Origin of the sequence: Acidianus infernus (assembly GCF_009729545.1) — an archaeon.
Lineage (GTDB): Archaea > Thermoproteota > Thermoprotei_A > Sulfolobales > Sulfolobaceae > Acidianus > Acidianus infernus.
Genome location: NZ_WFIY01000004.1, coordinates 1,128,815 through 1,186,485, shown reverse-complemented (window position 1 = coordinate 1,186,485; position 57,671 = coordinate 1,128,815). Strand labels below are relative to the sequence as shown.

General features: G+C 36.3%; 59 protein-coding genes and 3 pseudogenes (2 of these 62 running past the window's edge). 33 read left to right on the top strand and 29 right to left on the bottom strand.

The features are described from left to right. The 3 genes from D1867_RS06980 to D1867_RS06970 all read left to right on the top strand — a co-directional run. On the top strand, positions 1 to 249 hold the 3' portion of the coding sequence (locus D1867_RS06980; RefSeq protein ID WP_155863358.1) for a hypothetical protein. 183 nt of this gene lie to the left of the window's left edge; 249 of the gene's 432 nt are visible here — the last part of the coding sequence; its start codon lies beyond the left edge, outside the window; its stop codon occupies positions 247 to 249. After that, positions 231 to 722, top strand: coding sequence for a hydrogenase maturation protease (locus D1867_RS06975; RefSeq protein WP_155863357.1), 492 nt, complete (start codon positions 231 to 233; stop codon positions 720 to 722). Before D1867_RS06980 ends, D1867_RS06975 begins: the two co-directional genes overlap by 19 nt. Before the next feature lie 816 nt (positions 723 to 1,538). Beyond that, positions 1,539 to 1,901 (top strand): PaREP1 family protein, encoded by a 363-nt coding sequence (locus D1867_RS06970; protein ID WP_155863356.1) that lies wholly within the window; start codon positions 1,539 to 1,541, stop codon positions 1,899 to 1,901. Between the two features lie 276 nt (positions 1,902 to 2,177). Here the strand turns inward: D1867_RS06970 and D1867_RS12630 are convergent, their stop codons facing one another. The 3 genes from D1867_RS12630 to D1867_RS06960 form a co-directional block, all read right to left on the bottom strand. Further along, a complete protein-coding gene (locus D1867_RS12630) occupies positions 2,178 to 2,309 on the bottom strand; it encodes a hypothetical protein (RefSeq protein WP_276608435.1) in 132 nt (43 codons plus the stop codon). A gap of 303 nt (positions 2,310 to 2,612) precedes the next feature. Beyond that, positions 2,613 to 4,868, bottom strand: coding sequence for a heavy metal translocating P-type ATPase (locus D1867_RS06965; protein WP_155863355.1), 2,256 nt, complete (start codon positions 4,866 to 4,868; stop codon positions 2,613 to 2,615). Further along, positions 4,861 to 5,028, bottom strand: coding sequence for a YHS domain-containing protein (locus tag D1867_RS06960; RefSeq protein WP_338078109.1), 168 nt, complete (start codon positions 5,026 to 5,028; stop codon positions 4,861 to 4,863). Before D1867_RS06960 ends, D1867_RS06965 begins: the two co-directional genes overlap by 8 nt. An 84-nt stretch (positions 5,029 to 5,112) precedes the next feature. Here D1867_RS06960 and D1867_RS06955 point away from each other — a divergent pair, with 84 nt between their 5' ends. Further along, the gene (locus D1867_RS06955) at positions 5,113 to 5,631 is read left to right on the top strand and encodes a TRASH domain-containing protein (protein ID WP_155864420.1); all 519 of its coding nucleotides are present in this window, start codon (positions 5,113 to 5,115) and stop codon (positions 5,629 to 5,631) included. 60 nt (positions 5,632 to 5,691) lie between these two features. On the opposite strand, the gene D1867_RS06950 is transcribed toward D1867_RS06955, so the two are convergent. Both D1867_RS06950 and D1867_RS06945 read right to left on the bottom strand, forming a co-directional pair. Then, on the bottom strand, positions 5,692 to 6,540 hold the full coding sequence (locus D1867_RS06950; RefSeq protein WP_155863353.1) for a bifunctional 2-dehydro-3-deoxy-phosphogluconate/2-dehydro-3-deoxy-6-phosphogalactonate aldolase: 849 nt from the start codon (positions 6,538 to 6,540) through the stop codon (positions 5,692 to 5,694). Beyond that, positions 6,541 to 7,722, bottom strand: coding sequence for a mandelate racemase/muconate lactonizing enzyme family protein (locus D1867_RS06945; protein ID WP_155863352.1), 1,182 nt, complete (start codon positions 7,720 to 7,722; stop codon positions 6,541 to 6,543). It lies immediately after the preceding gene. A 50-nt stretch (positions 7,723 to 7,772) separates the two neighbouring features. Between D1867_RS06945 and D1867_RS06940 the strand changes: the two genes are divergently transcribed. Beyond that, positions 7,773 to 8,273 carry an NTPase gene (locus D1867_RS06940; RefSeq protein WP_155863351.1) on the top strand — a complete coding sequence of 167 codons (501 nt, stop codon included), beginning with the start codon at positions 7,773 to 7,775 and terminating at the stop codon, positions 8,271 to 8,273. Positions 8,274 to 8,381: 108 nt separating this feature from the next. Here the strand turns inward: D1867_RS06940 and treH1 are convergent, their stop codons facing one another. Further along, positions 8,382 to 10,088: an alpha,alpha-trehalase TreH1 gene (gene treH1, locus D1867_RS06935; protein WP_155863350.1), complete on the bottom strand. Its 1,707-nt coding sequence runs from the start codon at positions 10,086 to 10,088 to the stop codon at positions 8,382 to 8,384. A gap of 35 nt (positions 10,089 to 10,123) precedes the next feature. Between treH1 and D1867_RS06930 the strand changes: the two genes are divergently transcribed. Beyond that, complete coding sequence (locus D1867_RS06930; RefSeq protein ID WP_162309161.1) at positions 10,124 to 10,318, top strand: hypothetical protein; 195 nt, start codon at positions 10,124 to 10,126, stop codon at positions 10,316 to 10,318. Positions 10,319 to 10,735: 417 nt separating this feature from the next. On the opposite strand, the gene D1867_RS06925 is transcribed toward D1867_RS06930, so the two are convergent. Further along, entirely contained in the window at positions 10,736 to 11,953 is a 1,218-nt protein-coding gene (locus tag D1867_RS06925; protein WP_338077994.1) for an ATP-binding protein, read from the bottom strand. A gap of 557 nt (positions 11,954 to 12,510) precedes the next feature. Between D1867_RS06925 and D1867_RS06920 the strand changes: the two genes are divergently transcribed. The 6 genes and pseudogenes from D1867_RS06920 (at position 12,511) to D1867_RS06895 (ending at position 18,008) form a co-directional block, all read left to right on the top strand. Continuing rightward, on the top strand, positions 12,511 to 13,146 hold the full coding sequence (locus tag D1867_RS06920; protein WP_155863348.1) for a transposase: 636 nt from the start codon (positions 12,511 to 12,513) through the stop codon (positions 13,144 to 13,146). 50 nt (positions 13,147 to 13,196) lie between these two features. Next, positions 13,197 to 13,895 (top strand): protein-L-isoaspartate O-methyltransferase family protein, encoded by a 699-nt coding sequence (locus D1867_RS06915; RefSeq protein WP_155863347.1) that lies wholly within the window; start codon positions 13,197 to 13,199, stop codon positions 13,893 to 13,895. Positions 13,896 to 14,060: 165 nt separating this feature from the next. Continuing rightward, positions 14,061 to 14,339 (top strand): annotated as a pseudogene (locus tag D1867_RS06910) (excisionase family DNA-binding protein); the annotation flags it as partial. A gap of 10 nt (positions 14,340 to 14,349) precedes the next feature. Further along, on the top strand, positions 14,350 to 15,582 hold the full coding sequence (locus D1867_RS06905; RefSeq protein WP_338077993.1) for an RNA-guided endonuclease InsQ/TnpB family protein: 1,233 nt from the start codon (positions 14,350 to 14,352) through the stop codon (positions 15,580 to 15,582). Between the two features lie 12 nt (positions 15,583 to 15,594). Next, positions 15,595 to 16,359: pseudogene (locus D1867_RS06900) on the top strand (MFS transporter); the annotation flags it as partial. A 203-nt stretch (positions 16,360 to 16,562) separates the two neighbouring features. Continuing rightward, complete coding sequence (locus D1867_RS06895; RefSeq protein WP_155863345.1) at positions 16,563 to 18,008, top strand: MFS transporter; 1,446 nt, start codon at positions 16,563 to 16,565, stop codon at positions 18,006 to 18,008. 36 nt (positions 18,009 to 18,044) lie between these two features. Here the strand turns inward: D1867_RS06895 and D1867_RS06890 are convergent, their stop codons facing one another. Together D1867_RS06890 and D1867_RS06885 are read right to left on the bottom strand one after the other, a co-directional pair. Then, positions 18,045 to 18,578 (bottom strand): class I SAM-dependent methyltransferase, encoded by a 534-nt coding sequence (locus tag D1867_RS06890; RefSeq protein ID WP_155863344.1) that lies wholly within the window; start codon positions 18,576 to 18,578, stop codon positions 18,045 to 18,047. Between the two features lie 30 nt (positions 18,579 to 18,608). Then, on the bottom strand, positions 18,609 to 19,883 hold the full coding sequence (locus D1867_RS06885) for an APC family permease (RefSeq protein WP_338077992.1): 1,275 nt from the start codon (positions 19,881 to 19,883) through the stop codon (positions 18,609 to 18,611). Positions 19,884 to 20,106: 223 nt separating this feature from the next. Here D1867_RS06885 and D1867_RS06880 point away from each other — a divergent pair, with 223 nt between their 5' ends. Continuing rightward, positions 20,107 to 21,594 (top strand): D-glyceraldehyde dehydrogenase, encoded by a 1,488-nt coding sequence (locus D1867_RS06880; RefSeq protein WP_155863343.1) that lies wholly within the window; start codon positions 20,107 to 20,109, stop codon positions 21,592 to 21,594. A 43-nt stretch (positions 21,595 to 21,637) separates the two neighbouring features. Here D1867_RS06880 and D1867_RS06875 read toward each other — a convergent pair whose 3' ends face one another. The 3 genes from D1867_RS06875 to tfs4 form a co-directional block, all read right to left on the bottom strand. Then, positions 21,638 to 23,176: an APC family permease gene (locus D1867_RS06875; protein ID WP_155863342.1), complete on the bottom strand. Its 1,539-nt coding sequence runs from the start codon at positions 23,174 to 23,176 to the stop codon at positions 21,638 to 21,640. A gap of 78 nt (positions 23,177 to 23,254) precedes the next feature. Further along, entirely contained in the window at positions 23,255 to 23,668 is a 414-nt protein-coding gene (locus tag D1867_RS06870; protein WP_155863341.1) for an SRPBCC family protein, read from the bottom strand. 92 nt (positions 23,669 to 23,760) lie between these two features. Further along, positions 23,761 to 24,024 (bottom strand): transcription factor S4, encoded by a 264-nt coding sequence (tfs4, locus tag D1867_RS06865; RefSeq protein ID WP_155863340.1) that lies wholly within the window; start codon positions 24,022 to 24,024, stop codon positions 23,761 to 23,763. Positions 24,025 to 24,117: 93 nt separating this feature from the next. On the opposite strand from tfs4, the gene D1867_RS06860 reads away from it, so the two are divergent. Further along, positions 24,118 to 24,483 (top strand): DUF302 domain-containing protein, encoded by a 366-nt coding sequence (locus tag D1867_RS06860; protein ID WP_155863339.1) that lies wholly within the window; start codon positions 24,118 to 24,120, stop codon positions 24,481 to 24,483. Between the two features lie 448 nt (positions 24,484 to 24,931). Here the strand turns inward: D1867_RS06860 and D1867_RS12250 are convergent, their stop codons facing one another. From D1867_RS12250 to hydA, 3 genes are read right to left on the bottom strand one after another with little or no spacing between them, the layout of a single operon-like run. Beyond that, the gene (locus tag D1867_RS12250; protein ID WP_205737141.1) at positions 24,932 to 25,516 is read right to left on the bottom strand and encodes a CD3072 family TudS-related putative desulfidase; all 585 of its coding nucleotides are present in this window, start codon (positions 25,514 to 25,516) and stop codon (positions 24,932 to 24,934) included. Then, positions 25,513 to 27,108 carry an NCS1 family nucleobase:cation symporter-1 gene (locus tag D1867_RS06850; RefSeq protein ID WP_155863338.1) on the bottom strand — a complete coding sequence of 532 codons (1,596 nt, stop codon included), beginning with the start codon at positions 27,106 to 27,108 and terminating at the stop codon, positions 25,513 to 25,515. The genes D1867_RS12250 and D1867_RS06850 overlap by 4 nt, the downstream gene beginning before the upstream one ends. Positions 27,109 to 27,114: 6 nt before the next feature. After that, positions 27,115 to 28,509 carry a dihydropyrimidinase gene (gene hydA, locus D1867_RS06845; protein ID WP_162309160.1) on the bottom strand — a complete coding sequence of 465 codons (1,395 nt, stop codon included), beginning with the start codon at positions 28,507 to 28,509 and terminating at the stop codon, positions 27,115 to 27,117. Positions 28,510 to 28,715: 206 nt separating this feature from the next. Here hydA and preA point away from each other — a divergent pair, with 206 nt between their 5' ends. The 4 genes from preA (at position 28,716) to D1867_RS06825 (ending at position 32,411) form a co-directional block, all read left to right on the top strand. After that, entirely contained in the window at positions 28,716 to 29,768 is a 1,053-nt protein-coding gene (gene preA, locus D1867_RS06840; RefSeq protein WP_155863336.1) for an NAD-dependent dihydropyrimidine dehydrogenase subunit PreA, read from the top strand. Beyond that, the gene (locus tag D1867_RS06835; protein WP_155863335.1) at positions 29,761 to 30,597 is read left to right on the top strand and encodes a carbon-nitrogen hydrolase family protein; all 837 of its coding nucleotides are present in this window, start codon (positions 29,761 to 29,763) and stop codon (positions 30,595 to 30,597) included. The genes preA and D1867_RS06835 overlap by 8 nt, the downstream gene beginning before the upstream one ends. Before the next feature lie 42 nt (positions 30,598 to 30,639). Then, the gene (locus D1867_RS06830) at positions 30,640 to 30,858 is read left to right on the top strand and encodes a hypothetical protein (protein ID WP_155863334.1); all 219 of its coding nucleotides are present in this window, start codon (positions 30,640 to 30,642) and stop codon (positions 30,856 to 30,858) included. Between the two features lie 221 nt (positions 30,859 to 31,079). Continuing rightward, a complete protein-coding gene (locus tag D1867_RS06825; RefSeq protein WP_155863333.1) occupies positions 31,080 to 32,411 on the top strand; it encodes an ATP-binding protein in 1,332 nt (443 codons plus the stop codon). A gap of 406 nt (positions 32,412 to 32,817) precedes the next feature. Here the strand turns inward: D1867_RS06825 and D1867_RS06820 are convergent, their stop codons facing one another. Then, positions 32,818 to 33,156, bottom strand: a complete 339-nt coding sequence (locus tag D1867_RS06820; RefSeq protein WP_155863332.1) for a hypothetical protein — start codon at positions 33,154 to 33,156, stop codon at positions 32,818 to 32,820. 361 nt (positions 33,157 to 33,517) lie between these two features. On the opposite strand from D1867_RS06820, the gene D1867_RS06815 reads away from it, so the two are divergent. Beyond that, positions 33,518 to 33,778 carry a hypothetical protein gene (locus tag D1867_RS06815; RefSeq protein WP_155863331.1) on the top strand — a complete coding sequence of 87 codons (261 nt, stop codon included), beginning with the start codon at positions 33,518 to 33,520 and terminating at the stop codon, positions 33,776 to 33,778. A gap of 438 nt (positions 33,779 to 34,216) precedes the next feature. Here the strand turns inward: D1867_RS06815 and D1867_RS06810 are convergent, their stop codons facing one another. From D1867_RS06810 to D1867_RS06785, 6 genes are all read right to left on the bottom strand, one after another. Continuing rightward, on the bottom strand, positions 34,217 to 34,729 hold the full coding sequence (locus tag D1867_RS06810) for a hypothetical protein (RefSeq protein WP_155863330.1): 513 nt from the start codon (positions 34,727 to 34,729) through the stop codon (positions 34,217 to 34,219). 1 nt (position 34,730) lies between these two features. Further along, the gene (locus D1867_RS06805; RefSeq protein ID WP_155863329.1) at positions 34,731 to 36,407 is read right to left on the bottom strand and encodes a hypothetical protein; all 1,677 of its coding nucleotides are present in this window, start codon (positions 36,405 to 36,407) and stop codon (positions 34,731 to 34,733) included. Further along, entirely contained in the window at positions 36,404 to 36,559 is a 156-nt protein-coding gene (locus D1867_RS06800; RefSeq protein WP_155863328.1) for a hypothetical protein, read from the bottom strand. Before D1867_RS06800 ends, D1867_RS06805 begins: the two co-directional genes overlap by 4 nt. A gap of 12 nt (positions 36,560 to 36,571) precedes the next feature. Continuing rightward, on the bottom strand, positions 36,572 to 37,522 hold the full coding sequence (locus tag D1867_RS06795) for an FAD-binding protein (protein ID WP_155863327.1): 951 nt from the start codon (positions 37,520 to 37,522) through the stop codon (positions 36,572 to 36,574). A 29-nt stretch (positions 37,523 to 37,551) separates the two neighbouring features. After that, positions 37,552 to 37,806 (bottom strand): hypothetical protein, encoded by a 255-nt coding sequence (locus tag D1867_RS06790; protein WP_155863326.1) that lies wholly within the window; start codon positions 37,804 to 37,806, stop codon positions 37,552 to 37,554. A 113-nt stretch (positions 37,807 to 37,919) separates the two neighbouring features. Beyond that, positions 37,920 to 39,383: an NCS1 family nucleobase:cation symporter-1 gene (locus D1867_RS06785; RefSeq protein ID WP_155863325.1), complete on the bottom strand. Its 1,464-nt coding sequence runs from the start codon at positions 39,381 to 39,383 to the stop codon at positions 37,920 to 37,922. 158 nt (positions 39,384 to 39,541) lie between these two features. Here D1867_RS06785 and D1867_RS06780 point away from each other — a divergent pair, with 158 nt between their 5' ends. Then, positions 39,542 to 39,730 (top strand): polysaccharide deacetylase family protein, encoded by a 189-nt coding sequence (locus tag D1867_RS06780; protein WP_155863324.1) that lies wholly within the window; start codon positions 39,542 to 39,544, stop codon positions 39,728 to 39,730. 103 nt (positions 39,731 to 39,833) lie between these two features. Further along, positions 39,834 to 40,943 carry an MFS transporter gene (locus D1867_RS06775; RefSeq protein ID WP_155863323.1) on the top strand — a complete coding sequence of 370 codons (1,110 nt, stop codon included), beginning with the start codon at positions 39,834 to 39,836 and terminating at the stop codon, positions 40,941 to 40,943. A gap of 99 nt (positions 40,944 to 41,042) precedes the next feature. Here D1867_RS06775 and D1867_RS06770 read toward each other — a convergent pair whose 3' ends face one another. Beyond that, positions 41,043 to 41,498 carry a zinc ribbon domain-containing protein gene (locus D1867_RS06770; RefSeq protein ID WP_240872187.1) on the bottom strand — a complete coding sequence of 152 codons (456 nt, stop codon included), beginning with the start codon at positions 41,496 to 41,498 and terminating at the stop codon, positions 41,043 to 41,045. A gap of 46 nt (positions 41,499 to 41,544) precedes the next feature. On the opposite strand from D1867_RS06770, the gene D1867_RS06765 reads away from it, so the two are divergent. Together D1867_RS06765 and D1867_RS06760 are read left to right on the top strand one after the other, a co-directional pair. Further along, positions 41,545 to 43,032 carry a S53 family peptidase gene (locus D1867_RS06765; RefSeq protein WP_155863322.1) on the top strand — a complete coding sequence of 496 codons (1,488 nt, stop codon included), beginning with the start codon at positions 41,545 to 41,547 and terminating at the stop codon, positions 43,030 to 43,032. Positions 43,033 to 43,583: 551 nt separating this feature from the next. Next, positions 43,584 to 43,814 carry a hypothetical protein gene (locus D1867_RS06760; RefSeq protein WP_155863321.1) on the top strand — a complete coding sequence of 77 codons (231 nt, stop codon included), beginning with the start codon at positions 43,584 to 43,586 and terminating at the stop codon, positions 43,812 to 43,814. Between the two features lie 5 nt (positions 43,815 to 43,819). Here D1867_RS06760 and D1867_RS06755 read toward each other — a convergent pair whose 3' ends face one another. Continuing rightward, positions 43,820 to 44,071 (bottom strand): hypothetical protein, encoded by a 252-nt coding sequence (locus D1867_RS06755; RefSeq protein ID WP_155863320.1) that lies wholly within the window; start codon positions 44,069 to 44,071, stop codon positions 43,820 to 43,822. A gap of 71 nt (positions 44,072 to 44,142) precedes the next feature. Here D1867_RS06755 and D1867_RS06750 point away from each other — a divergent pair, with 71 nt between their 5' ends. From D1867_RS06750 to D1867_RS06740, 3 genes are all read left to right on the top strand, one after another. Next, positions 44,143 to 44,604: a phosphorylase family protein gene (locus D1867_RS06750; protein ID WP_162309159.1), complete on the top strand. Its 462-nt coding sequence runs from the start codon at positions 44,143 to 44,145 to the stop codon at positions 44,602 to 44,604. A gap of 110 nt (positions 44,605 to 44,714) precedes the next feature. Then, entirely contained in the window at positions 44,715 to 45,917 is a 1,203-nt protein-coding gene (locus D1867_RS06745; protein WP_240872185.1) for an MFS transporter, read from the top strand. 29 nt (positions 45,918 to 45,946) lie between these two features. Continuing rightward, entirely contained in the window at positions 45,947 to 47,179 is a 1,233-nt protein-coding gene (locus tag D1867_RS06740) for an amidohydrolase family protein (RefSeq protein ID WP_155863318.1), read from the top strand. 24 nt (positions 47,180 to 47,203) lie between these two features. Here the strand turns inward: D1867_RS06740 and cpsA are convergent, their stop codons facing one another. From cpsA to D1867_RS06725, 3 genes are all read right to left on the bottom strand, one after another. After that, positions 47,204 to 48,388: a carboxypeptidase CpsA gene (cpsA, locus tag D1867_RS06735; RefSeq protein WP_155863317.1), complete on the bottom strand. Its 1,185-nt coding sequence runs from the start codon at positions 48,386 to 48,388 to the stop codon at positions 47,204 to 47,206. A 212-nt stretch (positions 48,389 to 48,600) separates the two neighbouring features. Next, positions 48,601 to 48,987, bottom strand: coding sequence for a type II toxin-antitoxin system VapC family toxin (locus D1867_RS06730; RefSeq protein WP_155864416.1), 387 nt, complete (start codon positions 48,985 to 48,987; stop codon positions 48,601 to 48,603). After that, positions 48,980 to 49,213, bottom strand: a complete 234-nt coding sequence (locus D1867_RS06725) for an AbrB/MazE/SpoVT family DNA-binding domain-containing protein (RefSeq protein ID WP_155863316.1) — start codon at positions 49,211 to 49,213, stop codon at positions 48,980 to 48,982. Before D1867_RS06725 ends, D1867_RS06730 begins: the two co-directional genes overlap by 8 nt. A 719-nt stretch (positions 49,214 to 49,932) precedes the next feature. Here D1867_RS06725 and D1867_RS06720 point away from each other — a divergent pair. The 4 genes and pseudogenes from D1867_RS06720 to D1867_RS06705 form a co-directional block, all read left to right on the top strand. Continuing rightward, entirely contained in the window at positions 49,933 to 50,178 is a 246-nt protein-coding gene (locus D1867_RS06720; protein ID WP_155863315.1) for an AbrB/MazE/SpoVT family DNA-binding domain-containing protein, read from the top strand. Next, on the top strand, positions 50,156 to 50,557 hold the full coding sequence (locus D1867_RS06715) for a type II toxin-antitoxin system VapC family toxin (RefSeq protein WP_155863314.1): 402 nt from the start codon (positions 50,156 to 50,158) through the stop codon (positions 50,555 to 50,557). The genes D1867_RS06720 and D1867_RS06715 overlap by 23 nt, the downstream gene beginning before the upstream one ends. Positions 50,558 to 50,754: 197 nt before the next feature. Next, a complete protein-coding gene (locus D1867_RS06710) occupies positions 50,755 to 50,991 on the top strand; it encodes a GNAT family N-acetyltransferase (RefSeq protein ID WP_155863313.1) in 237 nt (78 codons plus the stop codon). 12 nt (positions 50,992 to 51,003) lie between these two features. Then, positions 51,004 to 51,171, top strand: a pseudogene (locus D1867_RS06705) (GNAT family N-acetyltransferase); the annotation flags it as partial. On the opposite strand, the gene D1867_RS06700 reads toward D1867_RS06705, so the two are convergent. After that, positions 51,168 to 51,416, bottom strand: coding sequence for a hypothetical protein (locus D1867_RS06700; RefSeq protein ID WP_240872183.1), 249 nt, complete (start codon positions 51,414 to 51,416; stop codon positions 51,168 to 51,170). The pseudogene D1867_RS06705 and the gene D1867_RS06700 sit on opposite strands and share 4 nt — an antisense overlap. Before the next feature lie 205 nt (positions 51,417 to 51,621). Between D1867_RS06700 and D1867_RS06695 the strand changes: the two genes are divergently transcribed. Then, positions 51,622 to 52,866 (top strand): ATP-binding protein, encoded by a 1,245-nt coding sequence (locus tag D1867_RS06695; RefSeq protein WP_155863311.1) that lies wholly within the window; start codon positions 51,622 to 51,624, stop codon positions 52,864 to 52,866. A 580-nt stretch (positions 52,867 to 53,446) separates the two neighbouring features. Here D1867_RS06695 and D1867_RS12245 read toward each other — a convergent pair. After that, a complete protein-coding gene (locus tag D1867_RS12245; protein WP_205737140.1) occupies positions 53,447 to 55,285 on the bottom strand; it encodes a glycoside hydrolase family 15 protein in 1,839 nt (612 codons plus the stop codon). Positions 55,286 to 55,593: 308 nt separating this feature from the next. Here D1867_RS12245 and D1867_RS06685 point away from each other — a divergent pair, with 308 nt between their 5' ends. Then, on the top strand, positions 55,594 to 56,775 hold the full coding sequence (locus D1867_RS06685; RefSeq protein ID WP_155863310.1) for an MFS transporter: 1,182 nt from the start codon (positions 55,594 to 55,596) through the stop codon (positions 56,773 to 56,775). 359 nt (positions 56,776 to 57,134) lie between these two features. Beyond that, positions 57,135 to 57,671 carry the 5' portion of a phospholipase D-like domain-containing protein gene (locus tag D1867_RS06680; protein WP_162309158.1) on the top strand. 483 nt of this gene lie beyond the right edge of the window, so 537 of the gene's 1,020 nt are visible here — the first part of the coding sequence; it begins with the start codon at positions 57,135 to 57,137; its stop codon lies off the right edge, out of view.

Genomic DNA, 57,671 nt, shown 5'->3' with positions numbered 1-57,671 from the left:
TATGCCCCAGAAGGTATAAGTGAAAAGGAAATAATTCTTGAGACTAAAGATAAGTGGGAAATGTTAGAATTATTAAGACCTGGATTAGACGGCAGGTATTATTTAGAAGACGTAGCTTACGGTCTTCTAATCTTCTCTGTGGTGAACAAAGTATACGCCTTATATTTTAGGGGAGATTATAATGACGAAAATATCGCAAAGCTTAATGCCAAGGTGGAGGAGAAGGTAAATTGGCTGTTAAAATCATAGGTCTAGGAAATAGACTTTACGGAGACGACGCAGTTGGTTCACTAACTGCTGCCTGCATGGAAGAATTGGGGTTACCTGCATTTGATGCTGGTGCTAATGGCTTTCAAGCTCTTTCGGCAATAGAAAATGGGGACATAGTATTTTTTATAGACATTGTGCAAATGGATGAAGAGGAAGGAATATTTAAGGTCAATTTAGACGAAGCCGATTTCGTAGAGATAACAGACCCGCATAGATTAACTCCGTTACAAGTATTATCTTTATCTGCAAGAGCTAATAACAGGCCTAAAGAGGCGTATATTGTGGGAATAAAACCGGAATACATAGACTGGCCTGGGATAAGCGACGCGGTTATAAAAAGACTGGAAAAAGTGCTACAGAAGTTTAAGAAATTCATTTCTACTTATGGAATTGAGGTAGATGTAGATAAAGTTATACAATGCGTAAAAAGTAAAAGCAAAGAACCTTGGTAGTGTTTACCCGTGACGTAACTTCTCACGGGCTTAATGGATCATACACCCTCCGAGGGAAACACCACCACCATTGTGAGCAGTCATCAGTTGGGAGATCATTAGTAAAAATACAGTGTAATATTATATAGACATAACAATATAATTGTTCAAAACGGTATTTAGAAATGATTAAAAATAACGATTCGTAAAAGTGTTACAGTCTTGCGGATGAAAACTTCTCATTATGATGCTGGAAGCAATTAGCAAACCTCATATTACAAAAATGGGATTAAGGGATGAAAGGGATGGATAACCCAAGAAAGTTTTTAGTAACTCCCCAGCTCGAGTGAAGGGCGAGAGTATGAAAGTCCCCTCAAATGGTTCTCTGACCCTCTTGACTACCCGTTTGTCCCTACACTTTCATTTCATTCATTTTATCTTCAATCATGATCAAGTGTAGGGACTTAGCCCTCAACCACCTTTTAGGTGGGTCATGGGACTCCTTAGAGCCCAACGGCACGGGGCTCACATCTCCGTAATCCCTCCCACCCTTTTGGGCATAGCCCACATCGGCGTGAGAGATCATCTTTTTATCGACAAAAGCATTATAAACGAATATAAAAAGTTTTCTATTAACATGAAAAAGGACTCAGCCCTTTGGAGGGAACCAAGAGGAAGTCAGCTAGCAGCTCTAGCAATGCGTAAACTACGAAAATTCCTAAAAATGATTACGATAGGCTTTCTTAGATTTCGCACAAAATTATTTTTGTGTATTTTTAAGGTTTCACTTTTCTTTTAGTGAAAGATTAAATACTAATCTTTCTTAACTAATATAGGATGAGCATAACTATAAGTGCTGAAGTATACTACGAGGAGGCAGAAGAATTACTTTCAAAGGGTGACCTTGTTCAAGCTTGTGAGAAGTATTATAAGGCTGCTGAGGAAGCAATAAAGCTCCTGGTTATAGAAAATAACCTAAAAGAAATAATTAAAGAGGTTGAAAATAAGGGAAGATGGGAAAGTGAAAGCTTATTTAAAGCTTCTAGATTGTTACGAAATAAATATCCCGAAATTGCAATTCAATGGAAAAACGCGTGGACTCTTCATGTTGAGGGATTTCATGAAATTAGTCTAAATGAGAAAGAAGTTATAAAATTGAAAGAAGATGTTAGAAAACTGGTTGTAATAGCCACCAGTTAAGAGTAAAATATACTTAATCATATATTATTTGTGAATCTAATATTCTTCTAATAATAACATGTACCTCACTATTGGGTCTGCAATCTTATACTCGTTCTTTTTCTATAAAATCCATTTTAAGTAAATTCTTTAAATCTCTAGAGATGGTAGACGTTGTTCTTCCCTTTCTGAACAATAACGTAATTTACAAAAAGCAGGGATTAAGGGAGCGAAAGCCTCGCCCTTTAGGGCGGGGAGGAAGTCAGAATATTCTTCCACTAGCCTTACCTAAATTGGCTATTTTAATGCGTAATGCGGGCTTCTAGAGAAAGCCTCATCTAATTCCTTCTTCACGATTTTAGAACTCAATGACTTTACCTCATCAATTGCTTCCTCCCCTTTCTCTAAATATAACTTACCTAAATACATCAACCAACCTACCTATACCGTCAAGTTCAGAGACAGCTTTATCTAACACTGAATCTTTAATCCTAACTCCTTAAAACCTGCCTACAAGGTCGAAAGGCTTTAATCCAACGCTTATGTAATACCTACCATAAAAGTCCTAACTTGGATCGTTTATACCTATGAAATCGTGTAGCAAACCTACTTCGCTTCCCGTGAGTATGCGTGAGCTAAAAGGGGTTTAACATCTACACTTAGGTATTGTGCTTCATCAAATACTTTTCCTAACTCATTTATTGCCTCAAAAACTCTTAGTTTAACTAACTTTCAAATCTTAACTAGAGACCATAATGATACTGCTACGCTATCCATGGACATTGCCAATGCTGCATATTCTGGAGGTAAATATAACGTAGGATAAAGTATCCCTGCAGCTATCGGCACTAGTATAGAATTATAACCAAATGCCCAGGCTAAGTTTTCCTTTATTTTCCTCACAGTTAACTTGGAGTACTCTAGTAACGTGAGTAAATCTCCTACCTTAGGAATAATAATATCTCCAGCATATTTTGCAATGTCAGTTCCTGAGGAAATAGCGATTCCAACATTAGCTTCTTTAAGAGCAATTGCGTCGTTCACTCCATCTCCTATAAAGGCAACTATCCTCCCTTTATTAACTTCACTTTTAACCAACTCCGCTTTTTCGTCTGCAGATAATCCCTTTATGACCTCAACTCCAAGTTCTTTACCAACTTTTTCAGCATTTTCGCTTGTATCTCCTGTGGCAATAATTATCCTCTTCCCCATTCTCTTCAAGTGCTCTATAACTTTGACTGCATCTTCCCTTATTTTATCTTCCAAGTAAAAAGACGCTGAAACTTTACCGTCAACGCAAACTAATACGTCTCCTTTACCTTCTCCTTCACAGTTCTGCAATACGAACTCCCTTTTGCCTACAATAACGTCATGACCGTTAACTTTACCATAAACTCCAGAGCCAGGAAATTCTGTAAAATCCTTAACCTCAAATGACCCGTTAGAAATCGAAGATATTGCCTTAGCTACGGTGTGGTTGCTCATTTTTTCTAAAGCAGAGGCGTAAGATATTGCGTCTTTATCTCCTTCAGCCCTTACACTTATCTTACCTTCAGTAATAGTCCCAGTCTTATCAAAAATGAAAGTATCGACTTTTTTCAGCGTTTCTAAACTTTCGCCGTTCCTCACTATTATCCCCTTTTTTGCCAACCTATTTACGGAAGTTAATACAGCAAGTGGTGTAGCTAAACCAAATGGGCAAGGGCAAGCTGAGGCCAAAGTTGCTACAGAGAATAACAAGGATTCCTCTGTGCTATATCCTAGTATAAATCTCCAAACTACGAACACTATTGCCGATATTCCTATTATTAAGGGAGTAAATATTGACGCAACCTTATCTACCAAGTTTTGTATAGGTAACCTTGCAGTTTGTGCTTGGTTTACTGCCTCAACAACTTGTGAAATGTAAGTCCTCTCTCCTGCCCTAGTAACGTAAACCTTTAGGTAACCGGAAATTAAAGTCGAACCTCCTATTACTGCATCTCCTTTCTTTTTCTTTACCGGTAAACTTTCACCGTTTACTATGGATTCATTAACTTCTCCACTACCTTCATCAACTATTCCATCTGCGGGTATTACTTCTCCTGACTTAACTATAATCTCGTCTCCTACTTTTAACTCGCTTGCTTTAACTATTCTTCCGTCAGCTAACGTTGCTTTCACTTCCTTTAGTGAAGTTATTTGCACTGATATCCTTTCCTTCAAGTAAGCTTCCAGAGTTTTTCCTATTAATATGAAAGAGATTAAGAGAGAGGCAACGTCAAAGAACACTTGCTGATGAACTATTAGGGCATAAACGCTGTAAAACCAAGCTACGTTAGTTGAGAGGGAAACTAAAGTATCCATGTTTGCAGTTTTATTCTTTAATGCCCTATACGCTCCTAAATGATACCTTAATCCTGCGTAGAATTGAACAGGAATTGAGGTAAGGAATGCTATGAAAAGTAATCCGGAGTATTGGAAATATAATGTAGGAATTGTAAAAATCCATGCTATAATGAGTCTCTCAAGCATTTCTTTAACTTCACTCTTGTTAGTTACTTCGCTCTTAACCTTGGTCACTTTGTGCCCAGTCTTTTTGTAGATTTCTTCAGCCAACTCGTCTGAGGTTATGGAGTAAGGATTGAACTCCACTATTACGTAACCGTTAGTTGGGTTAACGCTGGCTTTTATTACTCCTTTTATCTCCTCAACTTTTTCCTCAATCTTCCTTGCATCCTCAGGGTTAATGTCTACCTTAAAGCTGATTTTCTGTGTAACAACGTCATAGCCCGCCTTCTTTATTGCCTCAACTATGTCCTTAAGTCTTGCGTTCTCAATTTCTACTCTAGCAATTCCAGAAGCGAGATTTACGTTTGCGTCTTTTACTCCTTTTACGCTCTTAATTGATTTAGATACAGTACTTACGCAAGTAGCACAATGCATTCCGACTACTTTCAATTCCTCCTCTTTCTTTATCCTTAATTTTTCACCCTCCTCTTTACTCATTGGGCATTCCCTTAGGCCCTTCCTTTAAGTACTTCTCAGGATCTTTCTGGAAGGCTTTCATGCAATGGGGTGAACAAAAGTAATACACCTTACCTTTATACATTGTCTTATACTTAGAGTTTTCATCTACTTCCATTCCGCAAACCGGGTCTATCATAATTTTATATATACTTTCGTCTCTTTTAATATTTTATTTTTAACAAATAGTAAAAAAGAGAAAGAAATATTAGGTTCAAAATGTAAAATGACTTACGTGAACTATGAAACAAATGAAGTAAAACTTGGGGATCTTGAATACAGAGTGTTACAACTGTTGAAGGAGAACTCTAGAATACCAGTAAGTGAAATTGCAAAGAAGCTCAAAGTGAGTAGATCTACAGTATCTAGGATTATTACTTCTCTCCAAGAAAAGGGAATAAAATTTACTGTAGAATATAACGAAGGAGTAACAGCCTTTGTGGTAACGAGTAAATGTCCTCAAAATGCTGAATGCTTTGAACTGATAGACGGAAATATAATGGCAGTTATTCATGCTAGGGATTTAAACGAGCTCGAGGAGGAACTCAAAAAGATAAATGATGAGAAGAAGTACTTATTTCTCTCGCATAAAAAGGTTGGTAAAATCAACGTTAGAGTTGAGATGAGGTGTGATTATTGTGGTGGAGTAATTAGGGGGTCTCCTTTAATTCTTAAAAAAGGTAGGAAAACTTATTACGCTTGTTGTAAAGCCTGTCTTGATGGGCTGAAAAATAAACTAAAGTAATTGGTGTTTTTCTAAATACATCTCAACATCCATAATTTTATTTCTCCTATTCTATCCTCTTTACTCAGATTTATTCCATATTTTTCTAACCTTTTCTACCAATTCTTTCGCTTTATTTTCCTCTAATGGGTACATTGGAGGTCTAGGTACTCCAACGTCATAGCCTTGAAGTTCTTTCACTAGGTAGTACATTGAGGAGATCTTACCGTAGGGAATCGTAGTTCCATCAATTTCGTCTATCTTTAACTGCAAATCCAGTGCTTTTCTCATGTCTCCAGCCTTTATGTATTCTCTCAACTGAGAGAATAATTCTGGCATGTAATTCCCTGCACCTACTACTGTGCCGTCTAGAATGCTAAGTGAAGCAATTGCGAGATTTTCTAAACCGTTGTACGTCTTTATTCCTAATTCCTTGTACCTTATTGTGTGAGCAAAATCAGGATTAGTATCCTTAACGCCTTTTATACAGTCTATTTCCTTAGCAAGGTTTACATCAACGTCCTTACCAGTTGCCCCAGGATAATTATAAAGGTAAACGGGGTGCTTGCTCGCTTTACATATTTCCTTGAAGTACTTTACTATGAAATCCTTTGGAATTGAAAAATAAAAAGGAGGATAAGAGGCAACTGCAATTAAATCCTTCTCATTAGCATAATTTACTAACTCCAAAACTTCCTTCATATTAAGGGAACCCACTTGGAATATTACCTTATTAGTAACGTCGAGAACGTAGTCCAACATTTTCCTTTTCTCATCTTTAGATAACGCAGGACCTACACCAGTTGTGCCGTTAACGAAGATTATATCAACTCCTTTCCTTAACAAGTTCTCCACGTGAGTCTTAACTTTCTCTCCGTCGATTTCTCCTTTTTCATTAAAAGGAGTTAGAATAGGAACTATAATCTCCATTTAGTATCCCCTCCAAGTGTTTTTAACCACCCAAACCGGTTCTTCTCCAACTTCTAAAGGAATTGGTTCGGCCTTAAGTTCTTCCAAGAGCTTCTCGTTAACGTCAACTCCTATACCCGGCTTTTCCGGAACTTTTACGTAACCGTCTTCTACTGGAGTCCCGTTATAGACCAGGTCTCTCTTCCATTGAGGGAACCAATCGTAAAAGTTCTCCAGGATTAAGAGGTTAGGAATAACTGCACTTAACTGAATAGAGACAGCGTTCTGTATAGAACCAAAAGCGTTATGGAATGCAATTTCTACGTCGTTTGCCTCAGCTAAAGCTACCACTTTCCTTGCAATTGTAACTCCACCAATGTTTGTAATGTCTGGCTGTAAAACGTCAGCTAGCCTATTATCTATGTAGAACATAGCCTCCTTTAGGCTTATTAACCTCTCTCCTAGGGCTACTGTAACCTTAGTTGATGAACGATACTTTTTATAACCTTCAATGTCCTCGTGATGAACAGGCTCTTCCATGAAGAGTGGATTGTATTTTTCCAGTACATGCGCAATTTTTATTGCAGAATTAGCGTTAAACCTACCGTGATGTTCAATCATGATGTAAACTTCGTCTCCTACAGCTTCCCTTACAGCCTTAACCCTTTCCTCTGCTTCTCTTAATCCTTTCTCGTCTATCCAATCGTAATATTGGCCAAAGGGATCAAACTTTAGCCCTTTATAACCCATTTTTACAACCTCCTTTGCTTTGTTTGCGAAGTCCTCTGGGGTAACGCAATCTGAATACCAGCCGTTAGCGTAAACTAAAACTTTGTCTCTAAACTTTCCTCCCAAAAGCTTGTAAATAGGAGAACCCAACTCCTTACCTAAAATGTCCCATGAGGCAATATCTATTGCAGAAACTGCTGTTGCGGATTCAAAAGACCTAGCCAAGTAAAAATCTTGTTTATACCATTCGTGGTAATTTTTCTCGACTTCCTCCACTTCTTTTCCTATAAACGTCTTTGAAACTTGTTTTATTGCGTTATATACCGAAATTACCCTCAGCGTAGGAACAGCTTCTCCATAGCCTACTGCACCGTTAGATGTTGTAACTCTGACTAAAATCATTGTTGAAGCCCAGGTTGCTCCTCCTTTCTCTTTAGAAGTTAACACGATTGGTTCTATTTCTTGAATCTTCATACAAAATAGTCGAAGCAAATAATCTTAAACTTTATTCCTTTAATTTATTCATGAGATTTTTCATAACCGGAAAACCTGGAGTTGGAAAGACCACTATTTTAATATACGTAGTAAAAGAATTAATTAAAAGAAACTACACGGTTGTAGGATTTTATTGTCCGGAAGTAAGGGAAGGGGGAAGGAGGATAGGATTTAAGATAGTCAGCATTCCTACAGGGAAGGAAAGATGGTTAGCCAAAGTTGGAGAAGGCAAAATTAAGGTAGGAAAATATGCAGTGCAAGATGAGGCTGAGGAGGTGGTTAAGGACGTTAAAGATTCTCTACCTAAAGCTCAAGTTATAGCTATAGACGAAATAGGCCCCATGGAGTTGTCTATGCCTTTAATAAAAAGCTTAATAGACGAAGTACTAAAGCTTGATAAACCTTTAATTGCCGTAGTCCACAGGAATGTAAAACTTAACGTTGACGGTAAAACTTACATAGTTACTGAGGAAAATAGGGATTCACTAAAGGAGAAAATTCTAAATGAGATTGTTAGAACTTTAGGCTAAGAGAAGATCCTAGAAATTTATAATAAAAAGACTAGTTAAAGTTTCTTAAGTCTAGAGATACTACATAAATATTAACTCGTCTTAATAAAAAAGAACGCGTCCATTCCTTCAAGTTACTCCTTCTATTTCCTTAACTAAGTTAACGATTTCGGCATGAACAAAAACTTGAGGGAAATTACCAGTAAATTCCTTCTTTTCTACGTCAACGTGCTCTCCAACTAAATGAAGGCTTCCCGCAATTCGTTCAATGTCGGATATAATTTCCTTAACTTCCTCAGTCCTTCCTAGCCTTACGTAGACCCTAGCAAGCCATAAAGTAGTTAAAAGGAAAGGATGCTTCGCCTCTCCCATAAAGTCTCCCTTATATCTTTTTACAAAATTCCCCACCTTTAGTTCTTTCTCTATTTTGGAAAGAGTGTTTAGGAACAATCCATCCTTTTCGCTTATGAAGCCGTAAAGAGGTGCAGAAAGTATTGATGAATCTATATCTTCGCTACCCGCAAACCTTGCAAGGTAACCGTTAGAAACGCAATTTTCTAAAACCCATTTTCTGATTTTCTCTTTACTTTCCTTCCACCTATCTTCTTTGCCTATATACTCTGCTAGTTTTCCTGCCCTATCTAACGCAACCCACATCATTATCTTAGAATGAGTATAATGCTTAGGCTCTCCTCTATCTTCCCATATTCCGGAGTCCTTAATTAGCCAATTTTCTGAAATCCAATCAGCAATATGTTCAATCTTATCAAAAACATCTTTAATAAGTACTGTATCTCCGGTCTTTTCAAAGTACTTGTAAAGAGCATTCATGAAGAATCCTTCAACGTCGAGTTGTATTTGCTTTGATGCTGCATTACCTACCCTCACTGGTTTTGAATTTTTATACCCAGATAACCACATTAATTTCACTTCTGGCGGAGGAATTGTACCCTCCACAGTGTATAGGGGATAATAGAAAGGTTTTGAAGTAAAATTAACCAAGGATAAAAGGAAGTTGAGTATCCTTCTAGCTTCTACTATAAATCCTGCATTAATTAAAGCTTCAGCAGTAATTGAAGAATCTCTTATCCAAGCAAATCTGTAATCCCAATTTCTAGAGCCTCCAACAACTTCCGGCAAAGAGGTTGTAGGGGAGGCAATTGATGCTCCAGAAGGAGAATAAATGGAACCTAAAAGTACGTAGACTGAAGATCTATAGAGGTCTTCGTATACCTTAGATCTAACGTTAAAGCTTTCCCAATATTTTATGGTCTTTTCGAAAGGTTTCTCAAAGTCCATTTGCAGAGCTTTCCCTCTCTCGCTAAACGCTCCGTGCTCCTTATCAGTTGCGTAATTCGCTACTAAGAATCCTTTTCCTTCAGAAAACCTCCAAGTGAATGAACTTTCTCTACTAACTTTTCCGTCCCATTTATACAAGAAAGCTACGCAATCTCTTCCCTTAGGGTTAACGAACCTATCCCCTAATATTATTGGCCTATAAAGGGCGTACTTAAAAGCCGGTTTGAAAACCACTGTAAATGGCACATCGCTCTCCACTTTCCTTATTATTACAGTCTCGCCAAGAGGAAGTAAATCGGTAACCTTTAGCGAACCGCCCCTTTCTGTTTTTACTTCAGTAGTTAAAACTAGTGGATGTTCATAATATTTTTTAATACTTTCTATTTTCTCAGGGAGTATTGAGAATTCTCCTCCGTCCTCATCTAGCAATTTAGCAAAGATAGATGGAGAATCAAATTTTGGCACAGGAAACCATACTATTGAAGTCCCTTGTATAATGGCTGATGTTATTTGATTAGAAATAAAACCCAATTGCATGTTTAAAAGTAGTGCCCAACTTATTTAATATCTTCATGAAAGGGCTAGCCTTTATTTTCATTTTATCCTTAAAGGAAGATCAAGAACCCGAGTTAGCTGAGGCATTTAAAAGAGTTGATAAAATGAAGGACAAACCTCGCCCTTCCAGGGCGGGGAGGAGTTCAGAGAACAAAGTTTCTCCCAGAGAATCTGAGGAGATATACATAGCATTAGAAAAAGGGGAATTCTAAAGTATTCGGGCTTAATAGCAATCGTTATTACTTTAAGTTAATTTTCTTATCCTTTGGAAAATTCACGAGCATAGAACTCATAGTTTTTGGATATTTGTTCGAGCTAATTGTAGTAATTTCAATTTTTCTTACATTAAAAAGTAAGTCTACTTTTTCCTCTATTGTGAAGTAATATTTACAGCTAGTCTGCCATTATTTTTATTTGATCTATGGATAATAGTGATTATTGGAGACGTAATAAAGACGATTGGAATATCGTATTTTATATATAAATTTAAGTAATTTTTTTAAAAAAAATAACACAATATTAATAATTCAATGTTTAAACAACATTCGAGTTAACATTCTAGCTATAAGAGCTTTATTTACCAAAATCGTGGGGCTTGAAGTTAAAACGGATTTTTATTGTAATTTATATTAATCGTTACTATCTAGTAAAAATTTCCATATTGGTATAAAATTTATCTCTCTTATCTTGTCCTCATAGTCCCAAGTTATTACGATCTTGTCCCTAGCCTTGACCTTGTTTAGCCCTTCAATTTCCCTTTTAGGAATTTCGTCCTTTCCAGAGGCGTAAGTAACTTGGATTGCTTTATCCCTTGTGAAAAAATCTATTTCGTAGTTATCCCCTTTAAAATAAAAGAGATTTTCTCCCATCCTAGATAATTTTAAGGCAACAAGGTTCTCCATTATCCTTCCCTTTGAACTGTCGAGTGCAATTGAAGATATGAACCCTGGGTCTACAACGTAGACTTTCTTTGGCGAAGTAATACCTTCCCTAGGTTTGTTTGTGAACCTTTCGGATGTTATTATTACGTAAGCGTTTACAAGACCATTAAACCATTCCTCCACTGTGTTGTTGCTAAGTTTTAGTGTTTTAGATAGTTTGGACAATGAAATTTCGTTAGAATAATACTTTATTACGTTAACGGCAAAGGCTTTGAATAGTTCTATCCTCTTAATCCTTAACCTTTGCACAACGTCCTTATACACAATGTCTGAAAATATTGAGAAAATGAAGTCCTCAGAGATCTTTAGTACTTCAGGAAAGCCTCCAACTCTCATATAATTTTCTAACTCCCTTTTAATAACTCCCTCTGATGGCGTGGTAAATGTATCTTTTATTCTTTCGATTTTAACTCCTTTAAACCTCAGATATTCGGAAAAGGAAAAGGGGAATAAAGTGAAGTTTATATGCCTTCCAGTTAAGGCAGTTGCCAGTTCTCCAGAAAGGAGTTTTGAATTACTCCCAGTTATTATTATCCTCTTTCCTTCTTCCCTCAGCCTATTTACAAACAATTCCCAGCCTTCCACGTTTTGAATTTCGTCAAAAAGGAAATATTCTACCTCACCAAATAACTCGTAAATAGCCTTTTCCACTTTATGTAAATCCTCAACTTTAATTCCAGCTAGTCTATCATCGTCAAAGTTTATGTACCCAAAATTTTCTCCTCTTAATAACATTTCAGCCAATGTTGACTTTCCACTCCTCCTAACTCCAAGTATCGCAAGGACGTTGGGGTGAGAAAGATATTTTTTCAAATTTGGAACATCTCTCTCTATAATTCTTTCATTTTCAAATTTTCTTTCTAGTCTAGCTCTCTGGTCTACCAACACTTGTTTTATTTCACTCACAGTATATAATTCTCCTTGTTATTTATAAGCTTATGCAGTATACTGCATAAGAATTACGTAAAGCTTATATAGTATACTGCATAAGAATAATTGAATAAATAAATGTTATATTCAAATAATTGTTATATGGCTATTATATTTAATTGAAAATCCTCTAAACTATTTAACGCTCTATAAAAGGCGTTAAGATTGGTTTAGTAATAAAATGAACGACAAACCTCGCCCCTTCTAGGGACGGGGTAAAGCTATTTAACCTTCAACAATGACTATTCGTCATTGCACCCTCCTCTGGTCAACTTTATGAGGAGCGGTAGCCAAGTTCTACTCCCGCAATACCGGAGGAGGGTGTCTACGAAGTTAAATACTCAGAAAAGAGGGCAAACGTAGTCCGTCTTCTTCCAAATGGTTTTCAAGAAAGAAAACTGAGGAGATTAGCTAATCTCTCTGCAAAGCTCTTCAACGAAGTTAACTATGAAAGAAGACAACAATTCTTTCACGAAGGGAAAGTAGACTTTAAGGGAACGTGGAACAAGTACTACGAGAAGTATAAGGACAAATTGGGCGTTAATGCTCAAGCTGTCCTTCAGAAGAATAATGAAGCTTGGTCATCATTCTTCTCCTTGTTAAAACTGAAGAAGGAGGGAAAACCACCACACATGAACCGCGTTTCTCCGCCTATATACTGGAAGGACAGAGAAGCAAGGAAAAGAAAGCTAATACTAATTGCAGAAGTTCAATCGTTAGCTGACAGAACCAGAAACATTGGCGAGGGTGAAGCATATCTGGAATTGTTAAGGGAGAAGAGGAGGTTGTTTAAGAAACTAACAAGACGCCTTCTTCACCTCTACCGTAACTTAGCCTCTCACCTTATTAAAACACTCTACGAACTAGGAGTATCGACAATTTACTTAGGTTACCCATTCAATATTGTGAAGGAGAAGGGTAATAAGTTCACACTGAATATGTGGTCTTACCATAAGTTAATGGAATCCATAGAATATGGTATGAAAGTGTATGAAGTCGTTGAGTACAATACGTCAAAGTACTGTGCTTATCATGGCGTGGAAGTTAAGAGGAACCCAAGAGGAGTAGTTATTTGCCCCAAGGGGCATAAACTTCACAGCGATTTGAATGGTGCGTTAAACATTCTAAAGAAGGCAACAAGAATACTCGTCAAAGTCCATGTAGTTTAACGCTTTCATGGAATAGCTAACCTTTATTCTTATTAAATCCTATTATACTTATGAATGAAAGAGAAGAAATCCTTAGGAAGATTAAGAACCCAGAGTTGGCTGAAGCATTTAAGAAAGTTGATAGGGCAAAGTTTCTGCCAGATAACCTAAAAAGTTATGCTTATACTTACGTAGATGAGCCCTTGCCTATTTTACCGGGGGTTACTACCACAGCCTTGAGCTTAGGAATTTACATGCTTGACGAATTGAATTTGCATAAGGGTCAAAAAGTCCTTGAAATAGGGACTGGGATTGGTTACTATACTGCTCTAATTGCGGAAATCGTTGATAAGGTCGTTAGCGTGGAGATTAACGAGGAAATGTATAGATACTCCTCTAGATTGCTTTCCGAGTACCAAAACGTAAAGCTAGTGCTAGGAGACGGGACGTTAGGATATGAAGAGGAGAAGCCCTTTGATAGAGTAATAGCCTGGGCTTCTACGCCAACTCTTTTATGTAAGCCTTATGAACAACTCGAGGAAGGAGGAATAATGATTTTACCCATGGGGGTAGGGAAGGTGCAAAGACTTTACAAGGTAATTAAGAAAGGTTACACTCCTATACTCGAAAATTTAGGGGAAGTCGTATTTTCGAGAATTAGAGGGCTTTTTGGCTTTTACGACGATTACGAGGACGACTTTGAGAGCAGACTTAGCAGGTTGGAAAGGCAAGTAAGGTCAATACTAAGTAGGTTGGAAAAGAAAGTTTAACAATCTCAATAATTCTTAGCTTTCTCCTTCAAATTCAAGTAATCTTCTCCCTATTCCTTCCAATTTTAAGCTTTCAGCTTATCTAACTGACTTCCTCCCAAGGGACTGAATCCTTTTTCATGACAATTGAGAACTTTTTATATTCGTCTATTATCAGCTAATTTTGTGGAGAAACTACTGAGACCCAGGGAGGCTTGCCAACTGCTCAGCATTTCATACACAACCTTGTTAAGATGGATTAGGGAAGGAAAAATTAGGGCAATAACAACTGAAGGCTGGAAGTACAGAATACCCTACGGCGAGGTGAAAAAATACCTAGAAAGAAGGGAGGAAATAAGGGCAGTAATTTACGCAAGAGTATCCTCAACAGACCAAAAAGAGGATTTAGAGAGACAAATAAACTACCTAACGAACTACCCTAGTTCAAGGTGTAAAAAACTAATAGGTGAGTTAAGTGGAGAGGACGGTGAAGTTAAGAGTTAAGGTTAATTACGCCACCTACTCAGCACTCAAAGAAGTTGAGAAAGAGTATAGAGAGGTTCTAGAGGAGGCAGTAAATTACGGGCTTACAAAGAACACAACGTCATTCATTAGGATTAAGGCCGGGATTTACAAGACTGAGAGGGAGAAGCACAGGGACTTGCCATCCCATTATATTTACACCGCTTGTGAAGATGCCAGCGAGAGGCTAGATAGCTTCAATAAGTTGAAGAAGAGAGGAAGGAGTTATACTGACATACCGTCAGTTAGGAGGGTTACTGTTCATCTTGATGACCACTTGTGGAAGTTCAGCCTCAGCGTGATTTCAATTGCTACTAAGAGGGGTAGAGTTTTCATTTCTCCAATCTTCCCAAAGATCTTTTGGAGGTATTATAACAACGGTTGGTTAATTGCTAGTGAGGCTAGGTTTAAACTGTTGAAGGGGAATGTTGTAGAGTTCTTCATAGTTTTTAAGAAGGATGTTAAATCTTACGATCCAAGGGGTTTTATTCCAGTAGACCTTAACGAGAATTCTGTTTCAGTTCTAGTTGATGGTAAGCCCTTATTATTGGAGACTAACACTAGGATGATTACTCTGGGTTATGAGTATAAAAGGAGGTCGATAACTAATGGTAGGTCTACTAAGGATAGGGAGGTTAGGAGGAAGTTGAGGAAGTTGAGGGAGAGGGATAAGAAGCTTGATGTTAGGAGGAAGTTTGCTAAGTTGATTGTTAAGGAGGCTTTTGGGAGTAGGAGTGCTATAGTCTTGGAGGATTTGCCAAAGAGAGTTCCGGAGCATATGGTTAAGGGTGTGAAGGATAAACAGCTTAGGTTGAGGATTTATCGTTCGGCATTTTCTTCAATGAAAAATGCTATTGTTGAGAAGGCTAGGGAGTTTGGTGTTCCCGTAATCTTGGTTAATCCTACTTATACTTCTTCTATTTGCCCTGTTCACGGGTCGAAGATTATTTATCAACCCGATGGGGGCTCTGCCCCAAGGGTTGGTGTTTGTGGGAAGGGAGGAGAGAGGTGGCATAGGGATGTTGTTGCGTTATATAATTTGAGGAAAAGGGCTGGAGATGTGAGCCCCGTGCCGTTGGGCTCTAAGGAGTCCCATGACCCACCTGTCGTTAAGGCTGGCAGGTGGTTGAGGGCTAAGTCCCTACACTTGATCATGATTAATAAAATGAGTGAAATGAAAGTGTAGGGACAAACGGTAGGAGTCAATATTATGGACGTGGTAGAAATAATACTCGGAATTGCTTTACTCCCGTTGTTTATACTAAACGAAAGTAAAGTACAATCTCCAATAATAAATTTGAGAGTATTTAAAATAAAGCTTTTGTCTTTTTCCTTATTAGCTAGCCTATTTCAAGGAATAGGAGCTCTTTCAATTACATTCCTTTTAATAATGTACTTACAAGGAGTTAGAGGATTAACTCCTCTACAATCTTCATTACTTTTAACGCCGGGCTACGTGGTTGCCAGCGTATTGGCTCCCTTCATGGGAAGGATTGCCGATAAAGGAAGGCCAGGATTATTGGCAGGAATAGGCTTGCTTTTCATTTTCTCATCTCTCATGCTCTATTATTTTATTCTAACCCCGTCTACTCCTTATTTCACGATATTATGGATAACCGCAATAACCGGTATAGGCTCGGCAATGTTCTGGCCATCAAACGCTACTGCAGTTATGTTTTCTGCACCTAAAGAATACTATGGTTCAGTATCAGGGGTTTCGAGGACTTTAGGCAGTATAGGAACTACCTTAAGTTACGTTATGAGTATTACCATAGCAACTTTAGTAGTTCCAAGGCAGGTCGCTTTTGAAATTTTCCTAGGAACTAACGTTTTGGAGGGTGGCGTAAGTAATGCCTTTGTTAATGGCTTACATTTTGCGTTTTTGATTTCTGCAATAATCATAATCATAGCGGCATTATTTTCAGTTTTAGGCGGTTCAACAAACGTGAAGAGATCTTATTAGGAAATTTTCCTTCTTCTTTACGCCTCTTCCCTTTATTCAATTTAGTTTTGTACTAAACGTAGATTTGAAAGATTATATAAACATTTTTAGAAGTATATATCTAACGACGGATAATAAAATTTTACTTAACTAACTTATACTACTTATATTTCCAAGAAAGGTTTAAGTAAAATAATATACATAATGATTAAAGGGTGTTTTTTATGGCAGAGCAAAAACGAATTCACACAAACATTCCCTTTAGATTAGATAGATTGCCTTGGTCACCCTGGCACATTCTTGTGGTAATATCCTTGGGAATAACTTGGATTTTAGATGGTCTAGAAGTAACAATAGTCGGCATAATAGGAGATGTTTTAAGGAGTCCAGTAACATTGGGCTTATCCTGCTTTGAAGTAGGATTTTTAGGGACAGCCTACTTGATAGGTGCGGTAGTTGGTGCAATATTCTTCTCTTATTTGACAGATAGGTATGGAAGGAAAAGGTTATTCATGATAACTTTAGGAACTTACATTGCGGGAACTGTAGCTTCAGCTATTTCTTGGAACTTTATATCACTCGCAATATTTAGAACAATAACGGGATTGGGAATAGGTGGAGAGTATTCTGCAATAAATTCTGCAATAGACGAGTTAATTCCTGCAAGGGTAAGAGGTTGGGTCGATTTGGCAATAAACGGTAGCTGGTGGATTGGAACAATAGTGGGCTCGGCACTTTCACTTTATATACTAAATCCGGCAGTCTTTCCAATAAACTTAGGTTGGAGATTAGCGTTCTTTGTAGGAGCTTCCTTGGCCTTTGCAGTTCTCCTCATAAGGAGATATTTGCCAGAAAGTCCCAGATGGCTATTAGTTCACGGAAGAGTTGACGAAGCGGAAGAGATAGTTACTCAGATAGAGAATAAAGTGAGAGACCAAACAGGGAAAGAACTTGAGGAACCTCAGAAATTCTTAGTTATTCATCCCAGAGATACGATAGGTTTCAGCGATGTCATAAATACAGTATTTAAGAAATATCCTAAGAGGGCAATCCTAGGTCTATGGCTAATGGCTGGGCAAGCATTCCTATATAACGCAATATTCTTCACTTATGCATTAATACTAGGCAAATTCTACGGTGTTCCCGCAGATCAAATAGGTCTTTATATATTTCCTTTCGCAATAGGTAACTTCTTCGGCCCACTATTACTAGGAAAACTATTTGACACATTAGGAAGGAAAACCATGATATCATTAACTTATATACTATCGGGGGCGCTTCTTGCCTTCACTGGATACCTATTCTACCTAGGAGTATTGAGCGCACTAACTCAAACTATAGCATGGGTAGTAATATTCTTCTTCGCCTCAGCAGGAGCAAGCTCAGCTTACTTAACAGTTAGCGAAGTATTTCCTTTAGAAATTAGGGCAATGGCAATTGCAGTATTTTACGCAATAGGGACCGGAATAGGAGGAGCAATAGCTCCTTCAGTCTTCGGTGCATTAATAGGCTCCGGTTTGCCGATAAATCTATTCTACGGTTACCTATTAGGAGCGAGTTTAATGGCAATTGCAGGAGTAGTAGAGATATTTTACGGTGTTAACGCGGAAAGAAAAAGCTTAGAGGAGGTTGCGAGACCGTTAACAGAAGTTGAGAAAATTGAAGAATAAAAAGAAGAGATAATATATGCACCTTCTAACTTAAATTCACTTTTTATCACTCTTTCTTTTTAATACTAATCCAAAATGATAAGGTCCAACTTCAAATTCTTTTTCTAGCTCGAAATCCTGTGAAAAGAAATTGACGTAGTCTTCTTTGCTCATCCTTACGCTCTTAGGTGGTCCAAAGTTGGCGTCTTTCTTCCAGTCTATTATTATAATCTCACCTCCAGGCTTAAGAATTCTCTTAACTTCCTCGTAAACTTTCTTCTTATCCCTCATATCGTGGAAAGAGTTTGCAAATAAAACCTGGTCTACGGAAGATGAAGGAATAGACGTTTTACAAGCGTCTTCATTAAGGAATATCGCGCCCTTTGCTAACTCTCTAGCAATGTCTAGGAGTTCCTTATTCCTATCCACACAGTAAACCTTCTCTGCATACTTAACCAAGAACTGGCAATAATATCCTGGACCACAACCTAACTCTGCAACAACGCCGTGGATAAGAGAAGGAAGGAACTTTTCTGGATCTTCTATCTTCCTCCTTTCTGGATTTAGAAGATGGGTAACAAATTTATCCATAGATTACTTTCTCTTCCAAATTTAAAAATGTTATTCTAATTTGCCGTGAGGACTTAATCTTTTTCCTTTCTCTATTACGTTTATCTGAACATGAACTTCATGAATTAACAGCCCAATTATTAGTGAAACTGCACCAAGCATTAAACTTTCTTTACCTAAAGAGACGATAACCACTAAGGAGAGAATGATGGAAATCATTTGCAGGACAGGGTAAGCAGGTGCTGAAAACTTTCCATGCATTCCTCTCCTCCTAGAAATAATTACTGCCGCAGCGGTAGTAATATATGAAAACACTGTACCAAAGTTTGAGACTAAACCTATTACTTCCACGTTACCTAAAGCTAGAGAGGAGATCATTATTCCTAAAACTACAACAGACGAAAGAGTATCTTTGGAAAATCTTCGAGGTATTAAATCATCTTCCGCCATTTGCTTTAGTGTCCTAACAGTTGCTATTATAGTTGATAAAGTAACAGTTACTGTAGCAATTATTGCTGTAGTCGAAATTAATATAACTACGTAAGTAGGGGCGTGAATCTGTTGGAGGGCAAAAGATAAAGGATTACCTTGAGTACCGTAAACTTGCCATGGCAATACGTAAAGCATGGAAAATACTACCAAGATGTAAAGTATAGAAGTAACAATTAAGGAAAGGATTATTGCCTTTGGAACTTTCCTTTCTCCGTCCTCAACGTCTGGAGTTAAAGTAGCTATTGTGTTAAATCCCGAATAAGCGAAGAAAGCTAGAGAAGCTCCGGAAAGTATGCCTTGAATCCCATGAGGGGCTATTGGGGTAAAATGCGAAGAAACGAATTTACCTACAAGGATAGAAAATGAAATGAAAGAGACAAGTCCTATTATGTTTATAATAACTAACGCAGTTTCAATTTCTGATGCTAATTTTAATCCTGCCAAGTAAATTAAGCCAAGGGCTATTATTAATACTCCCGCAATTACATAGTCAAGGGAAGGAAAAGGTAAATAACTTGCGAAACCTAGGGCAGTAGCTGCACCAGAGATAGAGTAAGAGATCATTCTCATCCATCCAACTAGAAAGCCTACAGTGTCTCCCATGGTCAGCTTAGCAAAAGAGTAAACTCCACCTTCGGTGTTAGGAAATTTTGACGCTAATTCAGCGCTGTTTAACCCTATGCTCATTGCTAACAAACCCGTGACGATGAAAGAAAGTAACGCCCCTGGTCCTGCTAAGTAAATTATGCTCCCCGCCATTACAAATATTCCTGCTCCAATAATATTTCCCAAACCTATTGCTGTAGCCTCAAGTAAGTTAAGCTTTCTTTTCACGATAAGAGAAGCAAAGTCTTATCTTAAAAAATTAAACACCAAAATCGTTAACTATGTGAAAGGAAGAAGCTCCTAACTAGCATTATTAATAATGAGGATTATACTTTGTTACAGAGAATAAAATTTTAAACTCACTCTGAGTCTAACAAATTAACAACGTTAATTTCCAGTTTAATTGATTGAGGGTGGCATTATTTTTAAGGTTAGAAGTCGAAATTAATATATGGAGAAAATTCAAGAGTTATTCATTAACGGAGAATGGGTTAAGCCTTCTTCTGAAGAATACTTAAATAAATATAATCCTTCTACAGGAGAACTTTACGGAAAATTTGCCGCGGCATCAAAAGAAGATGTAGATAGAGCAATAGATGCAGCATATGATGCGCAGAAGAAATGGGAGAAATTAACTTCAGTTGAGAGGAGTAAATATCTCTACAGACTAATTGACCTAATTAGGCAGGACAGAGAGAGCTTAGAAAACCTATTAATGGACGAAGTAGGAAAGCCTAGAAAAGAGGCAGTACAAGAAGTTGATGGAGTCTTAGATCAGTTACAGTATTATGCGGAATTTGCAAGAAAAATTACCGGCGACGTTGTTGAGGGAACAAAGCCAGAGAGAGTTATATTCCAGTATAAGGTTCCCTATGGCGTAGTTCTTGCCATAACTCCATGGAACTTTCCAGCCGCAATGATAGCTAGAAAAATAGGCCCAGCATTAATAACCGGTAATACAGTAGTTCTAAAGCCTAGCTCAGATACACCGTTTGTAGCAGGTTGGATAGTTGAGAAAGTAAGACAAGCAGGATTTCCTCCCGGAACTGTTAACCTAATAACTGGCAAAGGAAGCGTTATAGGAGATTACATGACTTCTCACAAAAAGATCTCAGTAATAACCTTGACTGGAGAATCAAGGACTGGAGTTCAAGTAATGAAGTCTGCCTCCTCAATCATGGCTAAATTAATTCTAGAGTTGGGAGGAAAAGCTCCGTTCATCGTATGGAAGGATGCTGACTTAGAATTAGCCGCAAAAGTATTGATGTGGGCAAAGTACTGGAACGCTGGTCAATCGTGCATTGCAGCAGAGAGGCTTTACGTCCACGAAGACGTCTACGATAAATTCCTCAATCTGTTTATAGAGAAAACCAAGAGGTTAAAGATAGGCGAACCTAGGACCAGTGATATGGGACCACTAATAAATGATCAACAATTAAAGAAAGTCTCAGGCTTCGTTGAAGAGGCAGTAAATCAAGGAGCAAAGATATTATATGGAGGAGGTAAACCACAGTTACCGGAGAGGTATTCTAAAGGTTTCTTCTACATGCCTACAATATTAACTGACGTAAGACAGGATATGAAGATATTCAGGGAAGAAATATTTGGTCCAGTAATTGGTGCAATGAAAGTTGGAGACGATTTCGATGAGGTTATAGAGTTAGCAAACGATTCAGACTACGGCTTAGCTTCATACTTGTTTACAAAGGACGTTAGTCTAGCTATGAAAGCTGCTAGGGAAATAAAGTTTGGAGAGCTTTACATTAACATGCCAGGACCAGAGGCAACTCAAGGTTATCATACAGGATTTAGAATGTCTGGTCAAGCTGGAGAGAACTCAAGATACGGAGTTGAAGAGTACGTTAAGGTAAAGAACGTATACATAGACTATAGTAAAGATCCTACGGCAGGAGAAGTGATTCCACCTTATACAGATTAAAAAACGACAATATCTTTTCTTTCTTTTTCTTTAAAAAAGATTTTTACTCTGGAGGTATTTCTTTAAAAGCTGTTGAAACGTCTATTCCTTCTCTCTTATGCTTATACCAAGATGCGAAATATACTATGATTGCAAATGCATATGCGGATACCACGAATGTTAGAGTTATCATATTTACTCCACTAGACGTCATAAAGCCGAATAATGGATTAGTAGCAGCCTCGTATGCTAAGTAAGATAAGTATCCTGCAGCGATTATTCCGGCTATCTGTAATACTCTCTCCTTATTCTTAAATCCATATACTGCCCCTGCTAATACTCCGAAAAGTAAATACACTGCGCCTAAAATTGTAGTTCCGTAAAGTGATGTAGCTGCAGAGACTGACATCACCGGTACTGCAAGTAATATCAACGTTATTGTTAAATCTAATAAGTGAGCGTAAACTGGAGAGCCGTACTTGTTTACTTCTGAAAACTTCTCTGGCAATACTCTATCAAAGGATAGTGCAAACACGTACCTGGAGAACATAACGACTCCATATGATAAAGTATAGAAGTTCCAGAGTATTACACCCAAGCCTATGATCCACTGTAATACTGGATTACCTGCTAAGGCAATAGCCACTGTCCAGAAGTTATAAATGAAAGTAGGATATGCTGTAATATTAAAGTTATACCCAGCGACTAGGTCCATCTCTAGAAACGCTCCAGTAACTAGTAAAAAAGTTAGTAAGGAGGCAATGATGATATTAAGTTTTGCAACCTTTTCTGCGTTCCTAAACTCTGCTGAGACCGCAGGTCCTGCATTAATCCAAGGATATGTATATAATGCAAACATGGGTAAAAGTGCTAATGTTGCAAATATGCTGAAATCTGAAGGGAAGAAAACTTTGCTTGATGTTGTTGGTATATTAAATGCTGAGGCAAAAGGAGCAATTTTAGTGGCAAAGTCTGAAGCATTAATGCCTATTACTATAATTCCTAGAATTAGAGAAAGAATTGAAAATAATCCTAAACCAGTAACCAGTTTATATCCCCACGATGCTTTCCTTATATTTAAGGCTATTACAATTCCGAAAAATAGTGCAGAAATTCCATAAAATATTAACCTTTGATCTAAAGTTGGAGAGCAATAAGGATTAACAAAAATGTGTGAGGCTAAATATAGCAAAGAAGGATTTCCGTCTAACTTACCAATTACGCAAAGTACTGCATTAACTGATGACGCAGAAAAGAACGCTATTATTGCAAAATACGCAGTGCTTTGTATTAAATAAGATAATGCCAAAATTGAACCGAGTCTTCCGTCAATGTTTCTAGTTATCCACACATAATCTCCTCCCGTCCTCCTAATTTTTAACGTCATTAGCGTGTAAACAATAATTTGTGGAATTGATAGTACAAAAGCTAACACTGACGCTAGCCATAATACTCCTCCTTGAGTAACATAAGGGGAAATAGACTCGAAGAGAGCTTCTCCTGCAGAGAGGTTCCCTAGATTGAGCATTATTGCATCAGTTAATGAAACATCTTTTATTAACCCAGAACTTTCACGAACGAAAATTTTACTTGAGCTAGCCATAATTAGGCGTAAAAATAAAGACTTTTAAATTTTTCCACTTCGATTTTTAAAAAAGTATATAAAGGTCTAAAACCATAATTATGGAATACCAAATTTAGCTTCAGAAATTATCCTCTCTAATGCATGCTCAGTACCTTGCTTAAAATGTTTCGCGTTCCAACTCTCAGCTAAAGTTAATAAAAGGCTCATTTTAACTCTCCAAGTTGATATTATTTCATTCTCTTTAACTTCTACTATGTTATAACCTTTTATAGGACCTGAAAGATAATTGAACGTGAGTTTTCTATTCTCGTCGTCAATTATAAGCCTTATCCTTCCCTTAGAGGGAAAGGCGAACCTTACTGTCCCTTCATAAACTCCTTCTGCAATTTTATCAACATGAAGTTCCCTAGTCCCCTTCCAATATTTAGGAATAGAATTTACGTCCTTTACTATACTCCAAACTGCCTGAGGAGAAACATCAAACTTCCTACCTACGCTGAAGGTTATCATAAAGAATTAAAGTATTTCGCGAATAAAAACGTATTTATGACTAGGAAACCTGTAAAGAAGCAAAGACCAGAATGAACTCCGGCAGGAAATGATTAGAATATATAACCGCAGGCCCTACACTTGTATTTCTTTCCAATTTTTATTACTACAGCGTTACCACATCTAGGGCACAAATTCAAGGCAATTCCTCCTTTAATTCTTCTTCCATCGGCTACTATAGTTACGTCCCTATCATGAGATTTCTTTTCAGTGAAAGTAATGTTTTCAACTCCTTCTTCTTTATACCCGCACTTAGGACAAACCATTGAATTTCCTTTAGGTTTCATGTAGGAACCGCACTTTGGACAAAATTTCATACGTTGATGTGGTCTAATTAATTAAAAGCTTTATTCACAAGGTCAGATTGATTCTGGGAAAATTTTTAATAACATGTTTCTGAAGTGAGAAATATGATAATTAAAGAATGTAAATTTAGTTTTGAAGAATGTGAAAAAATGGTAAAAGATAAAATAAAGGAAATAGGTGAAATATTTGCTGAGATAGACCATTCTAAAAATGCTGAAAAGGTAGGACTTTCTTTACCTAAAGATAAGGTTATAATATTCGGCAATCCTAGGGCAGGGACTTTATTAATGCAAGAGAAGATAGAGGTAAGTCTCGATCTTCCTCTTAGGATAGCAATTTGGGAAAAAGATGGGAAAACCTTTCTCGGAACAAAAATGCCAAGCGAAATAGCCAGAGAGTATGGGGTCAAACATGATATAGTTAAGAAAATGGATGAGGCAGTAAATTCAATAATCAATTCGATAACCTAAGGCTTATCCCTACCTCCTCCCGCCTTAGAGGGTTCCCTCCCAAGGGGCTTATCAATTCGAGTCCAGAGAACTACCCTCCAGAGAAATGCTGGGGAGAAGCTCATTAACGCCAAAAACTTTCTTTGGCTACCCATCCTCTTTCCGCCACCTTAATCCCCTTTTTTGTAACTAAAGGAGTATGACGGACAATGCTCACGATGGTGGGGTATTAGAGTGTTAGGTATTTGGATGGCGGCCAGTTTATGTTGGAGATTGCCCCAAATTAGGAAGGTAGTCGTGTTCCCTCGAAGGGTGTATGATCCCTTAAGCCCGTAACGGAATTAAAGATAAGTTACGTCACTGGTAAACACAACAACTATAGCCAAACAATGGCTAGGATTATAGTCTCATTTTCTTATAAATTCAATTTTATACCATATATTATTGTGGTTTTAGTTTCTTTGTATTGTTACTTTGATAATTTCTCCTTTAATTCGGCTATAATATTCGTAATTTCCTCGTTATTCCAGTGTTCTGCATCTTTTAAATCTAAACCTACGCCAATTACTTTAGGTTCCTTTAATCCTGCCTTCTTAATCTCTTCCATTAACACTTCCATGAAAATTCCAGGTTTATTTATCATCTCAGCATTCCACGCATCTTCATCTCTAAGTGTTGGTGGGCCACCCCATTTTTTACTTGTAGGAGATAAATTAATTCCGCAAGATGGGCTTCCATCAACTCCTATAAGCACGACGTCGTATCCTTCCTTTTGGTACTCCTTTAACATTGTTATTATAGGCTTTGCCAGCATTCTACAATGCTCTCTATACCCTTCAGTATCATATTGATCTCTCACTTGCCACCATCTCCTTGCTCCAGCAAAAAGAGTTTCTGGGCAAGGCAATTGAAGAATTCCGTAATTATATTCATAAAGCAAATCTACAATCTCTTTAACCATTCCCTTATATTTTGCGAAGCCTATAACCTTAGAGTTCTGATTTAGAATACAGTTAGCAACTATTGCTACTTTTTTAGATCTAAAGTCCTTCATTGTTTAACACCGAATATTTTTCTAGTTTCTTCAGAATAATATCCATTTAATATTGAACCATTTAGCTCTTTTTGATATTTAGGAATTACCCAGAAGACCATTAGCGGTATATAAATTGCTCCAGATAGTAGGAAAGATAGAATCCAAGCATTATCTAGCGCTATGCTTTCCCCAGGATAGGGCAAATACAGAACTGCAGAGACTATAATGAACGTTATTACCGCAGCCGGATTTATTCCCTTCCAGTACCTAAATCTTCCTTTAGACAAGAAAATGTCAGCTAGGTCAAACTTAAAGTGCCTAATAACCGCATAATCGAATATTATTACTCCTTCTACGCTCCCTAGCAGGCCTCCGTAAGTTAATAGCCAATTATCTATATAACTATAAGCATTACCGTAATAACTCCAAGCGCCTAAAGCTAAACCTATTGCAATTAAGATAAGAGAACCTTTAAACCAGCTTAAATGCTTTGGGAAGGTGTTAGCTATATCGTAAGCAGGGCCTACGGCGTTAGCAAATACGTTTACCATGAAAGTTGCGAGGATGAATGCAAGGAGTATTAAAATACTAGTGGGAGCACTCAAATGAAGAGTGACCAAAACTATTGGATCCCATATAGGTTGCCCATAAAGTTTTAACGCAGCTGCAGTAGTCATTGTACCCATTATAGCTACGGCGAGCATTAAGAATGGCATAGGAATTTGACCTAAAGTTTGAGCGAATTGGCTTTTAGCAAACCTTGTATAGTCCGGCATTGTTAATGCCATAGTAGCCCAATAGGCTATGTTAGCATTTAGAAATGCAAGTATAGACAATATTGACGGTGAAGAAGTTGTTGGAGATAGTGTGAAGATATTAGCACTCCAGCCTACTTGAGACATGAAGTAAGCCCAAACTGCAATAAATGCAATTAGAATTATTGGTCCTCCTATCCTAGCTAACCACTTAAGTACTGGCTGGCTCTTATTTATTGGAGAAAAGTAAAATACTGCTATTTGTGCTAATATTACTGCAATAAATGTGCCCCAGAATATTGTTGGGAAATCTTTACTTAAGATAAATGGATAACATGCGTAGTGAGATACAGTATAAGCCACAACTGAAAGTTTTCCAGCTAATATTGCATAAATTGCAGTCGCTGCCTCAGTTATGATATAGGACTCTATTCCCCACCAACCTGCACCTATAATTGCCCTAACCCAGCTTGGGAATATTGCACCATAAATTCCCCACCTGGACCTAGTTAACTGGGGTTCCGCTAACCCATATCTAGCACCTCCGTGGGATTGAATTATCATAGGAATTAAGACTATGAGGTTTCCGAGGAAAACCATGGATATTGATTCTAAGATATTCAAGCCAAAAATTAATCCCACACTTGCCAATGTCCAGCTAGGTATAATGAAAACCATTGATACCCAAATTAGGAAATAAGTTGTAGGACCCCAGTTCCTATTCTTCACCGGTATTGGATGAACGTCTGCATTCCACAACAATTTTTCCTCTGGGAATACTGCATTTAACTCTACTTGACCTCTTTCTGGATAAAACTTTGTTATGGAGACGCGATCTAGTAATTTTTCCGTCATTTTCCATCACAGCAAAATGGGTGTTTTACCCGGTATATATTTACCGCTACCCTTTTTGCCTATTACTTGTCCTTCTTCATAAACAACTTCCCCTCTCCTTATAGTCATGACATTCCATCCTTCTACTTCCATTCCGTCATATATTGTATAATTAATATTACTATGAAGAACGTCAGCGGATATTCTGACTTTCCTATTAGGATCTATTACAGCAAAATCCGCATCGGAACCGGGCATTATGGTTCCCTTTCTTGGATATAGACCAAATAGCCTTGCAGGATTATATGAAGTAACTTCAACGAACCTTTCCATAGATATTATTCCCTTCTTTACTCCGTAATAAAATAAAATAGGTAGAATGTTCTCAGTTCCAGGGACGCCATTAGGAATCTCGTTGAAAGGCGGTACCTCTTCCTTGTATCTCTTCTTTTGGGCATCAGAGTATACGCAATGATCACTACCTATTGTGAAAATGTCACCAGAGGCTAGCCTTATCCATAGTTTAGTCCTTTGCTCGTCGCTTCTTAGCGGTGGGCTCATGACGTATCTATATCCATCTGGCCTCTTTAGAAAGTCAGTATTAAGCGTTAAATAGTGTGGAGCAGTTTCATTAAAGAACTTAAAACCTTGCCTTCTATAGGAAGATATAATATCAACTGCTTCGCCAGTAGAAGTGTGGACTATATACATCTTAACGTCTTTACCTATCATACTTGCGATAGATGCTATCCTGTTAGTTGCCTCTATTTCCATTATATCTGGCCTAGAATAATAGTGATATATAGGGTCTATCTTACCTTCTGAGAGAAATTCTTGTATGAGTTCATTAATAATTTCTCCGTTCTCAGCATGTATTCCCGTTACTCCTCCAAAATCACTTATTCTCTTTATTAATTTGTATAATTCTCCATCAGGTAACATTAATTCGTTTTTATAAGCCATAAATAGCTTAAAACTCACTACTCCTTTATTTATTACCTCTGGAATTTGTTCTAGAATTTTAGTATTAACTTCTCTTATAATCATATGCAGACCATAGTCTGATACTACTTTGGGATCAGCATTATTACTCCACTTCTCGTAAGCACTTAATAAATCTTGGCCCTTTGCAGGAGTTACGAAGTCTACAATGGTAGTCACTCCTCCAGCTATTGCAGCTCTACTGCCATAATAGAAGTCGTCAGCTGTAACTTCGCCCATGAAAGGAAATTCCATATGAGTGTGCCCGTCTATTAAACCTGGTACTAAATACTTTCCACTTAAATCTATTGTTTTATCTGCTTGCTCTTGTATATCTCCTCCTATTTTAGATATTTTACCGTCTTTTATTGCGATATCTCCTTCAAATGGACCTGAAGTAGTGAATGCTTTTACATTTTTTAAGAGTAGATCGTACGTCATAGAGGATTTTAACTTTATATATTTTATAAACGATACTCTCATTAATGTTAAAAAGTTTTTAATGAAAAAGATAAAGATTTTTGGAAATAGTACAAATAAAACTATGTAAGATTGAAATTTAAAGGACTATCTTCGCTTTTACTTTTGGAAAATAATTAAATGAAATAAAAGTCATACATTTATTCCGTTTAATTACATGACTTGATATGATAGATCTGTCAGTAAACTTCAACGGCGTGACCTTTCCAAATCCGTTTTTAGTGGGCTCAGGTCCAACTACTGGAAATCCTCAGAAAATAATTTCTGCTATAAAGGCAGGCTGGGGAGGAGTAGTAGTTAAAACCATAGGAGATTCAATAGTCAGGAAAGCAGTAAGGCCAATGTATGGAGCATTTAGGAAAAATAAGGAACTAATTGCATTCGAAAACCTGGAATTAATAACTGAGGATCCTCTAGATGTATGGGATAAATATATGAGGATAATAAAATCTGAAATAGGTAAAAGTAGTCCTATTATAGTAAGTATAATGGGAGGACCAGATTATTCAGAGTGGGTTAAGTTAGCAAGATGGGCAGAAGACAGAGGAGCTGATATGCTAGAATTAAACTTCGGCTGTCCGCACGGAGAGCCTGAAAGAAAGACTGGAGCATTTATTGGACAACATGCAGATCTTGTATTTAAATATACTAAAGAGGTTACATCTGCAGTAGGGATTCCAGTAATAGTTAAACTTACTCCGAATGTTACAGAAATTAGCGAGATAGCAAAAGAGGCTGAGAACGCTGGAGCTAAAGGAGTAACTGCAATAAATACAGTTAATGGTATAATAGGTGTTGATATAGAGAGAGCCCAACCATTACCAGACGTTAACGGTTATTCCGGTTACGGAGGAATTTCCGGACCTGCAATAAAACCAATAGGCTTAGCAGCAGTATCAAAGATTTATTCATCGACATCCTTACAAATAAGCGGAGTAGGAGGAATTTTTGATTGGAAAGACGCAGTAGAATACATAATGATGGGTTCTACAACAGTTCAGTCAGTTACTTACACTATGATTAAAGGGTTTGAATTCATAAGCGAATGGAAGAAAGAACTTGAATCATTTATGGAAAGGAAAGGTTATAAGGCTATTGAAGATATGATAGGTTTAGCTGCAAAGAAAATAAGGCCATATGAATTCTTAGAGAAAGTCACTAAGAGGAGAACTAGCGTTGATGAGGAAATGAGTATTGCAAGAGGTGAAATATATGGTTAAAATTGCAATGATACAAATGGGAGGAGTTGAGTCGAAAGAGGCAAATATAAAGAAGGCTTTAGACTATGCAAAGTCAGCAATAAAGGACGGGGCAGAATTAATTGTTTATAACGAATTATTTACAACACAGTATTTTGCTGCAACGGAAGATCCAAAGTTCTTTGACTTAGCAGAACCAGATGACGGACCTACAGTTAGGACTTTTGCAGAATTCTCAAAACAATATAAAGTAGGTATGGTAATAACGTTCTTCGAAGAAGACAAGAAAATTAGAGGAATATATTATGATACATCTGTTTTCATAAAAGACGGCAACGTGCTTGGTAAATACAGGAAAACTCACATACCTCAAGTTCCAGGTTATTATGAGAAATTCTACTTTAAGCCAGGGAAGGATTATCCAGTGTTTAATTTTGGTGAGTATAAAGTAGGAGGAGTAATATGTTATGACCGCCACTTCCCTGAAGGAATTAGAATATTAACGCTTAAAGGAGCAGACATAGTCACAATACCTACTACAACAAACTTCTATCCAGAGACATGGGAATTAGAGTTAAGAGCTCACGCAGCATTTAATACAATTTATGTTGTTGGCGTTAATAGGACTCCAGAAGTCTTCCAAGGTAGAGAAATAGATTATTTTGGCAAGAGCCTAGTGGCCGACCCTATGGGGAGAATATTAAAGGAAATGGATAGCCAAGAAGGATACGAAATAGTTGACGTAGACCTTAATTTCATTAGGGAAAGAAGGAAAAAGGCTCCATTCTTAAGGGACAGAAAACCCGAAAATTACACGGAAATATCATCAATATACATTGAAAGCCTCTAATGTGAGAAATTTTTATTTAATAATACAGAAGTGATTTCTTTCATGAAAGAAGATAAGATTAAAAGAAAAGTTCAAGAAGCATCTTCTGGAATTCCTGAACTGGGAAAAATAGGAAGAGAAATTGAAACTATAGGTGTACTGCCAGTTCCAGATAGCATGCGTAAAATATCTTCATTAGACGTCTTTATATTTTGGGCGATGGCTAGCGCTTCTGCCGCTACCCCATCGCATAACCCGTTTTATTGCTTCCTCTCTATCTAAGGATTGTATTTGCTATACCTTTTATAGATCAATATTTTTAATTTATCATCTCTTAAACCTTATATTTGCTGCTTTATATTCTCGGTCATAATGAAATTATCAAGATAGAATTTTTTATTAGTAATTCTTATCACGTAGTAAGGAAGTAGTTCTTATTTTTAAACCTTTGTGGAGTTTGAGTAAACAATATTTTTAAACTCTTGTGGAGTTTGAATACACAGATGATAGAAGAATACAATCCTTGGTGGATTTCTAAAGAGAGGATAGCTGAGATTGAGATATATAGAAAATATGAAGAGTCAGAAGTTAAGTGGGTTCCAGACGTTATTGGAAAAGTAAGTTTATCCCCTTACTCGCTAAACTTTATTTTCGGCCCTAGACAAGTAGGAAAGTCGACTGCTCTAATATTACTTATAAAGAAATTATTGGATGAGGGAAAAATAAATCCTAAGGCAATTTTCTATTTCTCTTGTGATAAATTAGCGGACTATAAAGAATTGGATGAGATCTTAGAGGAATATATAAAGTTTAGAAAGGCGAATAATATTTCATCATCTTTCATTTTTCTAGACGAGATAACTTATCCTAAGGAATGGTATAGGGCTTTAAAGAGTAGAATAGATAAAGGGGATTTCAGAAATGATGTCCTAGTTGTTACCGGGTCTTTATCGATGTCAGCAAAGAGGGAGATTGAAGCTTTTCCTGGAAGAAGAGGTAAAGGCAAGAATTTATTAATGTTTCCTTTACCTTTTTCGAAATATATAGAATTATTTAACGTTAAGATACAGAAGGGAGATCTGAGCTTCGTTCTTTCAAACTATATGCGAAATATTCAGTTCTTGCATGAATTAAACGATCTACTTGAAAAATATTTGATCACAGGAGGATTTCCTAACGCTATAAGGGACTACGTAAAATATGGGAAAGTGAGTGAGGAAACGATAAGTGATTTCATATCTAGTATAGTTAGTGAGGTAAATAAGTTAAAGAGAAGTGAAACTTTCTTTAAACTCACAATAAAAGGCATAATAGAAAGGACTTCTAGTGATTTTAGTTATCATACTCTCTCAAGGTCATTTGGAGTTGGCACAGTGAAGACTGCGATAAGTTATGTAGAACTTCTCCAGAAACTATACTTACTTAAAATTTTAGAGCAGGTAGACCTACAAGGTAATGTATTAATTAGGAAGGAAAAGAAGTTCTATTTTATAGACCCATTCATATATAGAGCATTTGCTTTTTGGACGTTAACTAACTTGCCTGAAGAGAGTAGACTAGTTGAAAGCGTGGTAATTCACCATCTATCTAGAATCTACGATACGTTTTATACCAAAGCAAAAGGAGAGATAGACGCTGTAGTAAAAAACGGGGAAGAAATGTTGGGATTTGAAGTGAAGTTTGGTAACGTTAAAGCTGAGAAGAAAATTTTGGGAAGAATGAAAAGAGTGTACATTTTAAGTAAGGATAAGGTAGAAGATAATGTAATACCAGTTTCAATATTCTTAGGAATGCTCGATATTCCTCAAGCTATTGAATTGAAAGTATTAACTTAGGTTACTAGAATATTTAATTCTCATTATCAATTATTCCTTCGTTATTATCACAATTCGGGCTAGGAGGGCCGAGGCATTACTTCACGCTAGGCGAGCACACTTCGCTAGGGTAGTCAATAACTCAGTGGGTCGTGAGGGATTTAACCACGGTAGTTGCGGTCTGCTTTGAGGGATTAAGCTTGACTAGTAAAATACGTCACAACTTGGTATAATATACACTCTGCTCTTGTGTAAAGTATGAGATGATTTGGTAGAACAAGTATTCAGAACCTTGAAGTTAAGGCTTACAATTTGGTAAACACTCCCACGCAACACTTCAAATAATAAGGTGAACTAGGCTTTCTTCACTTTATATATTGTTGGACACACTCATAAATTGGAAATAGATTTATGGGCTATAATAATCCTAATCCTCCAAATAATTCGTATAATTATCAAAAAGATAAAGAAGCATAATCAAAATAAGATTATATGCGCTCATTCTGATTATATCAATAATAATAGGTTTAGTTGGAGGTATTGCCCTAGTTCCCTTAATTCCTTTTATATTCCTAGCTACTGCATTTACAGAGATGGGGGTTAAGGGGGCTATCCATCCCCGCCAGCGATGCCTTCCGCCCCTTATATAAAGTTTTAATAATTGTTTATCTATTAGTGACGTTAATGATGCTCCTCCACAGCTCAAGTATGAGCAACCAGCAATTAGGTGAATGAAAGTCCTCACTCTTCCAATGCTCTGAGCCACCCTAATCGATGAACCCCTTGGGAGGTAAACCTTCAGGAGGAAGTCAGACGCAATCTAACTGTATTGTTTTCATCTATTGTTGATATTATTATTGGGCTGGCAATAATAGTTTTTATAATTAGCATTTTAGCATATTACGACTGAGAGAAGGATACGGAATATTAAAAACGCTCTCTCCTGATCCATTTACTGGGACAACATTGTTATTGATAGCCATACTACTGAGTATCTTAGGTTTAATAGTTATAGGATTTAGTATAGTTTCCATTGTCCCTATTATTGTAAAACATCTAATTTCTTATTCAAACATTTCGTCTCCATTTTATTAGGACTGATACTTACTATAGCAGGAATAATGAGTTTGATAGGAAATATATTAGCTATAATTATAGGTAGCTATAATTTAAGTAAAAGATACAAAGAAGAAGGATTTAGAACTGTGGCCTATCTTTTCATAATAGTCTTAATATTATCATTATTTAACATTCCATCTAACATCTTTACAATATCATTACTTAACACTTTACCTAAAATCTTTACAATTATATCTTCTATAATATATTTTATAGGTATAAAGTTAATTTATACTTCTGCGAGCAATGTACTAAAAAGATTTCAGTAAGGATACTCTTCGAAGCTCAGACAATTCTGAGTTATGTAAAAGTACTAAAATTGAAAGTTAGAAATTAAATTTATTTTTTATTGCTCATAAATATCTTTCAACGGATCTATAAAAGGAAATTTTTAGTTCAGATATTATTGATAAAATGAGAAACTAACCTAACTCAGCTGGTAGAATTGTTTTCGAGTAAGCATAGAGTCTGGGCATTCTTCAGAAATTAATGGGAAACTATGTTATTAGTTAAGAGTATTATAATAGGCCTTAATGTCCAAAAGGTCTATAGGACCCTAACTTTATCTACAACCTTAACACCTCCTACTTAGACAAGTCCAAGTTAGTAGCCCTAGGGTAAACGGGATCTCCTCTTCCTCCCTAGTGTAGACAAGCTAAACTTAGCCTCATCCCTCCTATATATAATCCCCGTCTCCTAATAGACATTCAACTGGAACGGCAATCACGTGAAATGAGTTTGATCATTTCTATTCCAGAAGCTATTATGCTCGGTATAATAAATAGTGGATAAAATTGCAATGAAAAGTAAGCATTAACCATTATCATTATAAAGTAAAGTGAAGATATACCCCACAATACCTTACTCAATCTTGAAGTAAGACTAGGAATAACAGAAACAAACAATCCAAGACCTATTAAAGAAAGAATAGAAAAAATGAAAATATTAGGAAGAAAATAGAAGATGAAGAGAACTATAAAATACCCAACTAATAAACCAATAACGTAATCCTTACCAGAAACAAAAAAGAAAAACAAGAAAAGCAAGGGAATACCAACAAACTGAACACCTAAAAATATTTCACGCGTTAAAGGAGTATAAAACAAGAAGGAAGGAACAGGAAAAGAACTAACAGTCAAAAAAGCACTCAAATCATAAAATAATACAAATAAGAAAAAGAACAACAAATAAACAATATAAAAATAAACCAACTTCTTCATGCTAACCACCATAATAATAAGAAGAGTAATTCATAACAAAACCCAATAAAGGCGAATAATTCAAATAACTAACATAAACATGACCAGCTCCAAGAACTTGACAAGTATAAGTATCAAACGGCAGATATACATTTACAATAGTATTTATAAAGATAAAGTAATTTTCTATTTGATTACTACTGCTGAAGAAGAAATATTCATTAGCATCAAAACCAATTAAAGCATCAACAATTGGAGACTCAATCCCTACTTCAAGAGCCAGGATACTGATAACTAGATCTAAAGCATCAAGAGCTACACTAGCAATCCTATTATTATGCACATATTCCTCGAATGAATTCGCACAAAAACAAAAACCCAGTTTGTTTATGTAAATATTTCCTGTAGTTGTAATTTTACCATCTCTCCACTGAACATAACCATATTGACCACTTTTCTGATTCCCAATAAATTCCTCAAAATAATTATAAAACAGTGTAACACTACCATTACCCGTTTTCAAATAATAAGTATACTCACCAGTAGAATTAGTGTAAATAACACGAGTTAAACCATTACAACTCTCAATAGCATAACCAATGCATGGACTAGCCCACAAAATCTCAAAAACAGTAAGATAATCATTCAATGGAACATAGGGTGTACCATAATTTTTAACATGTGAAGGCTCATACTCATACACTTGGTAAATAACTACTGCAATCGTAGCATTATAATAAGTATAAATAGTAGGATCAAACAACTTAGAAACATGAGATTTATAATATGCTGCATGAGTCTCCCAGTTTACGTTGGCCGAATAGGAAACTCCTATATACGGACCACCGTAATTACTAGAATTACTTACCGCATACCAACTAACCTTACCTTCAAGTATAGTAAAAAGAGATATGATAGTGTAATTATCGTTTTTATTCACGTTATTGCTTATTGTTATCCAATTTAATGGTACTGAGAAGTTGTAGAAGTATATTACGCATGTGACTGGCACGTATTCGCATTTGCCTCCTACAAGGACTGGTGGTTCTTCATACACTTCTTTGCTCATGTTTACTATGTAAGCATATTTTTCTCCACTACGACCGTAACAACATCCACTACAACCTGGTGTTCCTTCATACACTTCTTTGTGTATTTTATTATTTTCTTGTTGAATTATTGTGTTATTCAATTTTATTAATTGAGGTATTATGTTGATCTTTGCTACTATTTGTATTGGTTGGTTTTTTAATACCCAATTTGGGTTATACTCTATTTCTTCTGCGCTTGTGAATGTTTCATTCCCTTTCGTGTATGTTGCTATTACTAGGAGTGAGGTATTCTCATTCTCGTATTTTTTCCATGGTTTTACGTAATATTTTTTCCATGGTTTTACGTAATTTTCTATTGATGTGAATGGTATTTTTAATGATTCTCCGTAAAACTCTTTATAGAATATTACTTTCTGAGGTTGGTTAATGTAAACTGATATTATTGCGTTCACTGGTGCATTATTTAAGTACGCTTTAATTATGAATGATGGGTCAATGACGTTTTTGAAGTATTCTATTATTCCGTTTGATGTTATTTGGTATCCTATTAGTATTGGTGTGAATAAGTAAAGTATTGATAATCCTACAGTAGACGCAACAATTACTATTGTGAATATTGTTAGTATTTTATTAATCCTTCTACTCACAAATAGTTATATGAAATTTTCCTATATAAACATTTTCTACTGCTCCATGTCAAAATTACTCTTTCTTCATTAAGAATCCCGTAGTCCATGAGCTTCTTTACTAAAGGCTTTGGATAGTAATGAGAGTAAAGGTCAATAGCTGTTTTGCTCATATTTTCCCCTTACTAAAATCTTACCTTTCCTCTGTTAAGAATATCTAAAGGATCAACTTTTCTCTTCAGTTCAATTATTTTTTGCATAACGTAAGGATCTTCATGGTAATCGTTTATTTGGTAAGAGTGAAGGTTATAATAATATCCGTAATCACGTAGAATGGACATTATAAGATCAAAATTTTCCACGTCTGACATAAATACAGAATACACTATTGGTTGCGACTTAATAATCATCACGTCACCGTGAATCATTATAGAAGAGCCCAGCTTATTTTTTAAGATCGTTGAGATTTCTAGGAACGACTTAAGATCTATTAATTTAGCCTCGTAATGATAATTCTTAAAAGGACTTTTTCTATTAAAATACACATATATAGCGGCGAAGGCGATAGTATCGAAAATCTTATCGATTCTAGTTCCTAGCTTAAGCTTGGATGAGAGAATAACATTCCATCTATCCCCATCTTTAGAAGTGACCCTTGTAAATGTATCGTAATCCTCAATAGTAACCCTTCTGGTCTTCATGGGATCACTTAGTAACAATTTCATGGTACTCATCACACAGCTTATATCCTTACAAAAGACAACTTGTTCCTCCCAGTCCTCTTTATTTACGGTTGAGAATTCAGCCCTCGTAACTACACCAGTAGTTCCAGCTGCCTGGGCAATACCTAAAATGTCATCTCCTCTCAGTTCAACTTCAGCCTTAGGTGAAATGATCTTGGCTGATAATAAAGCTTTATGATAAAAGTATCCGTATTGAAAGGCACCGATTCCTACATTTCCAGCTCCTATATATCCTCCTACTGTAGCTATATGGTAACTACTGGGAAAAACCATTAATTCCTTATTATCATTTTCTAGTTCTTTCAGTACATCAATGATCTTAGTACCCGGAAATAAGCTTACGCTGTTGTTATTTAGTTCTATTATCCCTTTAAAGTCCTTTATATCTACCATTATTCCACCATAAATTGGAATTGTTTGTCCTAGCGTACCACTCTTAAAGGTATAAGTGGAATACTATGTTTAGAACACAAATCAACTAATTTTCTAATATCTTCTTCATCTCTTGCTCTAACAATAACGTCTGGTGCTCTCTCTAATCTCTTTAGAGAAGGTGAGATATTATAAGGAGAACTTCCCTCTTTTTTAAGTTTCTCTTCATCTAAGATAATTTGTTCTTGTGGAAAAACATTTTCTAGTTCCCTAATAATATAAGTTATTTTCATATCTTTTTTCATATCTTTCACCCATTGCCGACTCATTTTAAACCTCTAATTTTGGAATCTTACTATTACTATAAAATATACTGAAAAATGATAAAAACATTTTAATAACTTTATTATTCGATACATTAATATTTCTTTACCTTATTAAGTGCCAGATAAAGTAATAGGCTCACAGCTACCGATAGATACCACCCATAGTCATATAAAGGCGATAAAGATGGTATTGCAAATCCTATGATAGGAATTCCGAAAGCCACCGCTAAAACTAGAATTGCTTTCCAATTTATACCTTCACTATACCAATACTGTCCTCTAGGCATGAAAAGATCTACTAGGCTCAAGTTAGTCTTCCTCATTATCCAATAGTCTGCAATCATGATTCCTGCTATTGCTCCTAATCCTGCTCCTATTATGTTTAATAGATTAAATATCGTAGAGGCGTTATTGTACCATAACTGCGGTACGTAGAATAAGGCTACTATAGCAGCTACTATAGCTGATACGCTCCACGTTTTTAATTTTCTAGGGAATAATGCTATTAGATCATATACTGGGGATACTATATTTGCAGCTACGTTAACTGAAACTGTAGCTATTACTAAGCTCAATCCAGTTATTAATACTAAGAATTGGTTTCCGGTAAATAGATACATTATATTTACTGGATTTACATATTTGAGTGCCTCACTAGATGGAATGTGATATATATAGCTCATTGTAGAAGTAATTCCTACAGCTATGAATGAGAATAGAGTGACTACAATAGGTAGACCTATTGCTTGTCCTATTAGTTGATCTTTCTGAGACTTTGAAAATCTAGTAAAATCAGGAATATTAAGAACTAATGTAGCCCAAACTCCAGCCATAGAAGCTATTGATAACCCTATCTCAGCAGGTGTGGCAGAACCGGTTACAGTAAATAAGGGACCTAACCCGTGAGCTCTCTCTATTCCATAAGCAAATAAACCACCCAACGTCACAACAATTAGAGGACCTGCTATAAGTTCAAAATTCTTAACCTCGTTCATTCCTCTGAACAAGACTATAACATTCAGAAACCAGAAGATGAAGAAAGATATAGCTAAATGTGCAGGCATACCTAATATATTTGCTGTTAGAGATTCCCAAGAAGGATAAAACACTGATATAACAGCATCAATTAGTGTACCTCCTACATAAGTTTGAACAGCAAACCAGAATAAGGCCACAGCAGCTCTCATAATTACTGGTAATGAGGAACCCTTAAGTCCAAACATCGGTCTAACCGCCACTGGATACGGAATTCCCCATTTGGCACCTATATGTCCATTAAGGTATAATGCTATTAGTAGAGTGCCATATGCAAATCCTATAATAAACAATGCTAAAGGAGCACCGTATTGAAAAGTTAATAGCCCTGCAAGCTCGAAGGCTACTACGTTGTGAGACATACCGGCCCATATTGTAGAATAGTTTATCCAATTCCAGTTTTTCATAGCTTTAGGAACCGGAATTAGGTTTTCATTATAATAGTCGGGAGATATAGTAGCTTGTCCTTGTCCGTAATCAGATAGATCTAACTTTAGATTGGATAACTTCTCTTGAGCCATTGTAAGTAGTGAGTTGGTTAAATAGTATTTAAGCTTTTACAAGGAATAGTATGAATACTTTCCAAAAATTTAATCCTAAATAGCACGAATAAGATCAAAAGTTATCTTAGTTATACGAAAATATATTTAAAATAAAGTCAAATGTATATTGGTACTGTATGCAGGATACATACTACATATCTGTCACAATAGATGTAGATGCAATGGCTGGTTGGTTAGGTTCGTACGGAGGTGAGGATTCATTATGTGATCTATCCAGAGGAGAGTTTGCTGGGAAAATAGGCGTACCGAGATTGCTTAACTTACTGGAGTCGTTCAATATAAAAGCTAGATTTTCCCTTCCCTAATGCCAAATTCGCTAGATGCTAAGTACGTCTCCACAGTTTGTGTGGAAATGTTATAGTCTTGACGTCTTAAAAAATTTTTATATAATCCAGAAATTTCTAATACATGCTCACTAATAGAAGAGAAGTCCTTAAGATTTCCTTTTCAGCGTTTTTCGCAGATTTGGGATATCAAGCAGCTGTAGCTTCTTTCCCCATAATTTTAGTATTCTATTTTCATGCCCCCATCTTCGTTTACGGTATCGCAGAGTCATTAAATTACGGCGGAGGTAGTTTAATGTCACTTCTTGGAGGTTACCTTGCGGATAAATACGGTAGAAAGAAGATAGGAGTAATCGGGAACTCGTTGATTGTAATACTTTCCTTCACTGGTTTGGCTGCAAATTATATACAAGCTATAATCCTTTTTATGTTAGGTTGGTGGTTTAGGAATTTTAGAACTCCTGCAAGGAGGGCAATGGTTAGCGAAGTTACTCAAGAAAATGAAAGATCTGAAGCTTATGGAATTCTCCACGCCCTTGATATAGGAGGGGCGGCTCTTGCAATACTTTATTTGACGATAGCCTTGTATTTAGGAATTAAGGCTACAGTTGTAGTGTTGCTTACCGCAATACCACTCGTGATCTCAACAATACTTCTAGCAATGGTTAAAGCTGGAGGTAAAGGCAAACCTAAGCTCATGGTTAGGAAAGGCTGGATATTAGTAATCTCAACAATGTTCTTTGCATTTAGTCAATATAGTTTCGGTTTTCCGATAATTACTACTGCAGAATTTACTCATAAGCTATACTTAGCGACCATAACTTACGGAGTATTCTTAGTTTCGTCTGCACTTTTCGGATATATTTTTGGAAAATTGAGGTTAAGTGAATATAAAGCTCTAGCGTTTCTAGGTTATCTATTAGCCTCATTAGCTTCTTTAGGTTTTGCTTTTCTTTCGCCTTTAGGTTTAATTGGAATTTACCCATTATCTTTCCTAATGGGTATAGCTGTTGCATCTACAGAAACATTCGAGCCTACTATAATCTCCAAATTAAGCAAAGGCGAAGTAGGAACTTCAATGGGTGCATTATCTTTAGGTAGGAGCATAGGGCTATTAATAGGTAACACAGCCATGGGTTTCTTATATCAAATAAGCTTCTCTTATGCTTACGCTTTTGCCTCCATAATGTCATTCATAGCGTTTATGATAGTGTTGACTTCATTAAGAGAATGAAGAACGTAGATGGGTTTCTTATTCTTTTCCTCTAATTAGTCAGTGCCTATTTTGCACTGACCTCCTCCCCGCCCTAAAGGGCGAGGGTTCCCCGAGGTCTTAAGGGTTACACCCCTTTATGGGTGCTACTCTGTTATGATCCACTACGAAAGATAGTGGTTTTTTCACGGCTTCGGCGATTACTCCTAATGCCTTCTTTAGAATGTTTAACGCACCGTTTAGGTCGCTATGAAGTTTATGCCCCTTGGGACAAATGATTACTCCTCTTGGGCTCCTCTTAACTTCCACGTCGTGGTAAGCACAATACTTTGATGTATTATACTCAACAACTTCATACACTTTCATACCATATTCCTGAGCCTTTAATTCTATGGATTCCATTAACTTACAATAAGACCAAATATTCACTGTGAACTTATTGCCTTTCTCTTTCACAATATTGAATGGATAACCTAGGTAGATTGTTGATACTCCTAGTTCGTAGAGTGTTTTAATAAGGTGGGAGGCTAGATTACGGTAGAGGTGAAGAAGCCTCCTAGTTAGTTTCTTAAACAACCTCCTCCTTTCCCTTAACAATTCTAGATATGCCTCATATTTACCAATGTTCGACTATTTAAAATCCTTCGGAATAAAGTTCACGGGCTGTTACGGTCTAATATTAACCTTTAACGGTACAGTAGGAGAAATAGAAAAAGCGTTTAATACTGAACTTAACGTGTATTACTATCCTTATAAAAATATCTATTGGTATGGATTATTAGGCATAGCTAATGTAGGTCCGTTCTATTATTTTAGTAATAATGTTACACCTTCATTACCTTATAATATAGGTAAATACGTTCTGGGAATCGTAGGGATATACAGTGTAGACCCTAAAGTCTATCCCATAATTAAAGAGACTTGGAAGGTCGATTTACAAGGTCCTTCATTAGTATCTTCAGTTTTAGTAACTCCTTCAACAATTGCTCAATACTTTAATTTCACGGAATTATATTCTCAAGGCTACACTGGGAAAGGAGAGAAAGTAGCCATTGAAGGCGTTCCTGAGAGCTTCATTAATGAGAGTGACATTTATGTCTTTTGGAATCAGTTTTACATAGTTCCTAGAACGGGAGGACTTAACGTGGTCTATTTGGGTAATATAACAAGTAGTGGCCAATCTGGAGAAAACGAGTTAGATGCAGAATGGGCTGGAGTGTTTTCTCCTGCTTCTTGCATTTACGTAGTTTTCAGTAATGGTTACGTAGGCGGTCAAGCGTTGGTAGGAAACTTGCTTAACTACTATTATGAATTATATTACATGGTAAATTATATAGATCCTGATGTAATTTCAATATCTGTTGCATTACCCGAGTCTTACCTTTCCGCATATTATCCTGCAATGTTATACATGATTCATAATATAATGATACAAGCTGTTGACGAGGGAATATCGGTTTTAGCTGCTGCGGGAGATTGGGGATTTGAAAGCGATCATCCTCCACCAAATTTCATAATAGATGTATATAATACAATTTGGTATCCTGAGAGCGACCCTTACGTCACTGCAGTAGGAGGAATTTTTGTTATGGCGAATTCAACTGGCGGAATAGTTAGCATTTCTGGATGGGATTACAGCACTGGAGGAATAAGTACTGCTTTTCCTATACAATGCTATGAGCTAGCATCTTTAATACCATTTACTCCTAAAATACCGCAAAGAACTTATCCAGACATAGCATTCGTATCAGCAGGAGGATATAATATTCCAGAATTCGGTTTCGGACTACCTTTAATATATCAGGGTCAGCTCTATTTATGGTACGGAACTAGCGGTGCAGCTCCAATGACTGCTGCAATGGTTAGCCTTGCTGAAGTAAGACTTGGAATGCTGAATAGTATACTTTATCATATTTCTTATTGCGGAGAAATACTTACACCTAAAGGGTGCATAAAAGGCTTACCAGCATGGATTCCTATAACTACTGGTGCTAATCCTACTCCTGCCCATTACGGATGGAACTATGTGACTGGACCGGGAACTTATGATGCATATGCTATGGTTAAAGACTTTCTAATATATTACGACTTCATTACTAATGAAAGTTAAATAATTGATTGATAGAATTCAATTAATTTTTTGATTAGTGTATATTTTATATACGATTTTAATTTTTATGCCTAAATTAACTAATGCTCTGATTATATTAGAGAATGGAGAATAAGACTGTAACACTTTTACGAAATCACTCGTTATTTTTAATCATTTCTAAATATAGTATTACAATGTACTAATGATCTCTTACCTTGATAACTGCTCGCGAAGGTGGAGGTGTAGTGGTGTTTCCCTCAGAGGGTGTATGATCCCTTAAGCCCGTTACGCCGCGGGTAAACACTACTATTAACTGATAACTAGATTAAAGTCTTGCTAATTTTAAATTTAAGAAAATCGAATTTCTCTCCTAAGAGTTTTAGCTATCCTCTTCATAAATTGTTGTACTATAATTTGGGTGCAACTTTTATCGTCTCTAAAGAAAATTTTCTTCACTAGATAATATTACTATTAGCTAGCCAATATTACTCTCATGTAATTATTTTATTTTAATATATACCAATTTTCTAAGTTTAATCTTTATAAACTCTTAATGATTAAATGTAAGTATGGAAGATGATTTAACTCAAAAGTTAATTTCCTTGGTTGAGGAGTATAAGGAAATTAATTGTAAAGCGCAAGAGATATTTAAGGAAATAAAACTCCTAATGAGGAAAGGGATAATAGATCCTTGGAGAGTTAACATTATGGATAGCGAAGGAAAATTTATAGATGAATACCTTAATGAAATAGAGAAAGAATTAGAAATTGAAAAGGAAATTAGATTAAAGAAAAAGTGATCATTTTAACCAATAATGAATTGATGAGCCTTTACTCTTCCATCTTCTAATACAACGTAAGCTGCATGAAGTATTCCTTCACTAAACTCGCTTCCAGGATTTAATACAATAGTTTTGCCTATTTTATCAAATGCCCTTGACTCGTGTATATGACCGTGAAGGCAGGCTGCAGAAAATCCTGAGATAGGAACTAGAATTTTCATCTCCCTTAGTCCATGAATTATTCCTGCAATGCTTACTACGAAAAAGTATATCATGCCTATAACTATTGCACCGTATAGCGCAGTTGCACCGGAGGTTGAAATTACTGGTGCGGCTAAAAAGCCTAGTGTTAATACTAATAGGTAATGGGGTTAAACTCATTCTAAGATACGGTACAGCAGGCTCATTAAACGAGAAAATTAAGGTAGGTAGTTACTTTATTCCAATAGGAGTAACTCATCACGACAAGAGTTCTCTATATCAGATTATTAGAGAAGATATAATGCCTGCTCTATCTCCAGACTTAGAATTAGCTTACAAGCTTTATTATTTTCTCAAGTCTCAAGGATTAGAAGTTAATTATGGCACTTTATTTCAGAGCGACGATTTCTATTCAGAGATTCATTTGAAATTTGACGATGCTGTAGATATGGAGAGCGGTACAATTTTCCTATTAAGTAAGATTCATGGCATAAGAAGTGCATCGTTACTTATAATTGCCAATTATAAGGGAAAATGGATTAACTATGAAGAAATATATAGAAGGGATTCTGAAAAGGTTCTAGATTTTCTCATTAACTTTGTTTAAACAAAACTTTCCTTTATGATTTAAAAATTTGAAATCTTTTTTAATTATCTTCTATTGTCATGCGTAGAGAACTTAATAATTTTTAATAAATAGGTAGGATATGTTTAAAAATGCTTAAAATAGCAATTATCTTAATGAAGGAGTACATTCATGCTACAATAGCTTCCACGCTTTCCTGGGCAGGAAACATTTACGATTTACTCCTCATTACTTATGTTTATTCCTACTTAGAGATAGCATTCTCGCTAAATTACCTCGATATATCTATATTATTTGCTCTAGGGCTAATAGGAAGAGTTATAGGAGGAATGATATTTGGAAAATATGCCGATCTAATGGGTAGAAAACCAGTAATGATAATAGGAACAGGAGGTTATGCGTTATTTCAAGGCTTAATGGCCTTTTCTCCCAATGCGTTGTTGTTATTTGTCTTCAGGGGATTAGAAGGTTTATTCATGGGTGCAGCATGGACTGCAGGAATGGTATTAGCTTATGAGAAAGCCCCTGTAAGTGCTAGAGGTTTTGTCACAGGAATTTATCAAGCAGGTTACGGAATAGGTTACGCTTTAACTGCAGTTACTTATTTCATTTTCTTATCAAGTTTGGCAAGTAACTGGAGATTATTTCTATTAACTGGAGCCTTTCCTCTAATTCTTCTCCCTTATATACAGCTTAAAGTTGGAGAAAGTATAAAGAAAACTGAAGTTGAAAAACCAAGGTATAAAGATTACCTTGATGTACTAATAAAGGCAACATTAGCAATGAGTGGAATGTTTATTTCTTACTTTTCCGTGTTTGGCAATTATACTACTATAGCATTGTATTATGCAAAAATGCCTCCATATTTCCTGGCAACTTTAATGCTTGTAGCTAATATTATTCTTGCCGGGTCCTTTGTCCTTTTCGGCAAATTAGCTGATAAAATTAATAAAAGAAAATTAATCTACGCTGGTGTTATAGGTTTATTTGTTTCGATTCCATTCTCTGTCCCAATTTTCTCCTTTTTAATTAATCCTTATATAATGTTTATAGGAACAGTGGGCTTTGCTTTTTCAACTGGTTTCTGGCCAGTTATGCCGCTTCTTTTAGCGGACTCTGTACCAATAAACGTGAGAGGCTTTCTTTCTGGTTTTGCATATAATATGGGAGGCTTAATGGGAGGTATTGCTAACATAATTCTAGGATTAATTTCGTCCTTGTACGGGATATCTGCTTTAGCTAAATCTATAGACGGTTTCGTTATATTCTCGTTAATATTAGTCTTCGTTAGCGTAATAACTTGGCCAAGGAGGAAAATTGTTATTAATAACTAATTTATTAAATCCTCCTGTAAAAACTACATATGCTTATAAAGAACGCTAAGCTACTCGACGGAAGAATTGTGAATATAAAAATAGAAGGAGAAAGAATTACTTGCATAGGTAATTGCATAGGTGACGAGATAATAGATGCAGAAAATAAACTTGTAATTCCACCGTATTTTAACATGCATTTTCATTTAGATAGTGCCTTTACTTCCGTAAGGAATAATAGCGGTACTTTATGGGAAGGTATAAGGATATGGCAAGAGATTAGAGGCAAATTAACAGAGGATGAAGTATATAGGAATGCTATTACTGCAGTGAAATTAATGGTAGTTTACGGCACTTTATGGATAAGGACACACGTAGATGTTACTGAGAAGTCTTTGAAACTCCTTAGAGTTATAAAGAAAGTTAAGGAAGATATGAAAGACATAGCTGAAATTCAAATAACCGCATTTCCTCAGGACGGTATATATACGGATAAAGGTAACGATGAAATACTTAGGAGAGCAATAGAAGAAGGTGCGGATAACGTAGGTTTAATTCCTCACAATGAAATTACTAGAGAAGACGGAGTTAAATCGATAAAGTTTGCCTTCGAGCTTGCGAGAGAATATAATAAGGATGTCGACGGTCATATAGATGAGACTGACGATCCTAATTCAAGGTTCCTAGAGGTCTTAGCTAAGGAGACTATAAACAATTCATGGGAAGGAAGAGTAACTGCAGGTCATGTTACAGCAATGCATAGCTGGGATCCTGCTTATAGATTTAGAATATTACCTACAGTTTCGAGGGCAGGAATTACCGTAGTTCCAAATCCTTTAATAAACGCAGTACTTCAAGGCAGATTAGAAGGTTATCCAAAGAGGAGAGGCAATGCTCCAATAAAGGAAATGATGAAATTTAACGTTAATGTAGCATTAGGTCATGATTGTATAATGGATCCATGGTATCCTTTAGGGACGGGCAATATGTTACAAGTATTATTTATGGCAATTCACATGGATCAGTTAACGGAGGGAGAAGAGCTATTAAATTCAATTAATTTAATTACTTTTAATTCAGCAAAGGCTTGGAGAGTTAAAAATTACGGAATAAAAGAAGGTAATGAAGCTAACCTCCTAATAACTAACGCAGACGATGTAATAGATCTATTACGTTTTATGGAACCTCCCAAGTTTGTTATTAGGAAAGGAAAAATAATAGCAAAGGATGGAAAATATATATTATTTAATGGAAAATGGGAAGAAGTAAAAAGGAAACCTTGACTACACAGTTATATTTTCACTCTCTTATTCTTTCTTATTTGTAAATTCGATAGCTAAAGCTGCATGAGCTAATGCACCTAACTTCAGAACACTTTCATCTACGCAGAACTTTGAACTGTGATTAGGATAAATGCATCCTAACTTTTCGTTCCTAGTACCTAGGAAGAAGTAAGTTCCCTTAGCCTTCTGTAAAAACCTTGAGAAATCTTCTGCTCCTAAAATAGGCTGAGTCTCTTCCACTTTTGATATATTGCCAAGTATCTTCATTACTTCCTCTGTTGTTTCTGGATCGTTAACAGTGATGGGATAAACGTCCTTCATAAACTCAACTCTGCATTCTGCTCCATAAATACTGCAAATTGAAGATACTATTCTTTCCATGTAATCTAAAGCTTTTTTCCTCACGTTTTCATCCAAGCTCCTTATTGTTCCTTCCATTATTGCATCGTCAGGAATTATATTATCCTTAGTCCCTGAATGAATCGAAGTTATTGAAATGATAAAAGGTTGTACCGGGTCTATTTGTCTTGCAGTTATTCCATATATTGCATTAGCTATCAGCAAAGAAATATATATGGGGTCTATAGTCTCATGGGGTGCAGATCCGTGACCTCCTTTGCCGTGAACAATGATTTTAAACGCGTCAGGAGTTGCCATTAAAGGTCCTTTCCTTGTTGCGAAAACTCCTGCAGGATATGCAGAAGAAATATGCAAACCAAAAACGTAATCTACTCCATCCATTACACCTGCATCAATCATAGGCTTTGCTCCTCCTAAGCCTCCGTCCTCTTCAGCAGGTTGAAAAATGAACCTAACTTCTCCAGATAGCATATTAATATTTTTAGCTAACAACATTGCCCCTCCCAATAGCATTGCTACGTGAGTATCATGGCCACAAGCATGCATTACTCCTTTAACCTTTGATTTAAAAGGTAAATCAGTCATTTCTTCTACCGGTAATGCGTCCATGTCAGCCCTTAACGCCACTACTTTTCCTGGTTTAGAAGTCTTTAATATTCCCACCACTGCAGTAGGTAAACCTACGCCTACTTTAACTTCTATACCCAAGCTCTTCAGAGTTTCTGCAACTAGTTTTGCCGTATTATATTCCTTGTAAGAAAGTTCTGGATACTCGTGTATCTTTCTCCTAATTTCAATTATCTTATCCTCTATCTCGAGTACGTCTTTCTTTAACTTTTCTATATCCATATAATGAATTTAAAACCATGGTTAATAAAGTGCTAAGACTACTTATGTTACTAAATAACAAAAATTTCTATGTATAGATTTAATTAAAAGTTTTTTAAACTAGATTCCTTTTTAAATATGAAAAAGTACGTTCATATAATTACCCCGATTGCTTATGAAATACTATTACTAAAGTACGCCTACACTATCCTCAATTTGAAGTTTCATTTAAACTAGAATTCTCTCTTAATAGGGAATAGGTCGAAATCTTTATCGTTAGAGTAAATAACGTCTATTCCAAGCCTTTTCATTTGACTAAAGATTATTGTGTCATCCCAAAGTTTATAACTTAATTTGGAAGACTGTAAAGTCCTTATTGCGTTAATAAAATCTTCCCATGTGGTTTCTATAATTTTAATTCCAGATTGTTTTAGATAGTCAATAAATATTGGAATCGCTTCAACCTTTTTTCTCCTCTCTAAATGGGCCAAAACTTGAGAAATGACCAGCGTAGAAGAATAAACTTCTCCTCCCTCAGCAGTTCTCAGTAATTCCTTTGCTCTTTCGCCGTATAAAGGGTCAGAGAAAAGTACGTAAATAAACACGTTTGAATCAATCATTATCTTCAAAACCTAAGGCCTCCTCTATTTCCTCAATTTTAACGCTTTCCTTTCCAGCTATTCCGTAAATATCGTCCACGGTTAATTTCTTGACTTTAATTATAATTCTTCCATCTTTCTCCAGCTCTACTTCAACTTTACTACCTTCTTTTAAGTTTAATTCATCTCTAATTTCCTTTGGTATCACTATCCTCCCTTTTTCATCCATTGTAACTATGTATCCCATGAATTTATTTTGTATTCCCACTTTAAAAATTTTACTAGGAATTCAACTTCGTTAATCTTCAACTCATTACTAGGAATCCCTATTAAACTAAGCCCTTGTGTATTACACTAAAGTTATCGCGATATTAGATCCTACCTATTACGTCCTTTCCCGCCAAAACTAATCCCTTCCTATCTGCTTCGTCCTTAAGTAGAGAATACTCTTCATTCTCAATAAATCCCAGTATTACGTCGGCGTAACATAAAAATTTGCTGAGAAAATGATGAGCGCATAAGCAAACGAAAAGTATGACTGTCTCTATAACTTACGAGCATTTGTATGTGGGAATTTAACGTGAAGCTATGGGCAGAGAAGTTAGTTAAGTCGCTCTCATCTTAGACGCTTAATTTTCAAAGTGCGACCAAGGTTGATAGTAGGTAGTGTTATTCATACCGTAATGTTATTACGATCCTTAACATGAATGGGAGGACTCAGAGCATCTGCTACTATGAGGGCAAGCCAGTTAGGTAAAACGGCTGGTTGTAAATTTAGCAAAGAGTTCTGTAGAGGATTTGAATCCTTTTACTATCGAGTATAATATACGATAGGGATTTTTCCCGGAATACTGCAAAAAGGTGACTTCCCTAATGTTCCATTATCTATTTTTTTGTTCACATGACATGTTAAACGTTTAACATTACGATAGTTAAACTTTTATAAATCAAGGGAAGAGTGTATTTATGGAACGATATAGGGTGAAGGTCTACAAGAAGGGAATTATAGTTATTCCTAAAGAGGTAAGAGAATCAATCGGAATAAAGGAGGGAGATATAGTGGAACTTATAGTTGATGGAGATAAGGTAAGAATAGAGAAACCTAAAACCCTCTTGGACTTATTTGGAATTGATGGCGATAAGGCAGTAGAAGTTGCTAAGGCTATAGTTGAGGAAAGGAGGAAGGAAGTTGAAAGAGAAGTACGTACTTGATGCGGGGCCTTTATCTCTTTTTTTCGCAGGAAAAAAGGATGTTAAAAAATTCTTCGAGGAGATGTATAAGAATAACGCAATAATTTACATGAACGAAGTTAATCTCGCAGAGTTCATTTATAATTATATATTAAAATTAGGAAAAGACATTGCAATAGCAAGGCATAAGTATATTAGAAACTCACCAATAAAGATAATTTCACCAAACGAAAATATAACGGAGACCGCTGCAATATTAAAGAGTAAATATCCTTACCTATCATTGGCAGATGCATATCTTATAGCTACAGCTAAAGAAGTTGGAGGAAAAGTTATTACTACAGACGAAGATATTGAAAAAACTAATGAAGTAGAGTGTATAATAATTAATTTAGATTGAAAATAAAAACTTTCATGATAGTTAAGGAGTTTAATCAATGGGTCTAGCAACTCTAACCTCTAGTAAGAAGAAGAGAAGTCTCGAAGATGGGCTCTAATCCTAAAGCCTTTGTTCAAATAATTAGTCTTTTTAATGTCTACAAGCGAATGAATAGAGATTCCAATATATATTTAAACTTTCGTTCTAAAGTATTCTGTATGAAGGAAATTATTATCAGAAAAGCTGAGAAAGATGATTGGAGGAAGGTTTACGAGCTTTACAGTAGGCTATCTGACGAAGACCTCTACTTAAGGTTCTTCCATTATTATAGGCCAAGCGAGGAGGAAGTTAGAAAGTTGGTGACTGAACAACGAGATCATATTACTATAGTTGCAGTAGATGAAGAAGGTAAAGTTATTGGTGAAGGGACTATTTACAACGACGGGGAGTTTTAGCTCGTTGTTGACTCTAACTATAGGATGAGGGGGATAGGGACTTCGATTGTTGAAAAATTAATAGAGCTTGGTAAAGAGGCTGGATTAAAGAAAATAAGGTTCTACACTTTGCCAGACAATATTCCTATGATAAGAATAAGTAAAAAGCCTTCTCGTAGTACTTACTCCACGTTCCCTTAAAGTCTACTTTCCCTTCGTGAAAGAATTGTTGTCTCCTTTCGAAGTTTACTTCGTTGAAGAGTTTTGCAGAGAGGTCTGCTAATCTCCTCAGCTTCCTTTCCTGAAAAACCATTTGGAAGAAGACGGACTACATTCACCCTCTTTTCTGAGTATTCAACTTCGTAGACACCCTCCTCCGGTATTGCGGGAGTAGAAGTCGGCTCCCGCTCCTCATCCTCATAAAGTTGACCAGAGGAGGGTGCCACAACTACTCGTTATCGTTAAAGTTTAAATAGCTTTACCTCGCCCCTAGAAGGGGCGAGGTTTGTCGTTTTTCTATCATTATGGTTTTCATAATATACTATATACATACTACAGACAGATCAACTTTTTGTTGGCGTATGTGCTTGTCCAAATTGGTGGAATATACTCCACAAATTTTATTATAACTTGGTGGAATATACTCCACAAATGAATGTAGAAGAGGCTAAAAGGATAGTAGCAGACCAAAAAGAACTTGTTGAGGAAAAGCTCTCTCAAAATTACATAAAGAGGGACGTCGGTGACGTTGAGAGGTTTCTAAGGATACCAAACGTTTTGGCAATACTAGGAGTTAGGAGGTCCGGAAAATCTACCCTATCCTTGATGCTAATGAAGGAATTGAAAGTAAAATTTGCTTACCTAAACTTCGATGACGAAAGCCTTTTTGGAATTACTACAGAGGATCTGAGGAACATAGAGCAAGCGATCTACGAAGTTTACGGTAATGACGTGATTTACTTAGTTTTTGACGAAATACACAACGTGAAAGGTTGGGAGTTATTTATCTCAAGGCTCAGAGAGAGTAAGAGGATAATCATTACTGGAAGTAATTCAAAAATGCTCTCGGGGGAATTGGCTACAGCGTTAACTGGAAGGCATTCCGACATAGTCCTTTTCCCTTTCTCTTTTAGGGAGTATCTGAGGTTTAGAAACATTAACGTTGAGAACCCCATTTCAACTAGGGACGTCGTAACTGTTAAAGTGGCATTAGAGAAATACCTCGAAGAGGGAGGCTTTCCCGAGGCGTTAATAATCGGGAAGGATCAAGTTGACGTAATATATAATGATATATTGTTCAAGGACGTTGTGTTTAGGTATAAAATTAGGGAAATGGGGAAGTTCAAGGAGTTCTCGAGAAGCATAATTTCATATTATTCGTCAGAGGTTTCTCTCTCTAAACTAACCAAAGTTGTTAATGTTGATAAGAAGACAATTGATTTGTGGGCTTTTGGTCTTGAGAATTCTTACTTAATTTACTTCCTCCCTAGGTATGGGGAAAAACTCAAGGAAAGGCTGACTTTTAATAAAAAGGTTTACGTAGTAGACCCTGGCGTTGTGTCTAGGATAGCGTTGAGGGCGAGAGACAAGGGGAGAGTCATAGAGAACGTAGTGGCGATTAAGCTATTGAGGGAAAACCAGTTGAAAGGGTTATATTACATTAAAGGGAAGGACTTTGAAGTGGACTTTTACGACGAGTTAAATTCTAGGCTAATTCAAGTAACCTATGCTGTAGACAAGGTTGAGGAAAGGGAAATAAAAGGGCTTATGAAGGCCAACGAGCTGGTTAAGGCTAGGGAATTAATAGTGGTTACTTACGACATCGAAGGAAAGGAGGAAAGAGAGGGTAAGGAAATAAAATTTATCCCATTATATAAATTTTTACTAAAATATTAACAGATACATTTTAAAAAAGTTTTAATAGAACTTTTGATTGAGCCTAAGAATTGGTTTAATAATGAAACTAATGTGGTTATCTGAGCCACCCGAATCGATGAACCGCTTTGGGAGGGAACCCTTCAGACAGTCTCAATTTGCAAGGGAGGAATTTTTCTCGTAAGAGAATTATGTTAATAAAGCTAGAAGAGTTTATTTCTTTATCTTTTATATAATGAAAATTAAGTGAATAAATAAAAGCGAAGATTAAGATAATTAATTCTACTTACTGTAGTCATTATGATTTTCAGGGTAATTTCCTTCATTATTTTCGTGACTAGGTAAGTTTCTATTCCTCTATGACCGTTAACACGATCTTCCAAGATGGAAAAGGGTCTGTTGATTTGCTGTATCTCCAAAAACTCTATTTAAGTCTGTACCGTCATATGCACTAAGCCAGAGAATTTGATTTATTAGTAAAAAATAGTTCGGAGAAAAATTGGCAAAAATCACCAAGTAATGTAAAATATGAAGGAAAGGAAACAAAAAACTCCCTGAAAAGCCAAAAAGCTGATATGTTTGGAATAGAAGGAATGTGTTGTTACCTTTTTTTACATACCAATACCGCCAGTACGACCACTATAATAATACTTATAACGATAATTGCTAGTATTATAATTAATGGTGATATAAGTTCTTTATTTGTAAATGATTGCGTCTGCGATTCGGCACTTGGACAAGTAGTCCGAGACTGCACAGTATGGGATTGTGTCTGAAATTGAGAGCTTGTCTGGGTTTGTGCACAAGTTTGACCACTCTCGTAACATTGCGTAGTTTGAGATTGAGAAACAGTTTTAGGTTTAAGGCTGAGTGAGACTATAATAAACATAGCCGAAGACCATGCATGTGGGGAAGTTGTAGGTAATGGGTATCCCTTTACGGGAGCTACTGCTTCTGGCAATAATCCTTGTTGAGAATGATTATATGCCCAACATAATAGTCTAATAGAAGAGTTGATCTCACCTGTTTTCGCATAATACAACGCCTCAAACATTGTAGTAACGACCCAAGGAGGACTAGGCTCACAACTATCGTATAAGAGTACAGAGTAATGATAAACGTCGTTGGCGAATCTTGAAAGCCCTCCGTTGACCGTTAGGTTAGACACTACAGTATTCAAATTTTTCTCGGTATAGTTTGAGTCTAAAGGCAAATAGCCCATAGCCAATGGCAACAAAGTTGAAGAATCTATTGCAGGCTGTAACGGATATAATACATTTCCAAATGATCCTAAAGCTGATGCAAAATATCCATTTTCCCAGAAGTATTTCAGAATACTTTCGTTCAGAAGTTTTGTCTCATAACTGACGTTAAATCCCAATTTCTCCATATAATACAAACCTAGATCGTTAAGTGCTTCAGTCCAGAAATGGTAAGCTAATCTTGTTTCCCAAGGGCCTAAGTCTTTAGGTATTAAGTGATAAGGGGATTTGAGAATTTCACAAGTTTGGTACTTTATTATTTCACATAGCCTAGGTTTAATCTTGTATATAAATTCTAAATTGTGAGTAAGATTGTAGAAATTATATACTCCGATTTCGAACAAGCCTAGACTATCTAGGTCTGGTATAGCATATGTTGTGCAAGGTTCCCCAGTATAGAAGTTATACCTCGTATACCATGTTCCGTTACCCATCGAAGTGGCATTGGCCATCCACAGCCAGTATTTTAAAGCAGTATTATAATGCCCTGCCTCTTGTAACGCCATAGCCATAAAAGAAGAGTCCCTAACCCATGAATAAAGATATAGTGGAGAAGGAGAAGACGCGAAAACTCCTAGATAAGGATTCTGGCTATCCTTTATTAAAAGTAAAGATAAATAGTATTCTCCCAATAAAGACTTGGGCAAATTTTTAGGGATGACGCTCTTACTCAACCATGAGTTAACTTCATTATTATTTAGTGTTAGTAGATAAGGTATGTTTTTGAAAGGAGGAGTCAGTATGGAGATCTCCGCATAATACTTCCCTACCTCTTGGAAAGAGATAATTAAGTTACTGTCATTAATAATAACGCTTCCGTTCGATATTACCCAAGCTACGTTATTAGTATACGCATTATCTTGTATTAACCAAGATGAATTAGACTCTATAGTAATGTTGAAAGGGCTCTTCACGTTTACCATAAGTATTAGATAGTTGGTATAAGGAGGAAGTATTATACAGACCGAATTATTACATTCTAGCAACACAGTATTATTAAGTTGAAGATAGGCTTTCGTTGTATTAATTCCAAGGCAAACAGTAAGATTTAGTATGCCCGTCCCTCCCAGATATATATTCCTTATTGAAGCATTATACAGTGGAAAGCAATCAAGCTCTCTATTTATAACTTGTATCCCTGTAGGAATCCAAATTGAAATGTCTTTCCAATTACTCAACAATAAATAAGACGGATAATAAGGGTTTGAATAACAGCTTTCAGATCTTGTGCCTAATATGAAATAATTGGGAAAAGAAAGCGATAAAATAAGAACTAGAATTATAAATTTAACTATTATAGTTTTTCTCCCTCTCAATTGTTATCGTCACTAGAAGGAAAAATAGATAAACAAATATTTAAATCTATAAGGGGGCTATCCATTGGCGAGGCTTTCCGCCCCCTTAACCCCCATTTTTTGTAAATTATTTTTATCTCTGTATAGAGATTAAATAAAAGATTTTTAAACCAGAATTTTATTTTTTAAATATGCAAAAGTATATTCATGCAGTAACTTCATCAACATTAGCTTGGGCAGGTAATATTTACGATTTAGTACTAATAACATACGCATACACCTTCCTAAACAAGATAGTAGGCATAAGTTACTTAGACTTAACTATAATATTCTCTCTAGGTCTGATAGGAAGAGTTATAGGAGCAAGCATATTCGGAAAGATTGCAGATACAAGAGGAAGAAAGATTGTGGCATTAACCGGAACTGCAGGTTACTCTATCTTCCAGGCGTTTTTCGCACTCACAGTCTCATTTCCATTAATGGCATTTTTCAGAACAATTGAAGGAATTTTCATGGGAGCTCAGTGGACTTCTGGGACAGTATTAGCAATAGAGCAGGCACCAAAGCAGAAGCTTCAATTCGTTAATAGTATAGTACAAGCAGGTTACGCTTTAGGTTACGCACTTACTGGAGTTACTTATATATTCATGAGCAGTGATTTAACATCAATATCTGGTTATAGGATTTTCATGCTAACAGGTTCCTTACCCCTAATTCTCGTTCCTTACATTTACTTTAAAGTAACAGAAGAGTTTAAGCCATCAGTAGTTGCTCAAAAAGTTAGGGTAAAGGATTATTTTCCTTATTTTATTAGGGCATCTTTAGCAATGAGCGGAATGTTTATTGCTTATCTAGCAATATTTAGCATTTATCCCGACTTTGCAGGATTTTCAGGGTTCCCAGCTTATTACGTTGGATTATTAATGGCTATTGCAAACGCAATACAAGGTACTTCCTATGTCATTTTCGGAAGACTTTCCTATAGATTTGGCGTATTTAAATTAATTTACGTAGGAATAGCAGGTCTTTTAGTAGCATCTTTCCTCTCAATGCCAATATTTACTCCACTAAAGACTTTGCCCATAATGAGTGCAGGAGTTTACCTTTATGCTTTCGCTGTAGGTTTTTGGCCTTTAATTTCTGGCATTGCTGCTAGTAGTGTTCCTCCCGAGGTTAGGGCATTTTTAACAGGCACTGCTTATAATATTGGTGCAGTTGCGGGAGGAATTGTTTCTGCAATGATCGGTGGAATTATTGAAGCCTTCGGTATGGCTTCATTACCTTACTTCGTAGACGGAATAGAATTTGCTTCTTTGGCAGTGGTTTTTGTGTCGATGTTCACTTGGCCAATAAGGATAGAGAATAGAGCTTAAGAACGTTTCTCTTTGTTTAATGTCTTGAAATAAAACATAAAGTTACTAGGGCTTTACTTAAATTACTTTGTTTTTTAACGAGTTATAAATAATTCTATTATTTGTGGCGAGGGACTTTCATCTGTAAATGCTGGTTGCCTCTCACCCGAGCTGGGGAGGAGTGTCATTAACACCATTAATTTTTGGGCTATCCATCCCCTTTTTTGTAAACTTGTCGTGTAATTTACTCTTAGTCCATTCCTACAATATTTAGTCCATATAATATAGATTATTGCGTTTAGCTAAATATTTTAGTAAGAAATAAGTGTGACTTACTCTCTCTAAATTAAAAATTTAAGCCTTTAATGGTAACTAGGTTCATGAAGCCGATATTTATCTTACTCCTTATAATTCTTTCTTCCATTATTCCTACATTTTACTCCTCAACGTCGTGGTACGTTAAAGTACAGACTTGTCAAGTAAAGATTATAATTAGTCCCTATAACTCCACTGATATAATATCATGCCTATGCAAAGGAAAATACATATACGCAGAGGTTTATGAGCTCACCTGTTGTAAAATTGCTAATGCAATAATTAATGCAGTGAAGAAAGGAGGAGAAGCTTTTATAGTTCTTTCGTCCAATGTTTACGGCGGAATTCCTAGTGATGAGGAACAGTTAGTTTCAGAATTGAATTCCTCCGGGGTTCACGTAAAATTCCTTTCTGGTTTTAAATATGTGCACTCTAAGGTTTTCGTCATAAATAACTGCACTGTCATCTTGGGCTCAATAAATCCTACTTACTACGGAATTTACAAGGACCATGGAGTGGATTTGGCTATTTACAACTCATCAATTGCTCAAGCTTTTGCTTGCATAATACTTGACGACTATTACGGAAAGCCTGTAAATGTT

Excerpts from the sequence above, each read along its gene's own strand:
- D1867_RS06970 (WP_155863356.1), top strand. The coding sequence starts at position 1,539 with ATGAGCATAACTATAAGTGCTGAAGTATACTACGAGGAGGCAGAAGAA.
- D1867_RS12630 (WP_276608435.1), bottom strand. The coding sequence starts at position 2,309 with ATGTATTTAGGTAAGTTATATTTAGAGAAAGGGGAGGAAGCAATTGAT.
- D1867_RS06965 (WP_155863355.1), bottom strand. The coding sequence starts at position 4,868 with ATGAGTAAAGAGGAGGGTGAAAAATTAAGGATAAAGAAAGAGGAGGAA.
- D1867_RS06955 (WP_155864420.1), top strand. The coding sequence starts at position 5,113 with ATGACTTACGTGAACTATGAAACAAATGAAGTAAAACTTGGGGATCTT.
- D1867_RS06950 (WP_155863353.1), bottom strand. The coding sequence starts at position 6,540 with ATGGAGATTATAGTTCCTATTCTAACTCCTTTTAATGAAAAAGGAGAA.
- D1867_RS06945 (WP_155863352.1), bottom strand. The coding sequence starts at position 7,722 with ATGAAGATTCAAGAAATAGAACCAATCGTGTTAACTTCTAAAGAGAAA.
- D1867_RS06940 (WP_155863351.1), top strand. The coding sequence starts at position 7,773 with ATGAGATTTTTCATAACCGGAAAACCTGGAGTTGGAAAGACCACTATT.
- treH1 (WP_155863350.1), bottom strand. The coding sequence starts at position 10,088 with ATGCAATTGGGTTTTATTTCTAATCAAATAACATCAGCCATTATACAA.
- D1867_RS06930 (WP_162309161.1), top strand. The coding sequence starts at position 10,124 with ATGAAAGGGCTAGCCTTTATTTTCATTTTATCCTTAAAGGAAGATCAA.
- D1867_RS06915 (WP_155863347.1), top strand. The coding sequence starts at position 13,197 with ATGAATGAAAGAGAAGAAATCCTTAGGAAGATTAAGAACCCAGAGTTG.
- D1867_RS06895 (WP_155863345.1), top strand. The coding sequence starts at position 16,563 with ATGGCAGAGCAAAAACGAATTCACACAAACATTCCCTTTAGATTAGAT.
- D1867_RS06890 (WP_155863344.1), bottom strand. The coding sequence starts at position 18,578 with ATGGATAAATTTGTTACCCATCTTCTAAATCCAGAAAGGAGGAAGATA.
- D1867_RS06880 (WP_155863343.1), top strand. The coding sequence starts at position 20,107 with ATGGAGAAAATTCAAGAGTTATTCATTAACGGAGAATGGGTTAAGCCT.
- D1867_RS06875 (WP_155863342.1), bottom strand. The coding sequence starts at position 23,176 with ATGGCTAGCTCAAGTAAAATTTTCGTTCGTGAAAGTTCTGGGTTAATA.
- D1867_RS06870 (WP_155863341.1), bottom strand. The coding sequence starts at position 23,668 with ATGATAACCTTCAGCGTAGGTAGGAAGTTTGATGTTTCTCCTCAGGCA.
- tfs4 (WP_155863340.1), bottom strand. The coding sequence starts at position 24,024 with ATGAAATTTTGTCCAAAGTGCGGTTCCTACATGAAACCTAAAGGAAAT.
- D1867_RS06860 (WP_155863339.1), top strand. The coding sequence starts at position 24,118 with ATGATAATTAAAGAATGTAAATTTAGTTTTGAAGAATGTGAAAAAATG.
- D1867_RS12250 (WP_205737141.1), bottom strand. The coding sequence starts at position 25,516 with ATGAAGGACTTTAGATCTAAAAAAGTAGCAATAGTTGCTAACTGTATT.
- D1867_RS06850 (WP_155863338.1), bottom strand. The coding sequence starts at position 27,108 with ATGACGGAAAAATTACTAGATCGCGTCTCCATAACAAAGTTTTATCCA.
- hydA (WP_162309160.1), bottom strand. The coding sequence starts at position 28,509 with ATGACGTACGATCTACTCTTAAAAAATGTAAAAGCATTCACTACTTCA.
- preA (WP_155863336.1), top strand. The coding sequence starts at position 28,716 with ATGATAGATCTGTCAGTAAACTTCAACGGCGTGACCTTTCCAAATCCG.
- D1867_RS06835 (WP_155863335.1), top strand. The coding sequence starts at position 29,761 with ATGGTTAAAATTGCAATGATACAAATGGGAGGAGTTGAGTCGAAAGAG.
- D1867_RS06830 (WP_155863334.1), top strand. The coding sequence starts at position 30,640 with ATGAAAGAAGATAAGATTAAAAGAAAAGTTCAAGAAGCATCTTCTGGA.
- D1867_RS06825 (WP_155863333.1), top strand. The coding sequence starts at position 31,080 with ATGATAGAAGAATACAATCCTTGGTGGATTTCTAAAGAGAGGATAGCT.
- D1867_RS06810 (WP_155863330.1), bottom strand. The coding sequence starts at position 34,729 with ATGAAGAAGTTGGTTTATTTTTATATTGTTTATTTGTTGTTCTTTTTC.
- D1867_RS06800 (WP_155863328.1), bottom strand. The coding sequence starts at position 36,559 with ATGAGCAAAACAGCTATTGACCTTTACTCTCATTACTATCCAAAGCCT.
- D1867_RS06795 (WP_155863327.1), bottom strand. The coding sequence starts at position 37,522 with ATGGTAGATATAAAGGACTTTAAAGGGATAATAGAACTAAATAACAAC.
- D1867_RS06790 (WP_155863326.1), bottom strand. The coding sequence starts at position 37,806 with ATGAAAAAAGATATGAAAATAACTTATATTATTAGGGAACTAGAAAAT.
- D1867_RS06785 (WP_155863325.1), bottom strand. The coding sequence starts at position 39,383 with ATGGCTCAAGAGAAGTTATCCAATCTAAAGTTAGATCTATCTGATTAC.
- D1867_RS06780 (WP_155863324.1), top strand. The coding sequence starts at position 39,542 with ATGCAGGATACATACTACATATCTGTCACAATAGATGTAGATGCAATG.
- D1867_RS06775 (WP_155863323.1), top strand. The coding sequence starts at position 39,834 with ATGCTCACTAATAGAAGAGAAGTCCTTAAGATTTCCTTTTCAGCGTTT.
- D1867_RS06765 (WP_155863322.1), top strand. The coding sequence starts at position 41,545 with ATGTTCGACTATTTAAAATCCTTCGGAATAAAGTTCACGGGCTGTTAC.
- D1867_RS06760 (WP_155863321.1), top strand. The coding sequence starts at position 43,584 with ATGGAAGATGATTTAACTCAAAAGTTAATTTCCTTGGTTGAGGAGTAT.
- D1867_RS06755 (WP_155863320.1), bottom strand. The coding sequence starts at position 44,071 with ATGATATACTTTTTCGTAGTAAGCATTGCAGGAATAATTCATGGACTA.
- D1867_RS06745 (WP_240872185.1), top strand. The coding sequence starts at position 44,715 with ATGCTTAAAATAGCAATTATCTTAATGAAGGAGTACATTCATGCTACA.
- D1867_RS06740 (WP_155863318.1), top strand. The coding sequence starts at position 45,947 with ATGCTTATAAAGAACGCTAAGCTACTCGACGGAAGAATTGTGAATATA.
- cpsA (WP_155863317.1), bottom strand. The coding sequence starts at position 48,388 with ATGGATATAGAAAAGTTAAAGAAAGACGTACTCGAGATAGAGGATAAG.
- D1867_RS06730 (WP_155864416.1), bottom strand. The coding sequence starts at position 48,987 with ATGATTGATTCAAACGTGTTTATTTACGTACTTTTCTCTGACCCTTTA.
- D1867_RS06725 (WP_155863316.1), bottom strand. The coding sequence starts at position 49,213 with ATGGGATACATAGTTACAATGGATGAAAAAGGGAGGATAGTGATACCA.
- D1867_RS06720 (WP_155863315.1), top strand. The coding sequence starts at position 49,933 with ATGGAACGATATAGGGTGAAGGTCTACAAGAAGGGAATTATAGTTATT.
- D1867_RS06710 (WP_155863313.1), top strand. The coding sequence starts at position 50,755 with ATGAAGGAAATTATTATCAGAAAAGCTGAGAAAGATGATTGGAGGAAG.
- D1867_RS06695 (WP_155863311.1), top strand. The coding sequence starts at position 51,622 with ATGAATGTAGAAGAGGCTAAAAGGATAGTAGCAGACCAAAAAGAACTT.
- D1867_RS06685 (WP_155863310.1), top strand. The coding sequence starts at position 55,594 with ATGCAAAAGTATATTCATGCAGTAACTTCATCAACATTAGCTTGGGCA.